This window comes from Streptomyces sp. NPDC048411 (genome assembly GCF_040704695.1).
Taxonomy (GTDB): domain Bacteria; phylum Actinomycetota; class Actinomycetes; order Streptomycetales; family Streptomycetaceae; genus Streptomyces.
In genome coordinates, this window is sequence record NZ_JBEZKL010000056.1 from 1 (window position 1) to 47,099 (window position 47,099).

A 47,099-nucleotide genomic window follows, 5' to 3' on the forward strand; every position below is an offset into this window, starting at 1 on the left:
CCTCGACAACCGTGGTGCGGTCGGAGTCCAGAACGGCGACGGGCACCGGCTCGGGCCCGTACAGCCGGATCCCGGAGCCCTGCCAGGAGTGCGGGGCGCGGAAGCCCGGGGTGCGCTCCAGGCGGCGCCAGCCCGCGGAGGTACGGCCCCGGTGGGCCGGAGCGGCGGACGTGGCTGCGGCGCGGGCGAGCAGGACCGCGGTTATGGCGGCCAGCTCCTCGGGGTCGGCAAGGCCCTTCTCGACGCGCAGCACGGACTCGGCAGGAACAGCGCTCATGGGATGTATCTCCGTCTTTTCGGCAGTACGTGGCGGACTGTGCGGGGTGGTACGCAGTCGCGGTTACTGCGGGGGGTTCCCGTGCTTGCGGGACGGCAGATCGGCGTGCTTGGACCGGAGCATCGCGAGCGAGGCGATCAGTACCTCGCGGGTCTCGGCGGGGTCGATGACGTCGTCGACCAGGCCGCGCTCGGCGGCGTAGTACGGATGCATCAGTTCGGCCTTGTATTCCTTGACCATGCGGATCCGCATGGCCTCCGGGTCCTCGGCGTCGGCGATCTGCCGACGGAAGATGACGTTGGCGGCACCTTCGGCGCCCATCACGGCGATCTCGTTGGTGGGCCAGGCGTAGGTGAGGTCCGCACCGATGGACTGGCTGTCCATCACGATGTACGCACCGCCGTAGGCCTTGCGCAGGATCAGCGAGATCCTCGGCACCGTGGCGTTGCAGTACGCGTAGAGCAGCTTCGCACCGTGCCGAATGATTCCACCGTGCTCCTGATCGACGCCGGGCAGGAAGCCGGGTACGTCCAAAAGGGTGATGATGGGAATGTTGAATGCATCACACATCTGAACGAAGCGGGCCGCCTTCTCCGACGCCTCGATGTCCAGGACACCGGCGAGGGACTGCGGCTGGTTGGCCACGATGCCGACGACCTGGCCGTCGAGCCGGGCCAGGGCGCAGACGATGTTGCGGGCCCAGCGCTCGTGAATCTCCAGGTAATCGCCGTCGTCGACGAGCTCCTCGATGACCTTGTGCATGTCGTACGGGCGGTTGCCGTCGGCCGGCACCAGGTCGAGCAGGACGTCGCCGCGCCGGTCGGCCGGGTCGTCACTCGCCACGGTGGGCGGGTTCTCCCGGTTGTTGGACGGGAGCATCGACAGCAGGTACCGCACCTCGGCGATGCAGGTCTCCTCGTCGTCGTACGCGAAGTGCGCGACGCCCGAGGTCTCGGCGTGCACATCGGCGCCGCCGAGGCCGTTCTGCGAGATCTCCTCCCCGGTGACCGCCTTCACGACGTCCGGTCCGGTGATGAACATCTGGGAGGTCTCGCGGACCATGAAGACGAAGTCGGTGAGGGCGGGGCTGTAGGCCGCGCCGCCCGCGCACGGGCCGAGCATCACGGAGATCTGCGGGATGACGCCGGAGGCGCGCGTGTTGCGCTGGAAGATGCCGCCGTATCCGGCGAGCGCGCTGACGCCCTCCTGGATGCGGGCGCCGGCGCCGTCGTTCAGCGAGACCAGCGGGGCGCCCGCCGAGATCGCCATGTCCATGATCTTGTGGATCTTGGTGGCGTGGGCTTCGCCCAGCGCGCCGCCGAAGATCCGGAAGTCGTGTGCGTAGACGAAGACCGTGCGGCCCTCGACCGTGCCCCAGCCGGTGATGACACCGTCCGTGTACGGCTTCTTCTCCTCCAGGCCGAACCCGGTCGCCCGGTGCCGGCGCAGCTGCTCGACCTCCTTGAACGAATCCGGGTCCAGGAGCAGCTCGATGCGCTCACGCGCTGTCAGCTTGCCCTTGGCGTGCTGGGCCTCGGTCGCCCGGTCGCTCGGTCCGCGCCGGGCCTGCTCGCGCAGCGCCAGCAGTTCGGCCACCCGGCCACGGGTGTCACTCGGCTCGCCCGGGGTTTCGTCCACAACGGTCATGTATCGACCCTACGAACCCAGCCAAGAAAATCCTGCCGTCGACTCTGTACAGTCTCCTGACCCGTTTCCTGGCGGAGCCGGACAGAAACGTTGCCCCATGCAGGCGAACCACCAGGGGAATGCGGTCTCGCTTTGTGAGAGCTCTACAAAACGGGACTGTGGTGTACCGCACAAGCCCGTCACCCCCGGCGTGTGGGCCGTTTGTGCTTACCGCACGCAGAAGCGGCGGTCCGGACCCGCCGGCCCAGGGCCTGTCGGGCCGATCTTTCGGATCTTTCCCGATCAGGAAGCCCGGCAGGACCCGGAACAAAGGCCCTAGGGCGTGTTTCGAAAGTAGCGTCGTCCGCCCGTAGGGCGGGCCAGGCGACGTCTGGTGCGTGCGATCGCAAGGCGGAGGGTCGCCCCGATACTGGGCGTATCGGGGCGAGCCCGACAACGCAGCGAGCGTGCGTGCCAGGCGTCGCCAGGCAGGCGGGACTTTCGAAACACGCCCTAGCACCGCTACTCCCCCGGCAAGAGCGGACCAGACAGGTATACCGACAAATATAGCCAGTAGCCGGCCGCCGTGGCCGGAAAGGACTCGGTACCCAGAACCTTCCCCAGCGGGGAGACCACGGCGGCAACATGAACCTCGCTGTGTGTGTCCACGCCCAGGACGACCTCGCCCGGAACGGAAAGATCCGTGCTGGAGGAGATACTGCGCTGTCTGCTGTTTGTCCGGGACACCGGTACCGGCAACATTTCCCAAGTGCTCGTCGGCCTGCTCGACTCCGGTGAACCATACGAAGGGCTCACCACGGCCCGCAGAACAACGTAGGGATCAGTTGTCCCCGTCCTGCTTTCGCAATGACGTCGGCGAGCGCCCCGTGCCGCAGATAGCGCAGCACCGAGTGGGCATCAGCGACTCCGTTGGTGGCGCGTTCGTCGCGTACGTCTGGCGCGACCGATGCGAGGCCCTGGGACTGGGTGAGGATGTCACCAGGAACAACCAGTCGATTCCGTCGGGCAGTCGGAGGGGACTTTCGTCGTGCCCCAGAGAGCGGCGGATGGTGGGCCAGGCCAGCGGGGAGCCGCATGTGACCAGGGTCGTGAGTCCCTCAGGGCCGGGGCCGATGCCGTCGCGGATCAGCATGTCAAAGGCGATCACGCTGCCGAGGGAGTGCGCGACGACCACACGCGGACCAGGCTTGTGCAGTTCCGCTCGGACAGAGCTGGCCGAAGGCCCAGGTTCTCTGATCCCGCCAGAGCACCAGGAGCGCGGCGCAGCACGCGCGACCGACGGCATTTCGGCCAACGCCGATTCATGGAGGGCCTCTTGTGGCACAAGGGCCCATGCATCTCGCACCTTTCAGCAGCCGCTTGGATCCGGGGTTCGAAGCTCGGCCGAAAGACACGTGTTCGAGAAGTCGGTGGAGTCGTTGAACCCGACGAGACCGCCACGGCCGTCAGGAAGGAGCGAAGTGACACGCACCGGACCACGCCGCGCTGCCTCGCAGGACGCAAAGAGCACACCGGCGAAGGACACGATCTCCAACGCGGAGCGCGAGCTGTACGGGGGCAGGCTGCGCTACGACCAGTCCTACGTACGTCACGCGGGCCCGCTGACCAGGCTCTCGTTCCGGCATATGGCGGCGGCGTTGCCGCGCATGGTCGCCCTGGTGCTCCGCACGGGCTGGCAGACGGACCGGCGGGCCATGGCGGGGGTGGTGATCGCGCAGCTCGGGCAGGGGGTGACCGCGGCGTGGGGGCTGGTTGCGGTCAACAGCGTGCTCACGAATCTGTTCGCTGAGGGGCCGACGGCGGACAAGCTGCGAGAAGCCCTGCCGTCGTTGACGGTACTGGCGGCGACCGCGGTGATCGCGGCCCTGCTGACGGCATGGTCGACGGCGATCTCCGGCCGGCTGGAACCGCAGGTGGAGCGGGCGGTCTCGGCGCGCTACTACACGGCCGTCACCCGCGTCGAGCTGGAGGCGACCGAGCGCCCCGAGGTCCAAGTGCTGGAGGCCGGCCGGTTCGGCACGGATTCGGCCCGCAGCATGCTGATGCTGTCGGTGGGGGTCGGCAACGTCCTCATCTCGATGGTGGCGGCCGCTGTCGTCCTGGCGTCGCTGCACTGGATGCTCCTGCCGATGCTGCTGGTGATCGCCTTGCCCAAGGGGTGGGGCGCGGTCAGCTCCGCACGCCGCGAGTACGTATCGAAGCTTCACTGGATCGACCACCGGCGGGCCATCGCCTCGCTCCTGGGCTTCCTGACCCGCCCGCACGCGCAAGGCGAGATCCGCGTCCACGCCGCCGGAACAAAGCTGCTGAAAAGCTACGAGGAGATGTCCCACCAGACCGAGGCAGAACAGCGACGCCTGGCCCGCGCGCAGGCCTCCACGGACCTGGTTGCCGGCGCCTTCGCGGGCATCGCGTCGCTCGCCTGCTACGGAGTGCTGTGGTGGCTGCTGGCCGACGGCTCCCTGCCGCTCGCCGTCGGCGGCACCGCGGTCCTCGCGATCCGCGCCTCGACCGCCCGGCTGACCTCGCTGGTTCAACAGGTCAACCGCCTCTACGAGGAACTGCTGTTCCTCACCGACACCGAGGACGCCATCACCCTGTTAACCGAGAACGCCATCCCCACCACCGGCGCTCCGCTGCCGTCCCACGTCCACCAGATCCACGTGGACAACGTGTCCTACACCTACCCCGGGGCCGACTCCCCTGCATCGCAGAACGTCAGCTTGAGGGTGCGCCGCGGCGCAGGCCATCACCGTCGCCGGTTTCGGGATCACCGCCATCGGTATCTCGGTCATCGCCGTGGTGGACCTGCACGCCTCCACCATTTACGTGGCACTGATCGCCGTCGCGGGGAAGCTGCCCCGTTGCTGCTGTCCCTCCACGCCAGTGGCCTCGCCGACCGCCGTCCGTGCTCTGCACACCGTCGGCGCCCGCGCACCCGACGCCGTCCAAGGCGCCACCTGATGCCCCGCACTGCAGCGGATCACACCACCGCCGTCATTTCGCCCGGTCCCCCTCACCGTCCGTCTCCCGCCGAGCCCGTCGGAGCCTGCGTCCGCCCCACGAAGGGTGCCACCATGCCGCCCGCCCGATCCGACATCCGCAACCCCGACGTGCCCTTCCCTGGCCTTCCGCCAGAGCAGGAGGCGCTGTTCGCGGCCGCGGCCGCGCCCTACGCCCGCTACCGGCCCGGTGTGCCGGACGCGGCGGTTCGGCTGCTGGCCGACATTCTGCGCGGACAGTCGGTGCCGGTGCTGCTGGACCTGGGCACCGGCACCGGGCAGGTGCCGCTCGCCCTCCGGGCGGCTGTCCCCGATCTGGCGCACATCGAGGCGGTCGACGTCAGCCAGCAGATGCTGGACCAGGCCCGGGTCGCGCTGGCTCCCGCGCTCGACCGCTGCACCCTCACCCTCGTCCGCTGCGCGGCCGACGCGTACAGGCCGCTCACACCTCTGTCCGGCGAAGAGGCACAAGCGCCGGACTTGGTCACCTGCTGCCGGTCCTACCACTGGATGGACGGTCCGGCGGTGCTGAAGATGGCGGACCGGGTCGCCGCGCCGGACGCCACGGTGGCGATCATGGGCGACGGGAGCCTGTGGACCCACGATGCCGAGTGGACCCGTGCGCTGCGCGGACTGATCCAGCGCTACCTGGGCTCCGAGCGCCGGGCGGGCAGCCGCGGCTCCTACTCCGAGCCCCGTCGCTCGTACGAGGAGGACCTCGCCGCGTCGGCGTGGAGCGACGTCACCGAGCACCGTGTGCCCGTTGTCCGTACCTGGAGACCGGAGACCGTGCTCGGCTACCTGCGCGGCACCTCCTTCGCCGGCGCGGAGCTCTTCGGGCAGCGACACGCCGCGTTCGAGGACGAGGCCCGCACGCTGCTCCACACGCACGCGACCGACGGATCCCTGGTGGAGAACGCCGTGTTCACGGTCCTGCTCGCCCGACGCCCCGGGGGTGCATCGTGAGCAGCGGGGAGCGGCACGCCGAGCCGGTGGACGTCCACCTGATCCTGCGAAGGGAGACCGGCGAGGGGCCGGAGGTCCTGCTGTCGCGGCGGGCCGGGCAGGTGTACACCGCCGGCCTGTGGCATCTGGTCTCCGGGCACCTGGACGGACCGCATGAGGACGTCGTCGACGCGCTGATCCGCGAGGCGGCGGAAGAGGCCGGCGTGAGCATCGACGCGGCGGACGTACGCTTCGCGGTCGCCGTGCACCACCGCAGCCCTGGCGGCAAGTCGAGGTCTGGACTGTTCTTCGAGGTGCGCACCTGGCAGGGCGCCCCCTCCGTCCGGGAGCCGGCCGTGTGCGACGCGATGGGCTGGTTCCCTCTCGACGCCCTTCCGGAGCCGATGGTCGCGTACTGCCGGGCGGGGATGGACGCCTACCGGTCCGGCCAGATGATGGCCGTGCACTTCCAGGAGCCCCGGGACCCGATCGCCTACGACCCATCTTTCGACCGGTGCCGTCCCGTCCCGGCGGTCGGGACGTCCGGACCGGGCCCGCGGCTGCGGGAGTTCACCGAACAGGCCGTCGGACGCATCACCGGCTGGACGGATGCCTCCTGGGCGCGGGAGGGCAGCCAGGTGTGGCGGGCGCACGGCGCCGACGGAGGGATGTGGTTCGTCAAGGTCCACCAGAACGAGCGCTTCCACCAGAGAGAGGTGACCGCCCTACGCACCTGGGCTCCGCTACTGGGCGCGGCTGCGCCCCGACTGGTGGCCGCCGACGAGAAACTCAGGGCAGTGGTGCTCACAGCGGTGCCGGGCCGCACTCTGCACGGCGTCGCCCTGTCCCCGCGGCAGGAGAAGGCAGTCTTCCGCAAGATCGGCGCGCTGGCCCGCCGGATCCACCACGCCTCTCCCCCGCGCCCCGCCCCCGTCGGCAGCGGCCCGGCTGTCGGCAAAGCCGAACGGCACCTGGCCGCAGCGGGACCACACCTGGAGCCGGGAGATGCCGAGTTCGTCCGCGACCTTGTCCGGCAGGCGCAGGCTCTGCCGCCGCTGGAGTGGGTGGAGACCCACGGCGATTTCCAGCTGCGCAACATCCTCCACACCGATGACGCCGACAGCTCCGAGGATGACGACGGCTTCCTCGGGGTGATCGACCTCGAGCGCAGCGAGCCCGGCCCGGCCGTACGGGACTTGGTCCGCATGTCCGACGCCTGGGCCAACCGCCCCGAGCTCTTCCAGGCGTTCCTGACCGGGTACGGCAGGCCCCTGACGGGGGCCGAGGAGGCACGGCTTGTCATCGACATGGCTCTCGATTCGGTGAGCGGGATCGCGTTCGGCGTCGCCCACGGTGATCCGGAACTCGTCGAGCGGGGCCGGCGGACTCTGGCCCGGTTGCGCGCCGAGCACAACACCTTCAACTCGTCCACGGGAGAGCGCTCATGAACCGCGACACGGTATCGATCCCCACGGTGAGGCCGTCGTCTGACGCCGGGCACCCGCTGACCCGCGCGGCCACGCCTGCTGACGCCGAGGGCATCGTCCGGATGCGCTCCGAGCACGTCCTGTCTACGCCCCTGAGCGAGGAATGGATCCGGCAGTGCACTGACGAGCTGGCGCCGCGACTGATCGAGTCGGGGGACGCGCGCGCCTTCGTCATCGACAGCCCGGACGGCGCGCTTGCTGCCTGCGCGCTCGGTCTGATCCACCCCGTGCTTCCGGCACCGGCCTACCCCCGGGGGCTGGCCGCCCGCGTGCACGTCGTCGCCACGCGACCGGACGTCCGGCGCCGCGGCTACGCCCGGGCCGTGGTCTCCGCACTCCTCGACCACCTCTCCCGCGACGAGCAGGTCACCCTGTTCGAGCTCCACTCCAGCGTGGAGGCAGCCCCGCTCTACCGCGAGCTCGGCTTCGCGGGCAGTCCGGCCCTGATGCGGATGACACGTCTCAACGAACCAGCCGCTGCGAGCACATCGGAAGGCGCCTCGGCCTGGATGCCGCCCGAGCTGTACGCCGCCACGGTGCCGAAGACCACGGCGTTCGCCTGCATGTATTTCACCGACGAGGACGACCGGCCCATCCAGCTGCACTCCGTCTACTCGCCCGCCCACCCGTGGCAGCTGGTGGGCGGAACGATGGATTTGGGTGAGCGGCCCTGGGAGACAGCCGTGCGCGAGTGCCGGGAGGAGACTGGCCTGACGCCGCCAGGGCCGCCCCGTCTCCTGGCCACCGTGTTCGGGTTGCCGGGCGCCGAATGGCCTCACAGCACGATCGGCTGCGTCTTCGACGGCGGCCGGCTCACCGCGGAACAGATCCGCGCCATCGCCTTGAACCCGCGGGAGCACGACGAGGTCCGTGTTCTGCCCCTGGGCGAATGGGAGGCGCTGATGCCGCCTCGTGACTTCGCGCGCCTGAGCGCGGTGGAATCTGCCCGGCGCACCGGCGAGGCCGCGTACGTCGGCACCTGGGACTGGGGAACCGCATGAGCAGCAGCATCGTATTGATGTCCGATCCGAGGGTGGCCGCGATCCCCCTTCAGGACTGCGGCGAGAGACTCGTCGACGTCCGCGAGCACCGACTGCAGGTCGATGACCGCCGGCAAGACGCGACCGGCGCCTACGCCCACGTACGGCAAGGGGTCCTCACCCGGCTGCTGCACGCACAGTCGCTGCTGCCCACTGGCGTGCTCGTGTTGTTCGTGGAGGGCTACCGGCCGCCGGCCCTGCAGCGGCGCTACTTCGAGACGTACTCCGGCGAGCTGGCCCGTGCCCACCCTGAGTGGCAGGCCGCCGAGCTCCGCGAAGCGGCCAGCCGTTTCGTCTCACCTCCGGAGATCGCACCGCACTCTGCCGGCGCGGCCGTCGACGTGACACTCGTCGACTACCAAGGCCGCGAGCTGGACATGGGCACACGCGTCAACGCCAATCCCGAGGAAAGCGGCGGCGCCTGCTACACCGATGCCCCTGGTCTCAGCACCCGGGCCCAGACGAACCGGGCCACCCTCAAGGCCGTGCTGTCCGCGGCCGGGCTCACAAACTACTCGACCGAGTTCTGGCACTGGAGCTTCGGCGACAGGTACTGGGCGCTGCAGACCAAGCAGCCGGCCGCCCTCTATGGCCCCGTCGAGCTGCCGTAACGACCACCCCCCTTTCATGAGCAAGGAGCGATCTGTGGGATACACCCGGGCCGATTGGTCCCAGCACTACGACGATGGCCGTGGGTTCCGGCGGCTCGGGAACGAGGAGAAGGCTCTGCTCATCGAGCACGCCACTCCGGCACCCGAGAACGGCCGGGCGCTGGATGTCTGCTGCGGTGCCGGTGAGACGGCCGTGTTCCTGACATCGCTCGGGTACACCGTCGACGCCGCCGACTTCGCCGAAGGCGCCCTGGAACGGGCCCGCCAGGAGCACCCCGGAGTAGAGGGGGTGCGCTGGCTGTGCCTGGACATCGAGCACGACGACCTGGCCGACCTTGCCGACGACGACTACGACCTGATCACCCTGCGGCTCTCCGTCGCCTTCATCCGCGATCGCGCCCGGGTGCTGCGCCGTCTGGCCGCGCGGCTGCGCGACGGTGGGGCACTCGTCATCATCACCCCCGTCGTGGAGCACACGCCCGACGAACGGCGCCACATCGCCCTGGATGAGGACGAACTCGCCACACTCATCGACGGCTTCCCGGACGTCGAGCGGTTCGACGCGGCGGGCCTGGCGATGCTGATCCTGCGCGGGGCAAACGGTTCATTCACCGCGGTGGAGAAGGGCCGACCAGCCCCCCAGGCGGTTGTTGGCGCTGCGGCCGTCATCACCGACGCCTCTGGACGGGTTCTTCTGGGCCGCTCCACCCGGGGCATGTGGGAGCTGCCGGGAGGCCGGATCGAGACAGGCGAGTCCGCATCGGCCGCAGCAGTGCGGGAGTTGGCGGAGGAAACAGGACTGACGGCACGCGAGGAGGATGCCTTTGTCATCGCGGTCCTTCACGACGACCGGCAGGACGTGCGCCGCATCTCCCCGGTCGTGCGCGTAACCGACTGGGAAGGCGAGCTCGGACTGCCCGAAGCGCACCGCTTCTCGTGCTGGCAGTGGCACTCCCTGCACACCTTGGCCACCCTGGGCAAGATCTTCGCGCCCTCCGCGCAGGCGTTGAACGCGGTGTGGCCGGGGACGCTGCCCGGGCTGCCGCCGATCCACTCCTATCGGTGCGCCGCCACCGTCCCGGCCGTGCCGGGCGAGCCGGCCGAGGCCGTCCGGCTGCGCGAACGGATGGCAGACACCGTGATCGCGAAGGGCTGGGCGCCCTCACCGCGGGTGCAGGCCGCGCTGCGTGAGGTACCCCGGCACCGTTTCGTGCCCGAGGCCCCGCTGGAGACGGCCTATCACGATGACCTGGCCGTGGTGACGGTCCGGGAGCCGTCCGAGACCGCGGTCAGCTCCGTCTCGGCGGCCTGGCTGCAGGCGGACATGATCGAGCAACTCCGGCTGGAGCCGGGGATGACCGTGCTGGAAGTCGGGTCGGGCGGGTACAACGGGGAGCTGCTCGCGCACGTGGTCGGGGAGCGCGGCCGGGTAGTGACCGTGGACGTCGACCCGTACGTGGTGCACCGCACACAGCGGCTGTGCGCGGAGGCCGGAAGCGGCCGGGTGGCCGCTGTCCTCGGCGACGGCGGACTCGGCGCGCCCGGACATGTCCCGGCCGGCGGGTTCGACGGTGTGATGATCACCCATAACGCGTCCGACATCGCACCGGCCTGGCGGGAACAACTCGCCGAGGGCGCGCGGTTGGTCGTGCCGCTGGAGATGGGCGGCTACACCCGCTCCCTCACCCTGGTCCGGCGCGGCGACACCCTGGTGGCGGAGCACTGGACGTACTGCGGTTTCGTGCGGGACCGCGGTGCCGCCGCTCGCACCGCCCCGGCCGTGCGGCTGGCCGACGGCGACGTCACGGTGCGGTGGGAGGACGGGGCGCCCGGCGACACCGCCGGTCTCGACCAGGCTCTGCACGGGCCGCGGCACGAGCTCTCCACCGGCCTCGTCGTCCGGGGCGTCTTCAACTTCGAGACCCTGCAGATCTACGCCGCCAGCACGCTGGCAGGGTTCTGCCGGCTGACGGTGCCGAAGGGGTCCTCGCTCGTGGCCCAGCAGGACGCGGCAGCGATCCTGGCGAACGGCTCCCTCGCCTACCTGACCTACAGGCAGGTCCAGGACGCCCCGGAGCCGGCCGACCGCATCACGGAGTTCTTCATCCACGCCTACGGCCCAGCTGCCGAAGAGGTGGCGGAGCACTTCTCCGAGTGCGTCCGCGTCTGGGACCGCGAGGTGCGCGAGAGCGGCTATCCGCCGATGACCATCCACCCGGCCGGAACACCCGACGACCAGCTGCCGCCCGGCGATGTGCTCGACAAGCCCAGCGCAAGGCTTGTCTTCCAATGGCCGAGCCGAACCCTCGCCAGCGAACAGAACCCCCTGGCGGCGGGCGGACAGCGTGCCTGACTCAGACGAACTGACCCGCGCGAAGCCCGTGACGTCGTCCGCTACGGCTTCCCTGCTCGGTGTGTTCGCCCATCCCGACGACGAAAGCCTCCTCGCCGGTGGCGTACTCGCCCAGCACGCTGCCGCGCACGCGCGCACCGCTGTCGTCACCATGACGTGGGCGCCTGAGAGCCCGCGGGCCGCCGAGCTCGCGGACGCGTTGCGCGCCCTCGGTGCGGGCACCCCACGGTTACTCGGGTACGGCGACGCCCGCAACCCGAAGGCGGCCCCCGGCCGTCCTCGGCTCGTCGACGCACCGCTGGACGAGGTGATCGCCGCCCTGGTCCACCAGGTCCGCTCGTTCCGCCCCGACGTCGTGGTGACGCATGATGCCTTGGGCCAGCTGACCGGTCATGCGGACCATCGCCGCACTCACCAGGTCGCTCTCCTCGCCGTTCAGGACGCGGGGCTCGCGCATCTGCACCCGGAAGCCGGGCAGCCCTGGCAACCGCGCGCCGTGTACTGCGCCACGCGCTCAAAATCGGGCGTCGGAGATCTCGGGCCGCTGCTGGAGGCCGCCGGCAAACCCGTGCTCGCGGTCCCGGACGCGTACGCCACCACAGCCGTCGACGTCAGCCCCTGGCTGGAGCAGAAGTGGGCCGCGATCCTCGCGCACCGTGGGGAGGTCGCCCGCGAACGGCCGCTGCCCGGCATCCTCGCCCGCCTGCCTGAGGAGACCCGGCGAAAGATCATCGCGACCGAGTACTTCACCCGGCTCACGACCGGGCCCGTCCCCAACGCTCCCCATCGGCTCACTGCCTGACGGCGCTCAACCGCCTCACTCCTCCCTCGGCCCGACCGGCCCCTTCTGACTCGGAGAGATATGACGACCACATCCGTACCCGGCGAAATGCCCGGCACCGTGATGAGCGACGAGGCGTACGGCGCGCTGCGCGCCTCGGCCGCCCTATGGGTCGGCACGTCCGTGCTGATCACCAACCCCCTCGGCCAGGTCCTGGTCCAACACGCCGACTATCGCGACACATGTCTCTTGGCCGGCCGCGCCGTCGACAAGAACGATTCCCCCGCGCACGCAGCAGCCCGTGAACTGGTGGAGGAGCTCGGAGTCACCGCCACCGTCGACCGGTGCCTGGCCGTCGACTGGATCTCCGCCGACAGCACCGGCGCGCCCGCCGCTATGCGGCGCCCACGACTCCGGCCATCGCTCCAACCACACCGAGCGGCAACCGCCGGACCTTGAGCGCGTCGACCTCGGCCCCCGCACGTCCAGGGACCTCTGCGTTTCGTTGCGGAGGCGTACGAGGTCCTGCTTGGTACGTGTGGACCGCTCGACGAGGACAACCAGGCTGCCCTTGACCTCAGCGAACCCCTCCCCGACGACAGCGACCTCGCCCGGGCCATCACGGTCCGCGCCCGCGCTCAGCAGGACGCCACCTGGAACGGCAGCAGATCGCCAACCAGCTCCGCCACTGCCCTCAGCACGCACGGCGCTACGACGAAGCAGTTGCCTTCCTGATGGAAACCGAGGCAACGCTGCGGGCTGCGTGAGCTAACGGCCTGCCCCGCGATTGGTCGTGGGCGGCCGTGACATGGCGATGGCCGAGCGGGTTCTTGAGGTGTGAAGATCAAGCAGGCCCGCGCGGCCATGGCCCATCCTGCCCTCTGCGGTCTCGCGCGCCAACATCTCGGCGAGTTCATCGAAGAACTCGCGCCACGCTGGGAAGCACGCTGCGAGTCTGGACGGCACGAGCGGCGCCGGGGTCGCCGCAGGCGGCAGGCCGGGGCCGGGCCGAAGTACGAACTCGTCTTTACCGACCGGGTGCTGGTCACCCTGGTTCACCTGCGGACCGGACTCACTCACGATGCCCTGGCCGTGATCTACCAGGTCGGATCCTCAACCGTCGGCCGCGCCATCGCCGAGATCCGGCCGCTGCTGGCCGGACGTGGATTCGCCGTCCCGACAGGCCTGGCCTGCCTGCCGCTGGAGGACCGCGTGCTTCTGCTCGCCGCCTACTGGCGGACGAACCTGACCTTGCGCCAACTCGCACCGTCGTTCGGGGTGTCCAAGTCTGCCGCCGACCGCATCATCGACCACCTCGGGCCGTCGTTCGCCGGGGCCGGCTCGCCGCCGGATGCGGCGGGCCGGACCGGGCGGGGTCAGTCCTCGGAGGGGGTGACCTGCACGACGACGTGGTGGCCGTCGCCCGCCTCGTTCAGGACGGTGATCGTGGTGCCGGTGTCCGGGACGATCACGCTGCCGGTGGGGTCGGCTGGGCTGTGGTAGCGGTCGCCGTGGCGGTCGTCGAAGACCGGGACGCCCGGCTGCGACGGCACGTCGACCGCGGCGCCGTCGCGGTGCAGGGTGAAGGCGTCCGTCGGCTGGAGGCCGAAGGATGCGTCGAAGGTCTGGATCAGGTTGGTCATCAGCGTGCCGCCGGGCCAGCGCATCGGGGCCGGGTGGGCGTCGATCGGCAGGATCTGGCCGCGGCCGGGGTGCTGGCCGACGTTGTTGTCCGTCTGCGAGGTGTCCCACAGCGAGATGAGCAGGCCGTTCTGGAACGGGTAGTGCTCCACCCACTGCGGCCGGGTGTTGCGCCAGCCGAAGTTGTACGGGCCGACCAGGAGTGAGTGGTCGTAGGAGACGTACTGCCGGTTCTCGGCGATGTAGTACTGCGGGTAGGAGGCGACGTCGGCCTCGCCGATGCGGGAGAAGCCGCTCGCCGTCCAGCCGCTCTCGCCGCCTTCGGCGTCGTCGCTCAGCAGCGCCTGGCCGTCGGCGGTCACGGTGATCGCGTCGGCCGCGAAGCCCAGGCCCGCCACGCCGCCGTCGGTGGCGTACCGGAAGCGCAGGTCGGTCTTCCGGCCGGCGAAGGCGGTGAGGTCGTAGGTCAGGTGTCGGTGGGCGCCGCCGACGCCGGTGAGGGCGGGACGGTCCGCGCCGTCACGGGGGATGGACACGCCGTCAGCGGTGCCGTCCAGCGCGGTCCAGGTGGCGCCGCCGTCGGCGGACGCCTCGGTGTAGAGGTAGTCCCAGTCCTGCTCGATGTCCCACCAGCCGTCGAGGGTGAGGGCGGCGGACGTCTTGCCGGTCAGGTCGACCGTGCGGGTGAGGGTGTTGGAGAGGTTGTCGCCCTTGCCCGACCACCACTGCTTCGCGCCCTGGGCGGGCACGGTGATGGGCGTGGAGACCTGCTTGTCGGGCAGGCTGACGATCAGGGCCTGCGGCTCCTGGCTGTTGCTGTTGTTGAACTCCGCGTAGCCGAGCTTGTACGTGCCCTTGGTCGCCGCCTTGGCGGTGGCGTAGTCGAGCCAGCCGAGCTGGAGCTTGTCCCAGGCGTTCATGTCGCCCGGCAGGTCGCCGATGGCGTCCTTGCCGCGGCCGAGCCACGAGCCCTGCGACATCACGCTCCAGGAGCCGGAGGAGGACTCGCCGGTGCCGCTGGTGTCGTAGTGGTCGGGCAGGCCGAGGTCGTGGCCGTACTCGTGGGCGTAGACGCCCAGACCGCCGTTCTCCGGCTGCATGGTGTAGTCGCCGACCCACAGGCCGGTGTCGCCGACTGGCGTGCCGCCGCCCTTGTTGTCCTCCGGGCCGGTCTTCCCGGCGTTGCCGCCGTAGACGTAACTGCGGTGCGCCCAGATAGCGTTGGCCACCTGCGCGCCGCCGCCCGCGGACTCGTCCTCGCCGCCGTGGACGATCTGGAAGTGGTCGATGTAGCCGTCGGGCTCGTTGAAGTCGCCGTCGCCGTCGAAGTCGTAGCGGTCCCACTGGTCGTACGCCGCCAGGTCGGCCTTGATCTGCTCCATGGTGCGGCCCTGGGCCCTCTGGTCGGCGAACCAGGCGTTCACGCCGTCGCGGACGAGGTCCTGGACGTTGTTGCAGATGCGGCCGCCGCAGTAATTGCTGCCGTAACGGGCCTCGTTGTAAGGGACCTTCACCCAGTCGGCGACCGTGCCGTCCACGGAGTAGCGCCCCGAGGACTGCCGTTCGTAGTACTTGGCCACCGACTCCTGGTCGGCGTCGTGCGAGAAGTAGAGGTCCTGGAAGTGCTCGCGGTGGTAATCGGCCCGCCAGTCGGTGGCGTTGTCCAGGGTCCGGTCCGGCTGGGGTATCCGGTTGTGCAGCGGGCCGGGCGTGCCGCCGTACTTGATCACGGGCGGCCGGGGGCCGGAACCGTCCGGGTCGTACATGGTCGTGCTGTCGATCGTGTCGCCGAACTCGGCGAGGATGACGAAGATCTTGTCGGTCTTCTCGCGGGAGAGCTCGGCGTACTTGCCCTTGCCGAGGCGGACGACCTTCGACGGTCCACGCTTCTCGGCGGACGCCTGGCCGGACAGCACCTGCTCCAGCGCGGCCTGGTGCCGGGCCCGCTGCTCCTCGGTGAAGGGACCGGGCAGGTCGTGCTCGTCTGGTCCTGCTCCGGTGCCGGCGGCAAAGTCGGTGGAGCCGGAGTCAGTGGAATCGGCGGAGAAGACGGGGACGGCACCGGCCGTCGAGGGGACGGCCGTGAGGGCAAGTCCGGCCATCAGGACCGCCACCGCGGCGGCGACGGACCCACGCGTGCGTCGTAACTGATTCAAGGCTGCTGCCTCCTAGTCGGGATATGTGACATTTCACATGGCGCCCTGATGGGAAATCAAGACCGCGAACGCCCGCCGCCGGAAAGACCGGACTCCCTGGCCGCGCCATGCGGGCCGGGGAGTCCGGGGAGAGCCCAGGCCGCCGGATCAGCCGAACAGGGCGGTGTAGTCGGGCACCGTGTTGCTGAGAGCGGGCACCCCGCCGCGACGGTGCACTGGTCGACGAGTTGCACGGAGTCGGGGCCCACGCCGCTCTGCTCGGCGCTGACGGCCAGCGCGATCGTGTTCGTCCCGTTGGTGTTCAAGAAGCCCTGCGGGCTGACGAACTCGCTCTGCGAGCCGATGTTCGCCACGTACTGGCCGGTGTTCCAACCGTAGACGAAGATCTGGACCCGGTACTTGGGCCTGCGTCGGGCCGAGTCGTTGATCCGCAGCGCGAGCGCGCTGTCGGTGCCCTGCGGCAGAGCGGTGCTGCCAGGTACAAGGCGAACCAGAGCACGGCGGAGTCTTCACAGACAGGCCCACAGCAGCATCGTCCACCCCGGTGGCCTGGGCCAAGCGTGAACGCCGTCGAGAGGTCTGAGGACCAGGGCCGGGTGTGGGCAGGGCTCGACTGCGGTGGCACTCTGCCATCGAGCAGTGTGATCAGCTGGGCGAGGAGCGCGTCGAGTTCATGGCCGACGGCGGCGATCCGCGGGTCGCCGTAGCTCGTGAACAGCAGGCTTGGCTGGTCGACAGCCAGCTTTACTTCTCCGAAGGTGTCGCCGTACAGGAGAGTCCGCAAGGGAGCGTGAAGCATGACCGATGGGTCGTGGCGGTACATGCGTTCAGCAATGGCGTGGTTGCCCATGAGGTACTGCGTGGCCTTCCAGGTGGACTCCGATCCAGCCATGACGGAGGTGATGTCGCTGCGGTAGTAGCGCATGAAGCCGTGGGGGGCATTGGTCTCGACGAGTTCGAGCGTGGCTTGCCATGAGGGCGCTTGCCGGAAGCGAGCGAGATCGACTTCGGGAACGAGGGCCTCGTATGTCTCGCGGGCTGCGTCGTAAGAGTGGGGAAGCGCCACGACGAGCCGCCGGGCGGGGTGGTCGATGACGGCGGTCTGCATGGTCATGGTGGTTCCTGTTCGTTGCCCGTTCGATTCCGCCGGCTTTGGTGGACGCTGGGCTTGTGACGGGAGCAGTGCAGGCTGATCACGTGAGGTCGAGGGCGAGGTGCCATGATCCGCGGAGCACTCGGCGCCCCGTCCCACGACCAGCCGGACACGATCGCCAGCACACCGACGCCGTGCTGGCGGAGTGCGGGACGCGCGGTGCGGCGCGTCCCGGATGACGCGTCACTGGCCGATGGACCGTCAGAAGTCGTACGGCTTCTTGGTGCTCCAGTTCAGCACGTCGGCCTCGTTCCAGCTGAACTGCGGCTTCTCGCCCTTGATATCGACGGAGTAGAAGGGGCCGTCGTGACCGTCCACGCCGCGCAGCGCGATGGCGAACGACTGCGCCGTGTGGTTCTTCGAGCCGTAGTCGAAGAGGTTCACCGCGCTGTACGCCTTGCCGCCGGGCCGGAGCGTGATGTGCTTGTGGCCGCCCGGGTTGTCCTTCTTCGAGTGCGGCAGTGCGGCGCCGTCGACGTCGCCGCCGAGCTTCACGGCCGGGTACGAGGTGACCCAGCATGGCTTAGTGCCCTCGTTCGACGCGGTGACCAGCAGGTGGTCGCCCTGCTGCCCGGCGAAGCGGTGCACCGCGGTGAGCAGCATCTCGTCGCCGCGGCACTGCTGGGCGCCGGCCGTTGTGCCCTTGCTCGCGACCTCGTCCGTGCCGCCCGAGGCGGTCGTCGATCGTGTGCCCTCCTTGGTGTCACCGCCGCTGTTGGCCTGCTCCGTGCCGCCCTTGCCGTCTCCATCAGACGCGGACCGGCTCTGCGCGGTACCGGCGCCATTGTCGCCGCCCGCCGCCTTCGAGCCGCCGTCGGCGCCGCCGCAGGCGGTCAGGCCCAGCGCCAGCGCGGCGGTGATGGCGGCTAGGGTGGCGGTACGAATCCGGGAAGTACGCATGATCGGGTTCCCTCTGCGTTTCGTGCGGGAGTTTTCTTCGGCCGTTCCCGCGGTGTGGGCACCACTTTTCCCGGGGCCACTGACGTTCCGGAAACGCCTCACTCACGTCCCGCAAACAAACCGCGCGAACGGGTGAGGCCGAGCCGCGGGCGCCTGGAGTTCCTCACCGTGGATCTGGCGCCCGCACGCGGCCCCGAACAGTCTCACCTGCCCCCATGGCCACCACCGACCGACAGCACCGTTCGCGCTCAACTGGCCAAGTGCAACGCTCACTGGCCAACGAAAACGCTCGAGCGGGCCCTGGACTTGGGCGAGCGATCCCGCCACCAGCTGATGAAGACCGCGCACACCGCGCTGGTCATCGAGGGCTTCTCTGTCAAGTTCAGCGCGTTGGGGCAATCGGCGAAGTCCCCTTCGACCACCAGAGGACCGAGGTCCACGTCGTGTCGGATCTCTTCCTTCGCTTCGCGGATCGCAGAGTCCGGTCCATGTTCGCCGACTACTGGCGACCTCCACTACTCGGTGATACCGTATAGTGGTACTCGGCACTACGCAGTACCGATACGGCCGAGGAGGACCAGCGATGGACGATCTGACGGAGATACTGAAGGGCACACTCGAAGGGTGCGTGCTCGAAATCATCGGCGGCGAAGAAACCTACGGGTACGCCATCACCCGTCAGCTGAACGAGCTCGGCTTCGCCGACGTCGTCGAGGGGACGGTGTACACCATCCTGCTGCGACTGGAGCGGAACGGACTCGTCCAGGTGACGAAACGACCATCCGGGGTCGGTCCGCCGCGCAAGTTCTACGCGCTCAACGACGCCGGACGCGAGGAACTCGCGAAGTTCTGGACGAAATGGCAGTACGTCTCATCACGCATCGACAGACTCAAGGAGGGCGGGAGATGAACTTCTGGGAGACCATCACAGGCAGTGATCTCACCAGGGAATGGAAGGCGTTCGAAGCCCGGGCCGAGGCCCTGCCAGACGAATACCGGGCGGCGTGGGAACAGATCAAGGTTGACCTCTTTCCCCATGGGGACTTCACCGGCCGCAACCTGATGCCGATCCTCGACGCAGCCCTGGGGCTGCTCGAAGAAACAGCGGCGGACGGGCAGAGCGTCCACGAGGTGCTCGGCGACGACATCCGAGGCTTTTGCACGGCGCTGGCCGGTGGAGAAGGGGCTCGCACCTATCGCGACCGGTGGCGCGAGCAGTTGAACAGGAACGTCGCAAGGAAACTGAGCCGGCTGGGAGGCTGACGTGGGCATCCAGGACATCATCGAAGGCAAGAAGCAGTGGCGGGCACACATGGCTCGGGTCAAGGCGCTCCCGCCGGACTACCAGATCGTCTACAAGGAGATACAGAAGTACCTGTTCAAGGTCGGGCCGATCGACCTGCCTGATGGGCCGCTGCTCCCCGGGATCGTCGACTTCTTCGAGGAGGGCGTCGCCGCGGGCAAGGGGGTCTTGGAACTCATCGGCAAGGACGTCGCCGCGTTCTGCGACGACCTGGTCAAGGACTCACGCACCTATGCGGACGTCTATCAGGAGTCCATCAGCAGGGCACCCGGCACGGCCGAGAAGTAACGCACCTCGCCAGTGGGCGTAGCCCGCACGCGCGGTTCGTTCGCCTCGGCACAGCGCGAACAGGCGACGGGCCGACCGGCCACCAGAAGCCGCCGCAGATCCTGTCCACCGAGGTGGTCGAGCCGGCCGCCGGAGACCTGGCTCAGCCCTGCCCATGCCCCTGGCGGGCAGGTCTCCGGCCGCGGGCCGCTCGACACCATTCCCCAAGACGACACGAGCGACGTGTAGTCGCGGACAGTCGCTCAATCCGAGTTCCGAGATTGCTTCCACTCCCCCTGTGTCTTCAGCCTTCGGAAGGAAGTCACCATGCCTTTATCTGTCATGCCCACGCCCAGCCCAGGTGACGGTCATCCGTCGCCGACTGCGGTTTCCGCCGTCGGGCTACGCAAGTCATACGGCGAAAAGGTCGTCCTCGACCGTATCGATCTGCGTATCCCGGCCGGGTCTGTGTTCGCGCTGCTCGGCCCGAACGGCGCCGGCAAGACCACCGCCGTGAAGATCCTGTCCACGCTCATCACCGCCGACGCCGGTGACCTACACGTCGGCGGGCACGACCTGGCCGCCGACCCACAGGCGGTCCGTGCCGCGATCGGTGTCACCGGGCAGTTCTCTGCCGTCGACGGCCTGATCACCGGCGAGGAGAACATGCTCCTCATGGCGGACCTGCACCACCTCTCCAAGCAGGAGGGGCGGCGCACCGCCGCCGAACTCCTGGAGCGCTTCGACCTGGTGGAGGCCGCGAAGAAGCCCGCCTCGACCTACTCCGGCGGCATGAAGCGCCGCCTCGACCTCGCGATGACGCTGGTCGGCAGCCCGCGGATCATCTTCCTCGACGAGCCGACGACAGGGCTCGACCCGCGCTCCCGCCACAACATGTGGGGCATCATCCGCGGCCTCGTCTCCGACGGCGTCACCGTCTTCCTCACCACCCAGTACCTGGAGGAGGCCGACGAACTCGCCGACCGTATCGCTGTGTTGAACGACGGCAAGATCGCCGCCGAGGGCACAGCCGAGGAGCTCAAGCGGCTCATCCCGGGCGGGCACATCCGGCTCCGCTTCACCGACCCGGCCACCTACCAGTTCGCCGCTGACGCCCTGCGCGAAGTCACCCGGGACGACGAGGCACTGTCGCTGTCCATCCCCAGCGACGGCAGTCAGCGCGAACTGCGTTCCACTCTCGACTGGCTCGACTCCGCCGGCATCGAGGCGGACGAACTGACCGTCCATACACCCGACCTCGACGACGTGTTCTTCGCCCTGACCGGCCCAGCCAACGTTCCCAACCAGCCCAAGGAGAACGTCCGATGAGCTGCCCGTCTCTCGCTGTACGCGACTCAAGAACGATGCTGCGCCGCAACCTGCTGCACGCGCGGCGCTACCCGTCAGGAACCCTGAACCTGCTGCTCACGCCGATCATGATGCTGCTGCTCTTCGTCTACATCTTCGGCGACGTGATGAGCGCGGGCATCGGCGGCGCCGACCGCTCCGACTACATCGCTTACATCGTCCCAGGCTTGCTGCTGATGACCATCGGCAGCACCGTGATCGGGGCCGCGGTGTACGTCTCCATGGATATGACCGAGGGCCTCATCGCCCGCTTCCGCACGATGGCGGTCTACCGCCCTTCGGTACTCATCGGGCACGTCGTCGGCAGCGTGCTGCAATCCGTCATGAGCGTGGTCCTCGTCGGCGCCGTCGGCGTGGCCATCGGCTTCCGCTCGACCGATGCCACCGCCCTGGAGTGGCTGGCAGCATTCGGGCTCATCGTGCTCTTCGCCCTGGCGCTGACCTGGATCGCGGTCGGCATGGGCCTGGCCAGCCCGAACCCCGAGGCGGCCAGCAACATGGCCATGCCGCTGATCCTCCTCCCCCTCGTCTCCAGCGCCTTCATCCCGGCCGACACCATGCCCGGCTGGTTCCAGCCGATCGCCGAGTACCAGCCCTTCACCCCCGCCATCGAAACCCTCCGCGGCCTCCTCCTCGGCACCGAGATCGGCAACAACGGCTGGATCGCGATCGCCTGGTGCGTCGGCCTGATCGCGCTCGGCTACCGCTGGTCGACGACGCAGTTCAACCGCGACCCGAAATAGAAACGACCGACCGCGCTGGCCACCTTGATGGGGCCGCTGAACGCCGCCCCAGCCACCCGGCCGGAGGCGCGGCTGATCGACATAGCCCATGGCGGGCTGGCTCTGGCCCGCTCCCGCCCCACCGCACTGATTCACGTCGACTCGCAGTAGACCAGCCGTGGCGAGCGCCGACTCCCGCAGGGACAGTGGCGAAGACATGGCAGAGCCTTGTCCCGGTGCCGCGATCCCTGCACGGTCCAGATGCTCTGTCAGCGCGAGCGATGTGTACTGCGACCCCGCGTCCGAGTGATGTATCAACTCTCCCTGAGTGTGCGGGAATCCATCCCGGTCGCACTGCCACAGGGCCATCTCCAGGGCGCCCAGGACGAGCCTGGTCTCCTTGGTGGTGGCGGCGGACCAGCCGATGATCCGACGGGAGAAGGTGTCCACATCGGGCCCGGCCATGGGACGATCACCCATCTGCCCACCCTTCCTGAGACCTGCCCTCGCTGCTCTCCGGGGTGCCGTCGGACGGGTTCGGCTCGTCGGGCATCCTGTGGGGGTGGGCCAGCGAGACGGCAAAGGGAGCTGTGGTGGACGAGCGCACGCAGGATTCGCGTGAGGTGGAGACATTCGGGATGTCTCCACAGCTGCGGCTGGATACACTGCTGGAGGACCTGCAGCAGCAGGTGGCGCAGGTTCGGGGGGCCCGGGACCGGGTCCACACACTGCTGGACGCGGTGCTGGCGGTCGGCTCCGACCTGGACCTGGAGGTGGTGCTGCACCGCATCGTGGAGTCGGCGGTCACCCTGGTCGACGCCCAATACGGGGCGCTCGGCGTCCTGGGCGAGGAAGGCACGATCAAGCAGTTCGTCACGGTCGGCATCGACAAGGAGGCCATCGCCCGGATCGGGCACTACCCGCGCGGCGAGGGCATCCTCGGGCAGCTCATCCGTCACCCGGAACCGCTGCGCCTGGCGAACCTGGCCCAGCATCCAGCGTCCGTCGGCTTCCCGTCCGGGCATCCGCCGATGACCAGCTTCCTCGGCGCCCCCATCCGGGTCCGCGACCAGGTCTTCGGCAACCTGTACCTGACCAACAAGCAGAGCGGGGCAGAGTTCGACACCGACGACGAGGCGGTGCTGCGGACCCTGGCCGCGGCGGCCGGTGTGGCGATCGACAACGCCCGGCTGTACGAGGATGCGGACCGCCGACAGCGGTGGCTGGCGGCCAGCAACGAGCTGACGCGTAGCCTGCTGTCCGGTACGGAGCCCGCCGCGGTGCTGGAATCTGTCACGGCCACCGTGCGGAAGATGGCCGGTGCGGACCTGGTCACCTTGGGCGTGCCGGTCGGTGACCGCGGCGAGTTGGTCATCGAGGCCGCCTCGGGAGCGTTGGCCGAGGAGGTCCGCGGGCTGGTGCTGCCCGCCGCGGCGCTGGCTGCGAAGGTCTTCACGTCCGGGGAGAGGATCACCAGTGATGCCGTGAGCGCCGACCCGCGCGCCGAGGGCGGCAGCGCCTCGGTGGTGGAGCTGGGGCCGGCGTTCTTCGTACCGCTCGGCACCCGGGAGCACGTCCGCGGGGTGCTGCAGGTGGCGAACGTACCGGGCAGCACTTTCTTCACGGACGCCGTTGTCGACATGGTCACCGGGTTCGGCAACCAGGCTGCGTTGGCCTTGGACGTCGCTGAGCACCGGCGGGACACGGAGCGCATGCTCGTGCTCAATGACCGCGACAGGATTGCCCGAGACCTGCATGACCTGGTCATCCAGCGGCTGTTCGCCGGCGCGCTGTCGCTGCAGTCCACGCTGGGCCGAGTGGCCGACCGGCCGCAGGTCGGCGAGCGGATCCAGCGGGTTGTGAACGACCTGGATGACACCATCAAGATCATCCGTTCCACCATCTACGGCCTCCGCGAGCACGATCGGACCCGTCGCGGCAGCGGGCTGCGCGCCCAACTGGTGGCGGCCACTGAACGGGCCACCGAATCGCTTGGCTTTGCCCCGGCCCTGCGCATGACCGGGTTGCTGGACACGGCCGTGTCCGCCGAACTGGCCGAGCAGTTGCTGGCCGTGCTCGGCGAGGCCCAGTCCAACGCCGCTCGGCACGCGCACGCCACCGCCGTCGACGTCAGCGTCGATGTCACCGACGCCGCCCTGCAGCTGCGCGTGGCAGACAACGGCCGCGGGATCGACCCGGCGGTCACCCGCCGCAGCGGCCTGGCCAACCTCTGCAGGCGCGCAGAGGAGATGGGCGGCACGTTCAGCCTGTCTTCGAACGAACCGAGCGGCACCGTCGTCAAGTGGGTCGTCCCGCTGACTGTGTAACTTTTCCGTGGATGTCGCTTCGACGTGAGTTCAGGAGTCACCTGCGTCGGTTCCGCATGATCAGTGCCGGTGATGAAAATTGATGTCCCCCGGTTCAGTTGGTCAGTGCGGCGGGGGCGCGGTGGGTGAGGGCCCAGCGGACGCCGGTGCCGGTGAAGGCCAGCGCGGCGCCGGCCACTACGGCCAGGAGGACCAGGCCGGTGGCGTAGGCGCCGTACAGGGAGCCTATGACCAGCGGCGGGACGAACCCGCCCAGGCCGCCGGCTACGCCGACGATGCCGGTGACCGAGCCGACCTTGTTCGCCGGGGTCAGCAGGGCCACCAGGGCGAAGGTCGCCCCGCTGCCCGTGCCGAGCGCGCCGGCCATGGCCAGGAAGGCGATGGTTCCCACCGGGGCCAGCGACGGGGTGAACGACTGCGCCACCGCCCCGGCGGCCACCACGGTCAGCGACGCGGCCAGGACCCGGACGGGGCCCAGCCGGTCCGACAGCCAGCCGCCGATCGGGCGCATCGCCACCGCGAGCAGCACGAACCCGGCCATCCGGTTCGCGGCGTCCGCCTGGGTCGGGCCGTAGCCGGTCTTGAGGTAGGTCGGCAGGTAGACGGAGAAGGCGACGTAGCCGCCGAAGGCCACCGTGTACAGCGCGGACGCCTGCCAGGTGATGGCCAGCCGGGCAGTGGCGGCCAGGCGGCGCCCCAGCGGCTCGGTCGGCACTGTGCGTCCGGGCGCGTCGCGGAGCAGCAGCGCCGCGGCCACGGCGTACACGGCGAGCACCGCGGCGGTGATCAGGAGGGGTGTCGACATACTGTGCGCGTTGACCAGCTTCACGGTGGTCAGGGCGCTGATCGCGGTTCCGCCCATGCCGGCGCCGAAGACACCCATGGCCAGACCGCGCCGCTCCGGCGGGAACCAGGCGTTCACGAAGGGCACGCCGACGGCGAAGGCGGTGCCGCCGATGCCGAGGAAGAACCCGCCGATCAGTAGCGCGGCGAGGGAGGAGTGTCCGGCCAGGCCGAGGTAGAGGACCGGTACGATGGTGGCCGCCGACACAATCGGGAACATGACCCGGCCACCGAACCGGTCGGTCAGCGCGCCGACCGGGATGCGGCCCAGGGAGCCGACCACGACCGGCACCGCCACCAGCAACGACTGCTGGAACGAAGACAGGTCGAGGGAGTCCTTGAAGCGCGGACCGAGCGGGCTGAGCAGCGCCCATGCCGGGACACAACAAAAGAGGGCCGACCGGCCCTACCCCCTTCCCGGCGCCCACAGGGACGATGACCTGATGTCCCCGAACGACGCCTTTCGCACCCTCGACCGGCAGGAGTGCCTGCGCCTCCTGGCCAAGGTGCCGGTCGGCCGTGTGGTCTACACCCGACAGGCACTGCCCGCAGTCCTCCCCATCAACTTCTCCCTGGACACGGACGCCTCCGTCCTTCTGTGCACATCGCCGGACTCGGACCTCGTACACGCCCTTGACGGCGTCGTAGTCGCCTTCGAGGCGGACGAGTTCGACGCGGCAACCCGGTTCGGCTGGAGCGTGGTCGTCACCGGACGGGCCACCCTGTTGACCGATCCCGCCGAGCACGAACGGCTGTCGCAGACCGGCCCCAGCTCCTGGATGCCCCTGCGGGACGCGGTGTTCGTACGGATCGAGTCCGAGATGGTCACCGGACGCGAGCTCAGGGGAGCGCTCGGCACGCAGTGAGGTGCCCCCGCAGCGACCGCGGGCTCTGACTCCGGCCGCGCGGACACAGGCGCGCGCCGACGGCGCGGAGTCACTCGGATCCGGAGACCAAGGGCGGCTCGGAAGCGACGGTCCGTATCGCGAAGGCGGGCCTGGTGCCCGAGGACGTCAATCTGCGTGATCGCTACAAGACGTTCGGCGAACTCGAAGCGGCCTGCCGGGTGTTCTGCGAAAAGGTCGACTCTCGAACTGCGGCGGGCGTTGTCTGACCTGATCCCCACCGTCAAGGCACAGAGATGGGACCCGGCCGAGGCAGCCGCCGTACGCGACCGCGTCAATCTCCACACTCGCCGCAAGCGGGCCGCTTTCCCACCGGCAAGACTTTCGGCGACTGGCTCGAGGGTAAGTCCTCTATCCCCAGAGCCACCCAGGACGCCCTCAGGACCCTCGAATGGATCGGCCGCCGCGAGAACTTCTGCATCTGCGGACCCGCAGCACCGACAAGTCCCACTTCACCGAGGCCCTCGGCCAGACCGCGGTCGAAGCCGGCCTGTCCGTCACCTGGTTCACCATCGAAGACCTGGGTGCCCTGGTGTGATCATCACCGGTAGCACCACGGTCTGAACGGTCCGGCGGCGGAGCACGAAACGGCTTTCACGGACAGTCCGCGCCCCTGGGTAACAGCAGCGGACACCATGTTCATACGGATCGAGGCGGAGCTCGTCACCCGGCGCGTGCTCGGGGCTGCCTGCGGCGCAGGCTGACGGGCCGTCTTTGCGGCGGACAGGTGCGGCCCTGTCCGCCGTGTTCCTTGGACGGCGCCGTTAGAGACCGCGTACTCACTTCGTTTCGGTATCGGTTGCAGGCGGTGTTGCGCGACGAACGGCGCAGTGCCCAGGTGCTCGCGGAGTGCTGCCGCCGTCCGGTCCGTAGCCGAATCTGATCAGCACGTGCGGATGACACCGCTTGTGTCCCGGAAGGGCCGTCGCCGCCCGCAGGTCGGGCCATTCCATGGCCTGATGCAGGAGTGACGTGCGCAGCCCGTGGGCGGTGGCCGTGAGCAGGACATACTGCAGGGCCTGGCCCGCCCGCAGCCAGTCCTCCCGCCGGTCGTGGGACGTCCACAGCAGGGCCACCTGAACGTGGCGTTCGAACCACAGGGCGGGCAGGCGGAGGGCAGGCAGCGCGCCGGTGAAGTCCCGCACCGGCATCCGCGCGGCCGTGTCGGGCGGGCCGAGGGCGGTGACGGGTATGCCGTATGGGGTGTCTGCTCCCGGGGCGGTGATCCAGGTCCGGGTTTCGGCGGTGCGCTCCGGGTGGGCGTGGTTGCGTGCCTCGGCCGCGGCGGTCAGACGCAGCAGCCGCCGTGTTCCGACGATGTCCGGCACGTGCAGGCGTGCGTCGGCGGCATGCGCGGCCGACGCCATCTCCGCCACGACCGGCTCGGGCACCGGTCGGCCGGTGAACGGCATCCGGCTGGTGTGCCGCCGCGCGATGGCCTCATAGAGGCCGGGGGCCGACGGCTGGTCGTCCGCGCCGAGGCGACCGGTCAGTCGTACGGTGGCCAACAGCCCTGGTTCGTGCGGATCCGGCAGCAGTCTCACCTCCGGCCGCCAGCCCTGGTGGACGGCGGCGAGCCGGAGGTTGAAGACCGCGGCGCCCACGGACAGATACTGGGCGCGGTGCATCGGGTCGATCAGCGGCAGTGTTCGCTCCGGCGCCGAACGGACCTCCATTGCCTGGCTGTCGGGGTCCAGGCGGAAGCACCAGGGCTGTGTGTTGTGGATCGACGGGGCTGCCACGGCGGCCGTCAGGAGCGACTCCACGGTGGCGGCGTCCAGCGGGGTTTGGGTACGCATGATGCCTCCTCTTCTCTTCGTCGTGGCCACGGGTCAGGTGGCGGGCAGGGCGGTTGCCAGCAGGACGACACCGAGCGAGCCGACGAGGGAGACGACCGCCAGGATCCGGGCAAGTTCGGAGTGGCCCTTGGCGTGGGCGATACCGTGGCCGCCCGCGGCGAGCATCACCACCACGAAGAGGGCGAGTTTGGCCGCCAAGGTACGGCCGTAGCCGGGTTCGGTGAGCGAGACCCAGGTGACGCCCTTGTGCCAGGCCATGGCCCAGCCGGTGGCCAGCTGCACCGGCAGGAACACGGCCCCGGTCAGCATGCCGAACCGGCGGCCCGCCGCGGCGGTGAAGCGGTACTTGGCCTCCGGTGCGAGCAGGTGGCGGGCCAGCGGCAGGATCACCAGGGACAGGGCCAGTTGGCCGCCGACCCAGAGGGCGGCGCCGGCCACGTGCACGAACCGCATCAGGGACCACAGGCCGACGGTGTCCATCAGTCGCTCACCTCCACCATGCCCATGGCCCCGGCTTCGGCGTGACGCGTGTCGTGGTCGACGACGGAGTAGTGGCCGGCCTCGGGAAAGTGGTCGACGATGAACGGCCGCTCCCCCGCGTCGTGCCGCTGGCGGCGGATGACACGGACGGCGGCGCTCATCGCACAGCCCTTCCCAGCGCCTTGAGGCTGTGTCCGGCCGCCCTGGAGTCAGGGAAGACGAGGCGGGCGGCCGGACGATAACCGGCCCGGACCGTGCGCAGCACCCGTGACGGGGGACGGCGGTGGAGACAGTCGCACGGATGCTGGTTGCGGTAGTACACGTGATCCCTCCAGATCGGTCGCTGATCAGCATGCGGAGTCGGGGCGTACCGGCGCGGCGGCCGATCAGTCCTTTCCGATGGACCGACAGTCCCTCGATCCGGCACTCGTGCCAGGGCCGGACGGCCCGTCGGCGCGGATGCATCGCGCCAGGTGCGGGTGTCGACGGCATTGCGGGGTGCCGGCGGGGGGAGGGCTGATGCCGCGTCCGGCCGCGCGGGGCGGCCGGACGCACGACCGAACCGGGCGACACGTGCCATACTCGCTGCGCCTGAGGCGGCCAGGGACGGGGAGATAGCCGCCGTCAGGTATGGGATGCGGTCCTACGGACAGATGAGCATATGCGGTTCGTTCAATGCCCAGGATGCAGCTCCGGGTCACCCGACCCCCCGGTCGACCGGACCCCAGCGCCGGGACCAATGGGCCCTATTGCGACCGTCCGGACTGGGCCGGAAGGCCAGCCGGCCAGGACCGCCGGCCCCAGGTGCACCAGGGCCCGCAGCGCCTAGCGTTCCCAGCCATGGAGAACGATCAGAACGCACAGCCTCAGGCGTCGCGCGCTGGTGAAGGCTGACCGCTGGCCGCCCGGCGACTACTCACCCGCCGTGAGGTTTCGGCCGACGGGCGCGCCGTGTTCGGCGAGAACAACGGCAAGTGGGAGGGCTTCTACCGCGACCGCTGGGCGCACGACAAGGTGGTGCGCTCAACGCACGGGGTGAACTGCACCGGTTCCTGCTCGTGGATGGTGTACGTCAAGGACGGCATCATCACCTGGGAGCACCAGGCCACCGACTACCCGTCCATCGGTACCGACTGCCCCGAGTACGAGCCACGCGGCTGCCCGCGCGGCGCCTCGTTCTCCTGGTACACCTACTCCCCCAGCCGGGTCCGCTATCCGTATGTACGCGGCGCGCTGCTAAAGCTGTGGCGCGAGGCACGTCGTCGCCTCGGCGACCCGGCTCCACGTACGAGGTGGCACTGCCGCTGCACCCGGAGTAACGCACCCTGCCGATGGTCTGGTACGTGCCTCCGCTGTCGCCCGTGCTCGACGCCGTCGACGCGGCGGGCGGCAACCAGAACGATCCCGACCACGTCTTCGCCGCGGTCACCCGCCTGCGCATCCCGCTGGAGTACCTGGCGGAGCTGTTCACCGCCGGGGACCCGGACGTCGTCGCCGGGGTGCTGATGAAGCTCACCACGCTGCGCTCGTACATGCGGGAGCGCACCCTCGGTGAAACCGGTGACGAGGCCGTGCTCAAGGCCGTCGGGCTCACCGCCCGCGAGGCGCAGGACTTGCACCGTCTGCTCGCCGTCGCCAAATACGCCGACCGCTATGTCGTCCCGGCCGCGCACGAGGAGGACGCTGCCGCGCTGACCGCGATGGAGAACCGATGCCCGGTCGAATCGTCCGGCGACCCTACGGACAACGGCGGGCGACGGGTGATGCTCGGCATCCCCACCCTGCGCCGCCGTACGCCCGAAACCCCCGCCGGAGGCCACCTGTGAGCCCGCTGCCCGCAACGATTCCCGCCCTCGTGCGGACGCGCGTCCGGGCGGCCGTACGCCGTCCGGCCCGGCTCACGCCCGAGGAGAGCGACGCGCGCATTCTGCTGCTGCGGTTGTGCTCGCTGCTGCTGCAGTACCCGGACGCCGAACTCATCGCCGCCCGAACGGTATTGACGACTGCCGTCGAGGGACTGCCGTCCTCGCCTGCCGCCGAACGCCTGGCCGCCTTCACCACCTGGTTCACCGGGCAGGAGCCCGAGGCGCTGGAGCGCCATTACGTCGAGATGTTCGACCTGCGCCGCAAGAGCAGCCTCTACCTCACCTACTACCTGCACGGCGACACCCGCCGCCGGGGCATGGCCCTGCTCACCTTGAACCGGCGTTACCGGGCCGCGGGCTGGGATACCGACGGGGGAGAACTGCCCGACCACCTGCCGGTCGTGCTGGAATTCGCCGCCCTGGCCGGTCCAGGTGGCGGCGAGGCACCACTGCGCCAGCACCGGCGCGGGCTGGAGCTGATCCACCGCGCCCTGACCGACGCCGGCTCCCCCTACCGACACGTCCTGGCCGCCCTGCTCACCCTGCTGCCGCCACCCACCGAGGCGGACCGCGCGGCGGTGGCGCAGCTCGTCGCCGAGGGCCCACCGAGCGAAGAGGTTGGCCTCGGCCCCTACAGGACGTACGGGGACGGGGAGTTCGCACCTCCGGGCACCTTCGTGCCGCCGGCGCCGGCCCCGCCGACCCGTGTGCCACCCGCTTCGACCAGTCGTACGGAAGGCCCCCGATGAACGCCGTACCCACCCCCTTGGCCGCCGCGTCCACGAGCGGTGCCGACCTCCTCCTGTGGGTCGCCATCCCCTACATCTGTCTCGCCGTGTTCGTCGTCGGGCACGTCTGGCGCTACCGCCAGGATCAGTTCGGCTGGACCTCCCGCACCAGCCAGCTCCTCGAACACCGGTGGCTGCGCTGGGGAAGCCCGCTGTTCCACCTGGGCGCCTTCATGGTGATCGGCGGACATGCGGTGGGCCTGGCGGTCCCCGCCTCCTGGACCGAGGCCGCCGGGATCAGCGAACACGCGTACCACACAACGGCCGTATGGGCGGGTTCGGTGGCGGGCGTCGCCATGGTCGCGGGGCTTGGCATGCTGTGTGCCCGGCGGCTGCTGACCCGCCGGATCCGGCTGGGCACCGACCGAAGCGACAAGCTGCTCTTCCCCCTCCTGTCCGCCACCGTCCTGCTGGGCATCACCGCTACCGCCGCCCACAACGTCTTCGGCGGCTACGACTACCGCTCCACCGTCTCCGTCTGGTTCCGCGGCCTGTTCACCCTCCAGCCGCAGCCCGAGGCGATCGCTGGAGCACCGCTGCTGTTCCAGTTGCACGCCCTGACCGCCTGCCTGCTCTTCGCAGCCTGGCCGTTCACCCGGCTGGTTCATGTGTGGAGCGCCCCGATCGGATACCTGGCCCGGCCGTATCTGGTCTACCGACGGCGGGCCACACCGGCCGCAGCCACACCGGCCGCAGCCCCGACGGCAGGGGGCCGGCCACGGTCGGCCTCTGGCTCCCGGCGAGCGGCATGAGTCACAGCGCCGCTCAGGGGGCGGCCCTGACGCGGTGGCCGCCGCAGCCCGGCGTGCCGGAGAACTCGCCGCCCGGTGGGCCGGTGAGGCCGACCATGGCCCGGGCTCCGGGGCCGCATGACGAGCCCCGCCGCCGGTCACGCCCAGGATCCCTGCGCTGCTGATCTTGCGTTTGGCCCGTTCGGACCCCTGCTCGACCGGTAGGACAACCGCGCAAGCCCAGGGCGCCATCCGTCATCTGAATGGAGCACCGCGCATGAGACGCCCGGGCCCACGGCGGCAGTACGACGGGGCGTGATGGCTTCCTCGCGAAGTGCGGTCCCGCAGCAGGCCCCATGGTCAAACCAATCCGGTCAGCCGTCCCAGGTCCAGTCGGCGACCTCGGGCAGGTCGGTGCCGTGCTCCCGGATCCAGTCGTGGTGGCGCAGCCGGGCGTCCTCCATCCGCTGGCGCACGACGGCGGCACGGACGGCGAGCCCTGGGACGCGGTCGATGACGTCCATGACCAGCCGGTAGCGGTCCAGGTCGTTGCGCACCACCATGTCGAACGGGGTGGTTGTGGTGCCGATCTCCTTGTAGCCGCGCACGTGCAGGTTCCGGTGCCCGGTGCGCCGGTAGGCGAGCCGGTGGATCAGCCACGGGTAGCCGTGGTAGGCGAAAATCACCGGCTTGTCGGCGGTGAACAGGCCGTCGTACTCGAAGTCGCTCATCCCGTGCGGGTGTTCCTCGCTCGGCAGTAGGCGGGCGATGTCGACGACGTTCACCACGCGCACCGCCAGCTCTGGCAGGTGCCGGCGCAGCAGCTGGGCGGCAGCCAGCACCTCCTGGGTCGGGACGTCGCCCGCGCAGGCCAGCACCACGTCCGGTTCGCGGGTGCCGTCCTCGGTGCCGGCCCAGTCCCAGATGCCGGCGCCGCGCGCGCAGTGGACCTTGGCCTGGTCCATCGACAGCCAGTCGAAGCAGGGTTGCTTACCGGCGACGATCACGTTCACGTAGTCGCGGCTGCGCAGCGCGTGGTCCGCAACGGACAGCAGGGTGTTGGCGTCCGGCGGCAGGTAGACCCGTACCGCCTCCGGGCTCTTGTTGAGGATGTGGTCGACGAAACCGGGGTCCTGGTGGGAGAAGCCGTTGTGGTCCTGCCGCCACACGTGCGAGGTGAGCAGGTAGTTGAGGGAGGCGATGGGGGCCCGCCAGGGCAGCCGTCGGGTGACGCGCAGCCATTTGATGTGCTGGTTGACCATCGAGTCGACGATGTGCACGAACGCCTCGTAGCAGGAGAACAGCCCGTGCCGGCCGGTCAGCAGGTAGCCCTCCAGCCAGCCCTGGCAGGTGTGTTCGGACAGGATCTCCATCACCCGGCCGTGCCGGTCCAGGTGTTCATCCACGGGCAGGGTCTCGGCCTGCCACGCCTTGCCGCTGGCAGCGTAGACGGCCTGGAGGCGGTTGGAGGCGGTCTCATCGGGGCCGACCAGGCGGAAGTCGCGCCGGTCGGTGGTGGATCGCATGACGTGTTCGAGCAGGTCGCCCAGGACGCGGGTGGGTTCGTGGAGGGTCGCGCCGGGCTTGTCGACTTCGACGGCGTATGTCTCAAGCGGCGGCAGGGGGAGTTCGCGCAGCAGCAGTCCGCCGTTGGCGTGCGGGGTGGCGCCGAGCCTGCGGTCGCCTTCGGGAATGCAGGCCAGCACCTGGGGACGGGGGTGGCCGTGTTCGTCGAACAGTTCTTCCGGGCGGTAGGAGCGCAGCCATGCCTCCAGCTGCCGCAGGTGGTCGGGGTTGTCGCGGACGGCAGCCAGCGGGACCTGGTGGGCGCGCCAGGTGCCTTCGACCGGGAGGCCGTCGACCTCGGCCGGGCCGGTCCAGCCCTTCGGGGTGCGCAGCACGATCACGGGCCAGCGGGGGCGCTCGGTGACGCCGTCCTCGCGGGCGGTGCGCTGGATTGCGGCGATGCGGTGCAGCGCGCTGTCCATGGCGCCGGCCATGGAGCGGTGGACGGCGGCCGGGTCGTCGCCGGTGACGTAAATCGGGTCGTGGCCATACCCATTGAGGAGCGCGTCGAGTTCCGTTTCGGGGAGCCGGGCGAGCACCGTCGGGTTGGCGATCTTGTAGCCGTTGAGGTGGAGGATCGGCAGGACGGCGCCGTCGTGCACCGGGTCCAGGAACTTGTTGGAGTGCCACGAGGCGGCCAGCGGGCCGGTCTCCGCCTCGCCGTCGCCGACGACGCAGGCGACCAGCAGGTCTGGGTTGTCCAGGGCGGCGCCGTAGGCGTGCGACAGCGAGTAGCCCAGTTCGCCGCCCTCGTGGATGGATCCGGGTGTCTCGGGCGCTACGTGGCTGGGCACGCCGCCGGGGAACGAAAACTGCTTGAACAGCCGTCCCATGCCGGCCGCGTCCCGCGTGATATCTGGGTAGGTCTCGGAGTACGAGCCCTCCAGCCAGGAGTTGGCGACCACGGCAGGCCCGCCGTGGCCCGGCCCCCAGATGCACAGGGCGTTCAGGCGGCGGGCCTTGATGACACGGTTGAGGTGGGTGTGCACCAGGTTCAGCCCGGGGGAGGTGCCCCAGTGGCCGAGCAGTCGCGGTTTGACGTGCTCGGGGCGCAGTGGCTCGGTCAGAAGGGGGTTGGCCATGAGGTAGATCTGGCCGACGGCCAGATAGTTCGCGGCGCGCCAGTGGGCGTCCAGCGTGCTCAGCTCTTCGCCGGAGAGCTGGGCGGGCGCCTGCTGCGTGTCGACGGACATGGGGAATCCCTTCTTCCACAACGGATGGTCCGGTGGGTCCGCAATGCCTTCCACCCTCCCCCACCCGACCGGCGCCCGCCAGAGGGCTCACCGCGACACACCGGTTCACGGAAACCGGACCGCTCGCAAAGCTGAGAGAGCTGAGGGCCTTTCGTCACGACACCGAGCCGGACGCGCGGCCGTCCCCCGGTCTCCAGCGGATCCTGTGGCGGGCCGACGGCCGGCATTACTGCACCAGGAAGCGCGCGGCCGCCGGGAGTGCCGTTCGTCCCCACCGCGAGGGCCGCTCGCCCCGCGCGAGACCCCCGCTGCCGTCCGCCGCCGTGGATATGAAATTTCGACCTCGAACCGGTCAAGCATGTGAAGGAAGACCGGGCCCCACGTATGGGATGGCGGAGATGAGCCCCTTCCTGGACGCTGAAGGATCACCTGCCCGGTCTGCGCCGGGCGGCACCACGAGCACGTCGATGGTCCCGCGCCACGGTCTCGAGCAGTGCGTCGTCGCCGGGGCGGTGTCGTCGGCCGGCACCCGGGCGCCCTCGCGCGACCAGCTGTAGCGCTCGCAGGGGTCCTGGTCGGCGAGGTCCATCAGGTCGGTGCGGGCCCCCGGTTCGTCGGCGGCGTTCCACTCGTACCAGAACTGTGGCAGCTGTCAGTTGTCACTGGAACCCGATCAAGGATACCGACGCAATTCCCGGGCCACACGGGCCAGGTTCACCCCGTATCCGACGCCGAACGCGTGCGGCGTGAAGAAGGCGTCGACGTCCGGATCCCAGAACTCGCGGACGATCTTCTCCAGTGTGGGCCGCCGGAAGTCGTAGGGCAGTCCAACGATGCGCCCCGTCCAGGTCCGCGACTCCGACGGTTTGCGCAGCTCTTTCGCCAGGGCTGCGGCAACGACCGCGCCGACGGCAACGAGCACCACGTTCCTTTGCAGTCGCCTGTTCATGGTCAGAAGGTACGCGGCGTTCAGGCCTCGGCCAAGGGCGATGGTTTCACGGCCGGCGTACAGCGCACCGCCGACCACCACGGCGTCGTACGACGCCACGCTCGCCACCGACCCCGCCGGCAGCGCCTCGGCCGTCAGTCCGTCGTTACGCAGCACGGCGGCCACGGCTTCGGCGATCTGTGCCGTCGATCCGCTCTTCGTTCCGTAGGCGACCAGGACCTTGCCGGTCATGGCGCTCTCCTTCCTCTCACGCACCTGTCACAGCCTGCGCAGCCAGTCGTCGACCACGCCGTGCAGGGCCTGCTCGGCGGGCTGGACGCGCGGTCACGGCCCTCACTCCCGCCGCGGCACGACGGCAACCGGGCAGGCCGAGTGGTGCAGGACCGCGTGGGCGACGCGGCCGAGCTGGAGACCGTAGTGGCCCTCGCGGCGCCGGGCTCCCACGACGAGCAGGTCGGCGTCGGCCAAGGCGTCGAGCAGTACCCGGCGGGCGTGGCCCTCGACGGTGCGCCGGTGGACTTCAGCGTCGGCCGGGACGTTCTGCAGGGCCGCTTCCAGCTCCTCCACGGCCCGTTCCTTGTGCAGCCGGGCGGGTTCGCCGGCCATCAGGGGGTGATCGGTGATCTCGTGCGCGGGGCAGCGCCAGGCTCGTATGGCCTCCAGCGGCACGCCACGGCGTTGCGCCTCCTCCACGGCGAAGCGCACCGCCGCCGCGTCCGCCGGCTTGTCACCGACGCCCAGGACAATGCGGCGTGCCCCGGGACGGACCCGGTTGTCGTGACTACCGCGCAGCACGATCACCGGGCAGTGCGCGTGGCCGGCCACCGTGACAACGACCGACCCGAGAAGCGCCTCGGCCAGACTGCTGCGGCCGCGCGAGCCCAGAACCATCGCGGCGGCGGTGCGGCTCTCCCGTACCAGCGCGTACTCCGGTTCCTCGGGCAGCACGTCGGTGGTGACCTTCACATCGGCCCGGCGGCTGTGAGCACGGCGCGCGGCGGTCGCGACGATGTCCTCCGCTGTCACTTGTTCCTCGGGCTTGCCGAGGTCCTGCGCGAGGGAGGTGCCCTCGTACCGCTCCCACAGCGAGGCGTACAGCAGTCGTAGTGACGCGCCTCGCAGGGCGGCCTCGTCGGCCGCCCAGTCGACGGCCCGCATGCTGGGCTCCGAGCCGTCGACACCGACGACGATCGGGAGGTCCATCGTCCTCACCGTCCCGCGCCGAGGTCGAAGACGACCCGGGCCTTGATCTCGCCGCGCAGCACCGCGTCGATCGACTCGTTCACGGAGGCGAGCGGACGGGTCTCGTAGATGACCTTCGTACGGCCGGCCGCGTGGAGCTGGAAGACCTCGGTGAGGTCCTGTCGCGTGCCGACGATGGAGCCGATCACGGAGGTGCCGTTCAGGACGGTGTCGAAGATGGGGACCTGGATGGTGCCGTGTGCGGGCAGGGCCACCATCACGAGCTTGCCGCCGCGCCGCAGACCGGAGTTGACGGCCTCGAACGCGGCCGGGTTCACCGCGAGGGCAATCGCCGCGTGGGCACCGCCGTGCGCCTTCAGCTCCTTGCCGACATCCTGCTTGCGGGCGTCAATGACGATGTCGGCGCCGAGCTCGGCGGCTAGCTGGAGCTTGTCGTCGGTGACGTCGATCGCGGCGACCGTAGCGCCGGCGATCTTGGCGTACTGCAGGGCGAGGTGGCCCAGGCCGCCGACGCCGGAGATCGCGACCAGCTGCGCGGGCTTGACGTCGGCGACCTTCAGAGCCTTGTAGGTGGTGACGCCGGCACAGGTCAGCGGGGCGGCCTCGAAGGCGGTGACGCCCTCGGGCACGGGCTGGGCGAAGTCGGCCCAGGCCAGCATCTTCTCGGCGTATCCGCCGTCGCAGCCGTAGCCGGTGTTGACCTGCTGCTCGCACAGCGTCTCCCAGCCGGACAGGCAGTGCTCGCACCGCCCGCACGCCCGGCCCAGCCACGGCACCGCAACCCGCTGACCGACGCTCAGATGCGTGACGCCCTCACCGAGCTTCTCGACGAGGCCGACGCCCTCGTGGCCGGGGACGAACGGCGGGGTGGGCTTGACGGGCCAGTCACCGTGCGCGGCGTGGATGTCGGTGTGGCACAGCCCGGAGGCCTCGACGCGGACGCGGACCTGGCCGGGACCGGGCTCGGGGTCGGGGCGCTCCTCGATGACCAGGGGCTCGCCGAAGGCTCGTACGACTGCTGCCTTCATGGTCTCTTCTCTCTTTCTGCAGTGGCGCGTCAGTCGTGCGCGACGACGGCGACGGGGGCGGTGGCGTGATGCAGGACGGCATGGGTGACGGTGCCGATGTGGGCGCCGACGGAAGACCGGCGGATGCGTCGGCCGACGACGACCAGGGAGGCCTCCCGAGAGGCGTCGATCAGGAGGTTGGACGGGCTGCCGTAGCGGGACTCCGCCAGGACCTCGACGTCGGGGAACTTCTGCCGCCAGGGGCGCAGTTCCTCGGTCAGGACGGTGGAGTCGATCTCCGCCAGCTCCCGCTGTACCGCGGCTTCCAGGGCCATGCCGTAGGCGTAGTAAGGCGGCGGGTTCCAGCCGTGCACGACGCGCAGCGGCACGTTCCGGCGCGTGGCGGCGTCGAAGGCGAACCCGATCAGCGTCTCGTCGGGGCTGCCGACGTCCAATCCGAGGACGACGGGACGGAAGGGGGCGGCGGTGGACGAAATGCCGGCCTTGTCCATCTCGTGCTCGTCGGTGGCCTGCTTTCCGGCGCGGACCAGGACGACGGGCCGCTCGGTGGACGCCACGACCGCGAGGCCGACGGAGCCGACCAGGAACCCGCCGAGTCCGCCCAGGCCGCGAGAGCCGAGGACGAGCAGTTCGGCGTCCTGCGCGACGCGGGCCAGGGCCTCGGCGGGCCGTCCGGTGACGTGTTCGGTGGTCACCTCGACGCCGGGGTGGCGCAGCCGTAGCCCTTCGGCGGCCTCGCGCGGCACCCTCTCGGTCCAGTGCTGATGGGTCTCGACGCCGAGGAGCGGGGCCTGGGCCATGGGCTCCGGTACCGGTTCCCAGACCTGGACGAGCCTCACCGGTAGTCCGCGCAGCTTCGCCTCGCGGGCAGCCCATTCGGCGGCAGCCCGGCTCTCGGGCGAGCCGTCGAGACCTACGGTGATGGTGCGGGGCATGATCTCCTCCTCCTGAATCGGGGACCCGAAGGGGCCCGATTCCAGCGTCGTGTTCAGGGGGTCTTTCGGGGCAGGGGCCACTGGTCCTTCAGCGGGACCGATGGACCCTGGCGCGACGGGTCCCAGGGCGAGGGGCTGTCGCGCCGTGGGGCTTTCAGCGCAGCCAGGTGTGGTCGCGGACGATCGGGAGCCGCGCCCACAGCCGGCCCAGGCTCCAGGTGGTACCCGCGCCCGCGGCCGCCACGGCGATCAGTGCCACCGCGTAGATGACGTGGTAGTCGGCGAGGGGATTCGTCGACATGCTCGGCGACCCGTCCGACAGGTGCTTGGCCGGCGGCCACTCAGCGATCCACATCAACGCCATCATCGCCGTGCCCGCCACCGCCGCCGGCCGCAGAGCCACACCGGCCATGACGGCCACACCGATGCCGAGCAGGCCCAGCATGAACAGCCAGTCCGCCCAGGCGTCACCGGCCCACGAGTGGAACGTCGACTCCATCGGTCCGGCGGCAACGGAACCGAGGAAGCCCCTCGTCGGCGACCCGCCGTCGATCCAGCCCTTGCCGGACGCGGTCGCGTAGCCGAAGCCGAAAGTCTTGTCCAGGAACGCCCACAGGAAGACGAAACCGGTGAGCAGACGCAGGGACGCCAGGGCGTAGGCCCCCACGGCGTGGGTGTCGGTGCGTGCCGACACGGCGATCGCGGAGCCGGTACGGTTCCTGCGGAAGGACAGGTGGAAGCCCGGACTCCGGTGAGGGTGCTCGTGCACGGCCATGGCGGTGATCCCTTCGGGGATGTCTGGTCGTTGTCCTGACGCTCCTCACTCTTGTCGCGGGAGCCGCGCACCGCCGGATGCCGAAGGTCTGCGGCCGTTGGGCTGAAGGTCCCTTTCTGCGGGGCCCATTGGGCGAACGCGTTGTGCACGGCACACGTGGGACCCTGTGGGCATCTCGTGGATCACGCCCCCCAGCTGGAGTGATGGCGGCGCTCCGGAGGATCCTGAAGGCGAAAGGCGGCTCATGACCGACGTCTCGGACGGACACATTCCCGGGTGGCACCGCCTGGTGCCTGGCCTCGCCACGCTTCTCGGCTATCGGCGTGCGTGGCTGAAGGGCGACCTGCTGGCCGGAGTGACCGTGGCGGCCTACCTCGTGCCGCAGGTCATGGCGTACGCGGGTGTGGCCGGGCTGCCACCGGTCTCCGGGCTGTGGGCGATCCTGCCGGCCCTGGCGCTGTACTCCCTGTTCGGTTCCTCGCGCCTGCTGTCGGTCGGTCCCGAGTCGACGACCGCCCTCATGACGGCCACCGTGGTCGGCCCGCTCGCCGCGGGGAACTCCGGGCGCTACGCCTCGCTGGCGGCCGCCCTCGCGGCCACAGTCGGGCTGCTGTGCCTCGTGGCGCGGACGGTACGGCTGGGCTTCCTCGCGGACCTGCTCTCCCGTCCCGTCCTGATCGGCTACCTCGCTGGCTTGGCCCTGATCATGATGGTTGACCAGGTGCCCAAACTCACCGGGGTGAGGACGACCGGCTCCGGGTTCTTCCCCCAACTGTGGTCGTTCGTCAGCCATCTGACGGAAATCCATCGGAACACCGTCGTCTACTCGGCTGCCGCGCTCGCCTTTCTCTTCCTGGTGACCCGTTACGTCCGTGCGCTGCCCGGGCCGCTGCTCACCATGGTCCTCGGTACGGCGGCCGTGGTGGCCTTCGACCTCGACGACCGGTACGGCATCAAGGTGATCGGCAAGGTCCCCTCGGGGCTGCCGGACCTCGCCCTGCCGGACCTGAGCGAGCTGCCGCACCTGGTGCTGCCTGCCTTCGGCGTGCTCCTGGTCGCCTACACCGACTTCATCCTCACCGCACGGGCGTTCACCGGCCGCGAGGCAGATGGGCCCGGGCTCGACGCCAACCAGGAGTTCCTCGCCCTGGGCGCGGCCAATCTGGGTGCCGCTGCCGTGCACGGCTTCCCGGTGAGCAGCAGCGCCAGCCGCACCGCCCTCGCCTCCTCCACGGGCGCCCGCAGCCAGGTGTACTCCCTGGTCGCCGGGGTAGCGGTACTGGCCGTCCTGCTCTTCCTCAGTCCCCTCCTGACCCGCACCCCCTCCGCCGTGCTGGGCGTGCTCGTCGTCTACGCCGCCGTGCGGATGATCGACCTCGCGGGCTTCCGCCGCCTGGCGTCCTTCCGCCGCCGCGAACTGCTGCTCGCGCTCGGCTGCCTGGCCGGGGTGCTCGCCCTGGACATCCTGTACGGCGTGATCGTGGCTGTGGGCCTGTCGGTGGCCGAGTTGCTGACCCGGGTGGCCCGCCCGCACGACGCGGTGGAGGGGCTGGTGCCCGGCGTGGCGGGTATGCACGACGTGGACGACTACCCCCAGGCCCGTACGATCCCGGGTCTGCTGGTCTACCGCTACGACTCGCCGCTGTTCTTCGCCAACGCGGAGGACTTCCGGCGCCGTGCGCTGGCCGCGGTCGCCCAACAGGCCGATCCCGTCCTCTGGTTCGTCCTCAACACCGAGGCGAACGTGGAGGTCGACATCACCGCGCTCGACGCGGTCGACGAACTGCGCCGCGAACTGAGTGGCCGCGGCATCGTGTTCGCCCTCGCCCGGGTCAAGCAGGACCTGCTGGACGACCTGGAGGCGTACGGTCTCGCGGACTCGGTCGGGACGGATCTCATCTTCCCGACTCTGCCGACCGCGCTTGCCGCCTACCGTCGGTGGCTCGAGGCCCGGCCCGGCTGACTCCGGTCGCAGGTCAGCCGCCCGCGAGGTTCGGACGGATCAGCGTGCCCGACCTGCCGTGAACGATCTCGTACGCCGCGTCCAGAGCACCGATCGCGGCCAGGCCTCCGGTGCGCTCGACGAACCGGGCCGCCGCCTCGGCCTTGGGCCCCATGGAGCCGTTGGGGAAGCCGCCGCGTCGCAGCTCGTCGGGTGTCGCATCGAGGACGGGCCGCTGGTCGGGTGTCCCGTAGCCCTCGTACACGTTGGGTACGTCGGTCAGGATGAGCAGGAAGTCCGCCTTCAGGTCCTCGGCGAGCAGGGCCGCGGTGAGGTCCTTGTCGATGACGGCTTCCACCCCGGTCAGTGCTCCGGTGTCGCGGTCGGCGGTGACGGGGACGCCCCCGCCGCCGGCGCAGACCACGAGCGTGCCGCTGTTGAGCAGGTCGTGGATCGTGTCGGTTTCCACGATGTGTTCGGGCACTGGGGAGGGCACGACCCGGCGCCAGCCGCCCGTGTCCTGTGCGATGTGCCAGCCACGCTTGCGGGCGAGGGATTTCGCCACGTCCCGGGGGTAGACCTGGCCGACGAACTTCGTGGGCCGTTCGAAGGCCGGGCCCGCAAGACGGTGTGGGTGACGAGGGTGGCGATCCGGCGCCCAGGCAGGGCGTCGTGCAACGTGCAGGCCAGCAGAGAGCCGATCATGCCCTGGGTCTGCGCGCCGAGCAGATGGAGCGGGTAGGGGGCGGCCGCCTTGAGGTGGGCCGCCAGGTCCAGGAGGTGGTGGATCTCGGCGGGGGTGAAGTCGAGTTCGCTCAGGTAGGAGCGGCCTCGCAGGTCGACGGTCATGGTGTTGTTCCCCTTGCTGGGTCAGGCGGCCGGGTTGCGTTCGATGGGGCAGCTCATGCAGCGCGGGCCACCGCGGCCACGGCCGAGTTCAGCGCCGGCGATGGTGACGATCTCGATGCCCTGCTTGCGCAGGTAGGTGTTGGTGGTGACGTTGCGCTCGTAGCCGACGACGACGCCGGGGGCGAGGGCGAGGAAGTTACTGCCGTCGTCCCACTGCTCGCGCTCGGCGCCCCGGATGTCCTGCGGTGCGGACAGCATGCGGACCTTGTCCAGGTCGAGGGCCTCGGCCAGGGCCGTCGCCAGGTCGGAGTTCGCCGCGACGTCGAAACCGGTCTCCCGGGTATCACTGGGACGCAGGGTCCACGAGCCCGATCAGCGCGAGCAGCACCGAGCCCCCGGTCCTGTGCCCGGTGTTGACGAACACCTCGACGTAGCCGACCCACGCCACCACGATCGCGGCGTTACCGGCCCACGCGGTGATCCAGTAGGACCAGGCGTTGAGGAAGCCGGCAAACTCGCCGAAGGCCTCGCGGGCGTAGACGTAGGGCCCGCCGCTCGCGGGAACACGCTTCGACAGCGCCCCGAAGGTCAGGGCCAGCGCGAGCGCGCCGAGGGTCACGGCAACGAACGCGACGAGGGAGATCGGCCCGTACGGGGCGAGGGCGGAGGGGAGGGCGAAGACTCCTGTACCGATGATGCTGCCGATCACGAGCGCGGAGGCGGCGGGAAGGCCGAGCGCCGCTGTGGGCGCCGTCCCCTTTCCGTCTCCTGTGGTTCTGGGCATGGTCGTGCTCCTTACGCAGGTCGCTACACGGGTGGGCCGATCCGTGAACGAGCTTTCTGCGTCGGTGCCGAGCACGGGCAGTGGCCACACGTCCCGTGAACGGCCCCATGGTCCCGGTGCCGGAGGTCCGGTCAGCCCAACCCGCCCGGTCGACGGGTCAACTGGTCCTGGAACTTGGGCCGTACGCCCCACGACCTTGGGCCTGTCGAACCGCTTCACGGCAACGGGGCCGGTTCGACAGTGGGAGGGCAGGCACCGCGGCCGGTCCATCCAGACCCGCCGACAACGAGCTGCGCTGCCGCGTCCTTGTGGCTCGTTCGATGTGGGGCAGTTCTCCCGCGGAGCCCCAGGATCCGCGAGGACATCCGCGCGGCCCGCGTGTCGGGGAGGCACGACGCTCGCGCCACGGCCGCCGCCCTCGCCGTCGGCGAAGTGCTCGCCCACCGCCTGCGCTCCGCCGCGACCCGACTGCTGGACATCTACGCCCCGCACGGCGCCGGCAGTGCCATCTGAGCGGGCCGAAGTGACGAAGAAATCACCATGCCCGGGACCCCGCACATCGTCAGCGACGTCATGTCCCACACGGCCGCCGCCGTCGGTCGGCAGGCCGCGTTCAAGGAGATCATGCAGCTGATGCAGGACTGGAAGGTCAGCGCCCTGCCCGTCCTCGAAGGCGAGGGCCGCGTGGTCGGCGTTGTCTCCGAGGCCGATTTACTGCCGAAGGAGGAGTTCCGCGACAGCGACCCCGACCGGTACACGCAGCAGCGTCGTCTCGGCGAACTGGCGAAGGCCGGCGGCCTCACCGCGGAGGACCTGCTGACCTCCCGCGCCCTCACCATCCACGCGAACGCGACGCTCGCACAGGCCGCGCGCACCATGGCGCACGCCAAGATCAAACGGCTGCCCGTCGTCGACGAAGTCGGCGCGCGCATGCGGGCGATGTTGGTCAGGGACTCGGAGAGGAAGGCCACCACGTCGCCCTGCCGACGGCCGATCATCCTCGTCGGGGCCACTTTATCGGCCTGCGACAGACGGCGGTATGAGATCAAACTCACTGGCCAGGGAGGAAGGCATGCCGGGCGGTGCGGGCAGCGGCAATTACAGGTCCTTCCGGCCCCGGGGCTTCAGCGCCCTTCCTGCCTCTGCCGGTCCTGGACCTGGGTGGCTATGACCGCGGCCTGGATACGGCGCTCCACGCCGAGCTTGGCGAGCAGTCGGGAGATGTGGTTCTTCACCGTCTTCTCGGCGAGGTACAGCCGCTGGCCGATCTGGCGGTTGGTGAGGCCCTCGCCGATCAGGGCGAGGATCTCCCGCTCCCGCTCGGTCAGACCGGATAGGGCGTCCGGCTCCTCCTCCTGCTGCTGCCCGCCCCGAAGACGGGCCATCAGTTTGGTGGTGGCGCTCGGATCCAGCAGGGACTGGCCGCGGACCACGGTGCGTACGGCGGACACCAAGTCTGATCCTTGGATCTGCTTCAGAACGTATCCGGACGCGCCCGCCATGATCGAGTCCAGCAGCGCCTCTTCGTCGTCGAAGGAAGTCAGCATCAGGCAGGCCAGCTCCGGCATGCGCGAGCGCAGCTCCCGGCACACGGTCACGCCGTCACCGTCGGGCAGCCGGACGTCCAGGACCGCCACCTGCGGGCGCAGTGCGGGGACGCGCACCAGCGCCTGCTCCACGGTGCCGGCCTCGCCGATCACATCGATGTCCGGTTCGTCGTTCAGCAGGTCGCGCACTCCACGTCGTACCACCTCGTGGTCGTCCAGCAGGAAGACCCGGATCGGGCTGTCGGGGCCGGGCTGCTTGCTGTCCGCCATCATTCGCTCCCTGGTTCCGCGTTCCTCGTCGATGTCCACTTGGACCGTATCGGTCTCCGTGCCGGGATCTTTCCCGGATCCGGGGCGAAGGGCCAGGGCCGGTCGGCCCTGTTTCCACGGAGTCTCCGGCAGCCAGAAGCAGCGGTGCCGTGCGGGGACGAACTGGCCGGCCGGACACGTGCATGTCGAGGACCACGCCCCCTGGCGGCTCCCGGCAGCCGGTCGGACCTACACTGCCGAAGGGCGAGTCCGGCGGTCCTGCAGGGGAGGCCCTACGGCCCCGTTCCTGGGGCCTGACAGCCCTGGGCCCACGCCGGTCCTCGCAGAAGTCTGAAGTCGCTGCCCAACGATCGAAGGAGCGGAGCAGATGACTGCGAAGGACACCGGCACCCACGTCACCTCCACCGTCGCAGTACAGGTGCGAGCGGAAGGCGATGTGGACGAAGAGGCACTCGCGTACGTTCGGACCAAGGTCGGCACAGCCCTCAACCGGCCCGGAGTTCCAGACGTCAGCGGCGAGGTGAGGATCTCGAAGGCAGCGGCGCACCACGTCGAGCAGCCCTGGTCTGCCGGGGCCGAGCTCGTCGTGGGCAACATTGTTGTGGTCGTGCACGCCCAGGAGGCGACGGCACATGAACTGGCGGACCGGCTGCAGGACCGCCTTCGCAGCCAGATGACTCGGGTCCTGCACCGCAAGGAAGCGGCCCGCAGGTCGGCCACTCCCCCACCGTGGCGTGGTGGCCAGGCCGTCAGCGGGCGGGGTTAGAGTCTCCCGGCCCTCCGGTGCAAGGCGGGTCGGCCCTCCACCAGGTACGTCTGGGCCCTGCGCCGCGGCGCAGGGTGGCTGCGAGGCTGAAGGGGCGGCGAGGCGGCAGGCAGGTGCCTCGATGTAGAGGCACTGCCACCCAGCGGGGAGCAAGGCCTGCCTGTCTCCTGCTCGCACCGTGAAGGAGGGAAGCGCCATGAAGACGCGTACCGTCGGCGAAGTCATGACCAGCGAGGTCGTCTGCGCAAGCCGACAGACGCTGTTGGACGACGTGGTGCGGTTGCTGGATCGGCACCGTATCCGCGCACTGCCGGTCGTCGACCACGATGACAAGGTGGTCGGGGTGGTCTCCGGCGCCGATCTCGCGCACGGCTTTGTGGCCACGACCGCGGGAGAGTTGATGACGACCCCGGCGATCACCATACATCCGGAGCAACGTGTTTCGGATGCCGCACGGCTGATGGAACGTCAGGACGTCGACCGCCTGCCCGTGGTGGATGAGGAGGACCGCCTCATCGGTATCGCCACCCGCCGCGACCTGCTACGGGTCTTCCTGCGTACGGACGAGGAGATCCGTCAGCAGGTGGTGGAGGAGGTCATGGTCAGCGCGCTGGGCCTGCCACCCGGCGCCGTCGCCGTTTCCGTCCGGGACGGCATGGTCATGCTGGAGGGACGCCTCCACCACCGTAGTGACGTCCCTCTGGCCGTTCGGTCGACCTGGCGTTTGGAAGGCGTCGTCGGTGTGGTCAGCAGGCTCGGGTTTGACATCGACGACTGCCGCCCTGCGCAGCCGGCCGCGCACCGAGTCGTCCTGAACCGGACACCCGAGCGGCGCATGTCACGCCCCGATGAACCCTAGAGCCGACCCCCGACGCCGTGGGCATCGAGCCGTCCTTCCAGGCCCTCGGCATCGACGAGCGATCCTTCCTCGACGCGCTGCCCCGGCAGGCCCTGAACGCCTACGACGACCAGTGCGCGCCCGCCAACCCGCGGATGCCCATGCTCGACGACATGCAGGACATCATGCGCACCGCCTACTACTGGGGTGGGCAGGGCCGGCCGGACGCGGACGAGGGCCGAACGGCCCTGGTATAAGGAGCTCCGGTGCGGTTCCAATGACCTGATCGAGCCTGCCTGTGGGGCCCACTTCACCCGGGTGCCACGGACAGGCAGCCGCCCACGGCTCAACTCAAAGGGACGACTTACATGCCGTAGCGGCGCGCCCCGGCCGTCGCCACGGCGACCGGCCACGCGACAGCATCCGCGCGTCGGCCGAAGACACACCACCGTGAGCAACGAAACCGTACGGAAGCCTGCCATGACCATCGACCACGCCCAGACCCTTCCTGCCGGACCGCGCCGGAGCGTCGAGCTCGACAGTGACGAAGCCTTGCGGCTGCTGGGCAGCGTGTCCTTCGGGAGGATCGTCTTCACTCGTCACGCGCTGCCGACCATCTGCCCAGTGAACCACGTCTTGGACAACGGCGACATCGTCATCCGCACTCACGAGGGCGCGGCGCTGACCTCGCGCGCGCGGCAGGCCGACGGCCAGGGCGTGGTCGTCGCCTACGAGGCCGACGTCATCGACCCGGACATGCACCTCGGTTGGAGCGTGATGGTCACCGGTTACGCCCACCTGGTGACCGAGCCGAGTGAACTGGCCCGCTACCGCGCACTGCTCAACCCCTGGGTGAACCAGACCATGGACTATGCGGTCCGTATTCGCCCAGACTTGATCACCGGCATCCGACTCACCGCCGCGAACGCCTGATCACGGCCCACGAACCGCCGAGATCAGTCATATGGCGCGGTCACGTCCGGTGGCGTGGTGTAACGACGGCCACGCGGTGATCCACTGTGAAAGCTAGGCGGTGAGGGCTGCCGGGTCGGTTGTCTCGGTG

38 protein-coding genes and 15 pseudogenes are annotated in these 47,099 nt (G+C 69.9%); 32 read left to right on the plus strand and 21 right to left on the minus strand.

The genetic code is table 11. From position 1 onward, the window contains the following. Positions 1-76: 76 nt before the first annotated feature. The 3 genes and pseudogenes from AB0915_RS20620 to AB0915_RS20630 form a co-directional block, all read right to left on the minus strand. Positions 77-277 (minus strand): annotated as a pseudogene (locus AB0915_RS20620) (acyl-CoA carboxylase subunit epsilon); the annotation flags it as partial. Between the two features lie 63 nt (positions 278-340). Continuing rightward, positions 341-1,924, minus strand: a complete 1,584-nt coding sequence (locus AB0915_RS20625; RefSeq protein WP_366692464.1) for an acyl-CoA carboxylase subunit beta — start codon at positions 1,922-1,924, stop codon at positions 341-343. A 552-nt stretch (positions 1,925-2,476) separates the two neighbouring features. After that, positions 2,477-2,620: pseudogene (locus tag AB0915_RS20630) on the minus strand (IS110 family transposase); the annotation flags it as partial. On the opposite strand from AB0915_RS20630, the gene AB0915_RS20635 reads away from it, so the two are divergent. The 10 genes and pseudogenes from AB0915_RS20635 to AB0915_RS20680 form a co-directional block, all read left to right on the plus strand. Then, a complete protein-coding gene (locus AB0915_RS20635) occupies positions 2,607-2,741 on the plus strand; it encodes a hypothetical protein (protein ID WP_366692500.1) in 135 nt (44 codons plus the stop codon). The pseudogene AB0915_RS20630 and the gene AB0915_RS20635 overlap by 14 nt on opposite strands. Positions 2,742-3,384: 643 nt before the next feature. Beyond that, positions 3,385-5,892 (plus strand): methyltransferase domain-containing protein, encoded by a 2,508-nt coding sequence (locus tag AB0915_RS20640; protein ID WP_366692465.1) that lies wholly within the window; start codon positions 3,385-3,387, stop codon positions 5,890-5,892. After that, positions 5,889-7,319 carry a phosphotransferase gene (locus AB0915_RS20645; protein ID WP_366692466.1) on the plus strand — a complete coding sequence of 477 codons (1,431 nt, stop codon included), beginning with the start codon at positions 5,889-5,891 and terminating at the stop codon, positions 7,317-7,319. Before AB0915_RS20640 ends, AB0915_RS20645 begins: the two co-directional genes overlap by 4 nt. Next, positions 7,316-8,359: a GNAT family N-acetyltransferase gene (locus AB0915_RS20650; protein WP_366692467.1), complete on the plus strand. Its 1,044-nt coding sequence runs from the start codon at positions 7,316-7,318 to the stop codon at positions 8,357-8,359. The genes AB0915_RS20645 and AB0915_RS20650 overlap by 4 nt, the downstream gene beginning before the upstream one ends. Beyond that, positions 8,356-9,009 carry a M15 family metallopeptidase gene (locus AB0915_RS20655; RefSeq protein ID WP_366692468.1) on the plus strand — a complete coding sequence of 218 codons (654 nt, stop codon included), beginning with the start codon at positions 8,356-8,358 and terminating at the stop codon, positions 9,007-9,009. The genes AB0915_RS20650 and AB0915_RS20655 overlap by 4 nt, the downstream gene beginning before the upstream one ends. 34 nt (positions 9,010-9,043) lie before the next feature. Beyond that, complete coding sequence (gene fxlM, locus AB0915_RS20660) at positions 9,044-11,362, plus strand: methyltransferase, FxLD system (RefSeq protein ID WP_366692469.1); 2,319 nt, start codon at positions 9,044-9,046, stop codon at positions 11,360-11,362. Then, positions 11,355-12,164 (plus strand): PIG-L deacetylase family protein, encoded by an 810-nt coding sequence (locus AB0915_RS20665; protein WP_366692470.1) that lies wholly within the window; start codon positions 11,355-11,357, stop codon positions 12,162-12,164. The genes fxlM and AB0915_RS20665 overlap by 8 nt, the downstream gene beginning before the upstream one ends. Before the next feature lie 60 nt (positions 12,165-12,224). Then, the gene (locus tag AB0915_RS20670) at positions 12,225-12,602 is read left to right on the plus strand and encodes an NUDIX domain-containing protein (RefSeq protein ID WP_366692471.1); all 378 of its coding nucleotides are present in this window, start codon (positions 12,225-12,227) and stop codon (positions 12,600-12,602) included. A gap of 405 nt (positions 12,603-13,007) precedes the next feature. Then, positions 13,008-13,298 (plus strand): annotated as a pseudogene (locus AB0915_RS20675) (transposase family protein); the annotation flags it as partial. Positions 13,299-13,337: 39 nt separating this feature from the next. Next, a pseudogene (locus AB0915_RS20680) lies at positions 13,338-13,466 on the plus strand (transposase family protein); the annotation flags it as partial. A 53-nt stretch (positions 13,467-13,519) separates the two neighbouring features. On the opposite strand, the gene AB0915_RS20685 reads toward AB0915_RS20680, so the two are convergent. Continuing rightward, a complete protein-coding gene (locus AB0915_RS20685) occupies positions 13,520-15,886 on the minus strand; it encodes an immune inhibitor A domain-containing protein (RefSeq protein ID WP_366692495.1) in 2,367 nt (788 codons plus the stop codon). A 110-nt stretch (positions 15,887-15,996) separates the two neighbouring features. Beyond that, the gene (locus tag AB0915_RS20690; protein WP_366692496.1) at positions 15,997-16,434 is read right to left on the minus strand and encodes a beta galactosidase jelly roll domain-containing protein; all 438 of its coding nucleotides are present in this window, start codon (positions 16,432-16,434) and stop codon (positions 15,997-15,999) included. 179 nt (positions 16,435-16,613) lie between these two features. On the opposite strand from AB0915_RS20690, the gene AB0915_RS20695 reads away from it, so the two are divergent. Further along, positions 16,614-16,916 (plus strand): hypothetical protein, encoded by a 303-nt coding sequence (locus AB0915_RS20695; RefSeq protein WP_366692472.1) that lies wholly within the window; start codon positions 16,614-16,616, stop codon positions 16,914-16,916. Positions 16,917-17,294: 378 nt separating this feature from the next. Here AB0915_RS20695 and AB0915_RS20700 read toward each other — a convergent pair whose 3' ends face one another. After that, positions 17,295-17,993 (minus strand): DUF4232 domain-containing protein, encoded by a 699-nt coding sequence (locus AB0915_RS20700; protein ID WP_366692473.1) that lies wholly within the window; start codon positions 17,991-17,993, stop codon positions 17,295-17,297. 583 nt (positions 17,994-18,576) lie between these two features. Here AB0915_RS20700 and AB0915_RS20705 point away from each other — a divergent pair. The 6 genes from AB0915_RS20705 to AB0915_RS20730 all read left to right on the plus strand — a co-directional run bounded on the left by AB0915_RS20705 (position 18,577) and on the right by AB0915_RS20730 (position 21,824). Continuing rightward, positions 18,577-18,903, plus strand: a complete 327-nt coding sequence (locus AB0915_RS20705; RefSeq protein WP_366692474.1) for a PadR family transcriptional regulator — start codon at positions 18,577-18,579, stop codon at positions 18,901-18,903. Further along, a complete protein-coding gene (locus tag AB0915_RS20710) occupies positions 18,900-19,256 on the plus strand; it encodes a DUF1048 domain-containing protein (RefSeq protein WP_328884868.1) in 357 nt (118 codons plus the stop codon). Before AB0915_RS20705 ends, AB0915_RS20710 begins: the two co-directional genes overlap by 4 nt. A gap of 1 nt (position 19,257) precedes the next feature. Further along, positions 19,258-19,584, plus strand: a complete 327-nt coding sequence (locus AB0915_RS20715; protein ID WP_366692475.1) for a DUF1048 domain-containing protein — start codon at positions 19,258-19,260, stop codon at positions 19,582-19,584. A gap of 321 nt (positions 19,585-19,905) precedes the next feature. After that, the gene (locus tag AB0915_RS20720) at positions 19,906-20,892 is read left to right on the plus strand and encodes an ATP-binding cassette domain-containing protein (protein ID WP_366692476.1); all 987 of its coding nucleotides are present in this window, start codon (positions 19,906-19,908) and stop codon (positions 20,890-20,892) included. After that, entirely contained in the window at positions 20,889-21,674 is a 786-nt protein-coding gene (locus AB0915_RS20725; protein WP_366692477.1) for an ABC transporter permease, read from the plus strand. The genes AB0915_RS20720 and AB0915_RS20725 overlap by 4 nt, the downstream gene beginning before the upstream one ends. Before the next feature lie 24 nt (positions 21,675-21,698). Continuing rightward, entirely contained in the window at positions 21,699-21,824 is a 126-nt protein-coding gene (locus AB0915_RS20730) for a hypothetical protein (RefSeq protein ID WP_366692478.1), read from the plus strand. Between the two features lie 81 nt (positions 21,825-21,905). Here the strand turns inward: AB0915_RS20730 and AB0915_RS20735 are convergent. Then, a pseudogene (locus AB0915_RS20735) lies at positions 21,906-22,103 on the minus strand (DDE-type integrase/transposase/recombinase); the annotation flags it as partial. Positions 22,104-22,291: 188 nt separating this feature from the next. Between AB0915_RS20735 and AB0915_RS20740 the strand changes: the two are divergent. Continuing rightward, positions 22,292-23,980 carry a GAF domain-containing protein gene (locus AB0915_RS20740; protein ID WP_366692497.1) on the plus strand — a complete coding sequence of 563 codons (1,689 nt, stop codon included), beginning with the start codon at positions 22,292-22,294 and terminating at the stop codon, positions 23,978-23,980. 94 nt (positions 23,981-24,074) lie between these two features. Here the strand turns inward: AB0915_RS20740 and AB0915_RS20745 are convergent. Further along, positions 24,075-25,208, minus strand: a pseudogene (locus AB0915_RS20745) (MFS transporter); the annotation flags it as partial. A gap of 58 nt (positions 25,209-25,266) precedes the next feature. Between AB0915_RS20745 and AB0915_RS20750 the strand changes: the two are divergent. From AB0915_RS20750 to AB0915_RS20760, 3 genes and pseudogenes are all read left to right on the plus strand, one after another. Next, positions 25,267-25,689 (plus strand): pyridoxamine 5'-phosphate oxidase family protein, encoded by a 423-nt coding sequence (locus AB0915_RS20750; protein ID WP_366692479.1) that lies wholly within the window; start codon positions 25,267-25,269, stop codon positions 25,687-25,689. A gap of 74 nt (positions 25,690-25,763) precedes the next feature. Then, positions 25,764-25,916, plus strand: a pseudogene (locus AB0915_RS20755) (IS21 family transposase); the annotation flags it as partial. A 203-nt stretch (positions 25,917-26,119) separates the two neighbouring features. Continuing rightward, positions 26,120-26,266 (plus strand): hypothetical protein, encoded by a 147-nt coding sequence (locus tag AB0915_RS20760; RefSeq protein ID WP_366692480.1) that lies wholly within the window; start codon positions 26,120-26,122, stop codon positions 26,264-26,266. Positions 26,267-26,507: 241 nt separating this feature from the next. Here AB0915_RS20760 and AB0915_RS20765 read toward each other — a convergent pair whose 3' ends face one another. From AB0915_RS20765 to AB0915_RS20775, 3 genes are read right to left on the minus strand one after another with little or no spacing between them, the layout of a single operon-like run. Continuing rightward, positions 26,508-27,527 carry a nitroreductase family protein gene (locus AB0915_RS20765; protein ID WP_366692481.1) on the minus strand — a complete coding sequence of 340 codons (1,020 nt, stop codon included), beginning with the start codon at positions 27,525-27,527 and terminating at the stop codon, positions 26,508-26,510. A 33-nt stretch (positions 27,528-27,560) separates the two neighbouring features. Beyond that, positions 27,561-28,007, minus strand: coding sequence for a hypothetical protein (locus AB0915_RS20770; protein WP_366692482.1), 447 nt, complete (start codon positions 28,005-28,007; stop codon positions 27,561-27,563). Next, a complete protein-coding gene (locus AB0915_RS20775) occupies positions 28,007-28,168 on the minus strand; it encodes a hypothetical protein (RefSeq protein WP_366692483.1) in 162 nt (53 codons plus the stop codon). The genes AB0915_RS20770 and AB0915_RS20775 overlap by 1 nt, the downstream gene beginning before the upstream one ends. A 736-nt stretch (positions 28,169-28,904) precedes the next feature. Between AB0915_RS20775 and AB0915_RS20780 the strand changes: the two are divergent. From AB0915_RS20780 to narI, 4 genes and pseudogenes are all read left to right on the plus strand, one after another. Beyond that, positions 28,905-29,285, plus strand: a pseudogene (locus tag AB0915_RS20780) (nitrate reductase subunit alpha); the annotation flags it as partial. A gap of 8 nt (positions 29,286-29,293) precedes the next feature. Next, a pseudogene (narY, locus tag AB0915_RS20785) lies at positions 29,294-29,833 on the plus strand (nitrate reductase subunit beta); the annotation flags it as partial. Continuing rightward, positions 29,830-30,621, plus strand: a complete 792-nt coding sequence (gene narJ / locus AB0915_RS20790) for a nitrate reductase molybdenum cofactor assembly chaperone (RefSeq protein WP_366692484.1) — start codon at positions 29,830-29,832, stop codon at positions 30,619-30,621. The pseudogene narY and the gene narJ, both read left to right, overlap by 4 nt. Beyond that, the gene (narI, locus tag AB0915_RS20795; RefSeq protein ID WP_366692485.1) at positions 30,618-31,412 is read left to right on the plus strand and encodes a respiratory nitrate reductase subunit gamma; all 795 of its coding nucleotides are present in this window, start codon (positions 30,618-30,620) and stop codon (positions 31,410-31,412) included. Before narJ ends, narI begins: the two co-directional genes overlap by 4 nt. A 353-nt stretch (positions 31,413-31,765) precedes the next feature. Here the strand turns inward: narI and AB0915_RS20800 are convergent, their stop codons facing one another. From AB0915_RS20800 to AB0915_RS20825, 6 genes are all read right to left on the minus strand, one after another. Then, the gene (locus AB0915_RS20800; protein ID WP_366692486.1) at positions 31,766-34,150 is read right to left on the minus strand and encodes a phosphoketolase family protein; all 2,385 of its coding nucleotides are present in this window, start codon (positions 34,148-34,150) and stop codon (positions 31,766-31,768) included. Between the two features lie 673 nt (positions 34,151-34,823). Then, positions 34,824-35,330 (minus strand): flavodoxin domain-containing protein, encoded by a 507-nt coding sequence (locus AB0915_RS20805; RefSeq protein WP_366692487.1) that lies wholly within the window; start codon positions 35,328-35,330, stop codon positions 34,824-34,826. A 102-nt stretch (positions 35,331-35,432) separates the two neighbouring features. After that, the gene (locus AB0915_RS20810) at positions 35,433-36,302 is read right to left on the minus strand and encodes a universal stress protein (RefSeq protein WP_366692488.1); all 870 of its coding nucleotides are present in this window, start codon (positions 36,300-36,302) and stop codon (positions 35,433-35,435) included. Between the two features lie 5 nt (positions 36,303-36,307). Continuing rightward, positions 36,308-37,330 (minus strand): zinc-dependent alcohol dehydrogenase, encoded by a 1,023-nt coding sequence (locus AB0915_RS20815; protein WP_366692489.1) that lies wholly within the window; start codon positions 37,328-37,330, stop codon positions 36,308-36,310. Positions 37,331-37,359: 29 nt separating this feature from the next. Next, on the minus strand, positions 37,360-38,265 hold the full coding sequence (locus AB0915_RS20820; RefSeq protein WP_366692490.1) for a universal stress protein: 906 nt from the start codon (positions 38,263-38,265) through the stop codon (positions 37,360-37,362). Between the two features lie 154 nt (positions 38,266-38,419). Further along, positions 38,420-39,040 (minus strand): hypothetical protein, encoded by a 621-nt coding sequence (locus AB0915_RS20825; protein WP_366692491.1) that lies wholly within the window; start codon positions 39,038-39,040, stop codon positions 38,420-38,422. A 244-nt stretch (positions 39,041-39,284) separates the two neighbouring features. Between AB0915_RS20825 and sulP the strand changes: the two genes are divergently transcribed. Beyond that, positions 39,285-41,003, plus strand: a complete 1,719-nt coding sequence (gene sulP / locus AB0915_RS20830) for a sulfate permease (RefSeq protein ID WP_366692492.1) — start codon at positions 39,285-39,287, stop codon at positions 41,001-41,003. 13 nt (positions 41,004-41,016) lie between these two features. Here sulP and AB0915_RS20835 read toward each other — a convergent pair. The 3 pseudogenes from AB0915_RS20835 to AB0915_RS20845 form a co-directional block, all read right to left on the minus strand. Continuing rightward, positions 41,017-41,831: pseudogene (locus tag AB0915_RS20835) on the minus strand (carbamate kinase). A gap of 21 nt (positions 41,832-41,852) precedes the next feature. After that, positions 41,853-42,197 (minus strand): annotated as a pseudogene (locus tag AB0915_RS20840) (arginine deiminase family protein); the annotation flags it as partial. Between the two features lie 49 nt (positions 42,198-42,246). Then, positions 42,247-42,615, minus strand: a pseudogene (locus tag AB0915_RS20845) (amino acid permease); the annotation flags it as partial. A gap of 423 nt (positions 42,616-43,038) precedes the next feature. Here AB0915_RS20845 and AB0915_RS20850 point away from each other — a divergent pair. Both AB0915_RS20850 and AB0915_RS20855 read left to right on the plus strand, forming a co-directional pair. Beyond that, positions 43,039-43,128, plus strand: a pseudogene (locus AB0915_RS20850) (regulator); the annotation flags it as partial. Positions 43,129-43,155: 27 nt separating this feature from the next. After that, positions 43,156-43,539 (plus strand): annotated as a pseudogene (locus tag AB0915_RS20855) (CBS domain-containing protein); the annotation flags it as partial. Positions 43,540-43,739: 200 nt separating this feature from the next. On the opposite strand, the gene AB0915_RS20860 reads toward AB0915_RS20855, so the two are convergent. Then, positions 43,740-44,432 carry a response regulator transcription factor gene (locus AB0915_RS20860; protein WP_366692498.1) on the minus strand — a complete coding sequence of 231 codons (693 nt, stop codon included), beginning with the start codon at positions 44,430-44,432 and terminating at the stop codon, positions 43,740-43,742. 367 nt (positions 44,433-44,799) lie between these two features. Between AB0915_RS20860 and AB0915_RS20865 the strand changes: the two genes are divergently transcribed. From AB0915_RS20865 to AB0915_RS20880, 4 genes and pseudogenes are all read left to right on the plus strand, one after another. Further along, a complete protein-coding gene (locus AB0915_RS20865; protein WP_366692493.1) occupies positions 44,800-45,198 on the plus strand; it encodes a hypothetical protein in 399 nt (132 codons plus the stop codon). 196 nt (positions 45,199-45,394) lie between these two features. Continuing rightward, a complete protein-coding gene (locus AB0915_RS20870) occupies positions 45,395-46,057 on the plus strand; it encodes a CBS domain-containing protein (RefSeq protein WP_366692494.1) in 663 nt (220 codons plus the stop codon). An 11-nt stretch (positions 46,058-46,068) separates the two neighbouring features. After that, positions 46,069-46,293, plus strand: a pseudogene (locus AB0915_RS20875) (hypothetical protein); the annotation flags it as partial. A 223-nt stretch (positions 46,294-46,516) separates the two neighbouring features. Beyond that, positions 46,517-46,969 carry a pyridoxamine 5'-phosphate oxidase family protein gene (locus tag AB0915_RS20880; RefSeq protein ID WP_366692499.1) on the plus strand — a complete coding sequence of 151 codons (453 nt, stop codon included), beginning with the start codon at positions 46,517-46,519 and terminating at the stop codon, positions 46,967-46,969. Positions 46,970-47,099 lie beyond the last annotated feature (130 nt).

Bases quoted from the DNA above. Each gene is read 5' to 3' on its own strand.
- AB0915_RS20700 (WP_366692473.1), bottom strand. From the start codon at position 17,993: ATGCGTACTTCCCGGATTCGTACCGCCACCCTAGCCGCCATCACCGCC.
- sulP (WP_366692492.1), top strand. From the start codon at position 39,285: ATGACCGACGTCTCGGACGGACACATTCCCGGGTGGCACCGCCTGGTG.
- AB0915_RS20685 (WP_366692495.1), bottom strand. From the start codon at position 15,886: ATGGCCGGACTTGCCCTCACGGCCGTCCCCTCGACGGCCGGTGCCGTC.
- AB0915_RS20860 (WP_366692498.1), bottom strand. From the start codon at position 44,432: ATGGCGGACAGCAAGCAGCCCGGCCCCGACAGCCCGATCCGGGTCTTC.
- AB0915_RS20760 (WP_366692480.1), top strand. From the start codon at position 26,120: ATGGATCGGCCGCCGCGAGAACTTCTGCATCTGCGGACCCGCAGCACC.
- AB0915_RS20820 (WP_366692490.1), bottom strand. From the start codon at position 38,265: ATGCCCCGCACCATCACCGTAGGTCTCGACGGCTCGCCCGAGAGCCGG.
- AB0915_RS20710 (WP_328884868.1), top strand. From the start codon at position 18,900: ATGAACTTCTGGGAGACCATCACAGGCAGTGATCTCACCAGGGAATGG.
- narI (WP_366692485.1), top strand. From the start codon at position 30,618: ATGAACGCCGTACCCACCCCCTTGGCCGCCGCGTCCACGAGCGGTGCC.
- AB0915_RS20650 (WP_366692467.1), top strand. From the start codon at position 7,316: ATGAACCGCGACACGGTATCGATCCCCACGGTGAGGCCGTCGTCTGAC.
- AB0915_RS20770 (WP_366692482.1), bottom strand. From the start codon at position 28,007: ATGGACACCGTCGGCCTGTGGTCCCTGATGCGGTTCGTGCACGTGGCC.
- AB0915_RS20670 (WP_366692471.1), top strand. From the start codon at position 12,225: ATGACGACCACATCCGTACCCGGCGAAATGCCCGGCACCGTGATGAGC.
- AB0915_RS20805 (WP_366692487.1), bottom strand. From the start codon at position 35,330: ATGACCGGCAAGGTCCTGGTCGCCTACGGAACGAAGAGCGGATCGACG.
- AB0915_RS20815 (WP_366692489.1), bottom strand. From the start codon at position 37,330: ATGAAGGCAGCAGTCGTACGAGCCTTCGGCGAGCCCCTGGTCATCGAG.
- AB0915_RS20750 (WP_366692479.1), top strand. From the start codon at position 25,267: ATGTCCCCGAACGACGCCTTTCGCACCCTCGACCGGCAGGAGTGCCTG.
- AB0915_RS20720 (WP_366692476.1), top strand. From the start codon at position 19,906: ATGCCCACGCCCAGCCCAGGTGACGGTCATCCGTCGCCGACTGCGGTT.
- AB0915_RS20825 (WP_366692491.1), bottom strand. From the start codon at position 39,040: ATGGCCGTGCACGAGCACCCTCACCGGAGTCCGGGCTTCCACCTGTCC.
- AB0915_RS20705 (WP_366692474.1), top strand. From the start codon at position 18,577: ATGGACGATCTGACGGAGATACTGAAGGGCACACTCGAAGGGTGCGTG.
- AB0915_RS20865 (WP_366692493.1), top strand. From the start codon at position 44,800: ATGACTGCGAAGGACACCGGCACCCACGTCACCTCCACCGTCGCAGTA.
- AB0915_RS20695 (WP_366692472.1), top strand. From the start codon at position 16,614: ATGGCCGACGGCGGCGATCCGCGGGTCGCCGTAGCTCGTGAACAGCAG.
- AB0915_RS20655 (WP_366692468.1), top strand. From the start codon at position 8,356: ATGAGCAGCAGCATCGTATTGATGTCCGATCCGAGGGTGGCCGCGATC.
- AB0915_RS20625 (WP_366692464.1), bottom strand. From the start codon at position 1,924: ATGACCGTTGTGGACGAAACCCCGGGCGAGCCGAGTGACACCCGTGGC.
- AB0915_RS20810 (WP_366692488.1), bottom strand. From the start codon at position 36,302: ATGGACCTCCCGATCGTCGTCGGTGTCGACGGCTCGGAGCCCAGCATG.
- AB0915_RS20880 (WP_366692499.1), top strand. From the start codon at position 46,517: ATGACCATCGACCACGCCCAGACCCTTCCTGCCGGACCGCGCCGGAGC.
- AB0915_RS20765 (WP_366692481.1), bottom strand. From the start codon at position 27,527: ATGCGTACCCAAACCCCGCTGGACGCCGCCACCGTGGAGTCGCTCCTG.
- AB0915_RS20800 (WP_366692486.1), bottom strand. From the start codon at position 34,150: ATGTCCGTCGACACGCAGCAGGCGCCCGCCCAGCTCTCCGGCGAAGAG.
- AB0915_RS20725 (WP_366692477.1), top strand. From the start codon at position 20,889: ATGAGCTGCCCGTCTCTCGCTGTACGCGACTCAAGAACGATGCTGCGC.
- AB0915_RS20870 (WP_366692494.1), top strand. From the start codon at position 45,395: ATGAAGACGCGTACCGTCGGCGAAGTCATGACCAGCGAGGTCGTCTGC.
- AB0915_RS20740 (WP_366692497.1), top strand. From the start codon at position 22,292: ATGTCTCCACAGCTGCGGCTGGATACACTGCTGGAGGACCTGCAGCAG.
- AB0915_RS20775 (WP_366692483.1), bottom strand. From the start codon at position 28,168: ATGAGCGCCGCCGTCCGTGTCATCCGCCGCCAGCGGCACGACGCGGGG.